Here is a 55,614-nt window from a genome sequence, read left to right as displayed (position 1 = left end):
TGGAGGCGGCCTCCGCGCCGATCAGGCTCGCCCGCGAGATCCGCGCCAAGGGCGCCCGCGCCTCCATGGCACTGCGGCCCGCGACGCCCATCGAGCCGTACGAGGACCTGCTGCCCGAACTGGACATGCTGTTGATCATGACCGTCGAGCCGGGCTTCGGCGGGCAGGCGTTCCTCGACGTCATGCTGCCGAAGATCCGCCGCACCCGGCAGCTGATCGGCAAGCACGGCCTCGACCTGTGGCTCCAGGTCGACGGCGGGGTCTCCGCGACCACCATCGAACGCTGCGCCGAGGCCGGGGCGGACGTCTTCGTCGCCGGGTCGGCCGTCTACGGCGCCGATGACCCGGCCGAGGCGGTGCGCGCCCTGCGCGCCCAGGCGCAGACCGCGACCGCCGCCGCGGCCTGGGGATGCGACCACTGAGCCACGGGTACGTGAACGGCGTCCGTTCAGGGCGAGTCAAGCACGCCGGATCTGCAAGGATGAACGGCGAACCCAGAGTGTGAACAGCAGTGAGGAGATCGCCGTGTCGGGTATGTCGGCGGGCCGGTCAGCAGTACGGATGGGACCCGCTGAGCTGGTGCAGGCGGCGGCCATGGCCCGCCGCTTCTACCTGGAGGGCAAGTCCAAGATCCAGATCGCGGAGGAGTTCGGCGTCAGCCGCTTCAAGGTCGCCCGGGTGCTGGAGACGGCCCTCGAACGCGACCTCGTCCGCATCGAGATCCGGGTCCCGGCCGAGCTGGACGCCGAGCGCTCGGACGCGCTGCGGGCCCGTTACGGGCTGCGGCACGCCGTCGTCGTCGAGTCCCCGGCCGACGCCGAGGAGTCGCCCGACCCCGAGAACCTCGGTGAGGTGGCCGCCGACCTGCTCGGCGAGCTGGTCGCCGAGGGCGATGTGCTGGGCCTCGCGTGGGGCCGGTCCACCATCCACATGGCCGCCGCCCTCGACCGGCTCCCGCCGTGCACGGTCGTGCAGCTGACGGGCGTGTACGACGCCGGGACCGCCGAGCGCGGCTCCGTGGAGGCGGTGCGCCGGGCCGCCCAGGTCTCCGGCGGCGACGCGCACCCCATCTACGCGCCGATGCTGCTGCCGGACGCGGCCACCGCGGAGGCGTTGCGCCACCAGACCGGGATCGCCCGGGCCTTCGAGTACTTCGACAAGGTCACGGTCGCCTGTGTCTCGATCGGCTCCTGGGAGCCCGGCATCTCGACGGTGCACGACATGCTCAGCGACGAGGAGCGCGGCCACTACGCCTCGCTCGGGGTCGCCGCCGAGATGTCCGCGCACCTCTTCGACGCGGAGGGCCGCCGGGTCGGCCGGGACCTCGGCGAACGCTGCATCACCGTCAAGGCCGACCAGCTCCGCCGTATCCCCGAGGTCGTGGCGATCGCGGGCGGGCAGCGCAAGGCCGCCGCGATCGACGCCGTTCTCCGGTCGGGTCTGGTGACCAGCCTGGTGACGGACACGTCCGCCGCCGACGTCCTGCTGACGACCGGCAGCACCCCCCGGCACGCCCTCAACCGGGCCGACCCCGACGGACTCTGACGGTTCGTCAGGGTGTCCGGCTGTCGGGATCGGCCGGACGCGGCGGCGCCGGGGTGCCGCCGTGGTTCGGGCCGTTGCCGGGAGTGGGGCCGGGTCAGGCGCGTCGTTCCAGGTAGATGGTGGTGAAGACGGCGACCTTGGCCCGTAGCACCCACGGGTCGAACGGCTTGGTGATGTAGTCGACGGCGCCCGCCGCGTACCCACGGGCGGAGTGCTCGGCGTCCATCCCCATGGCGGTCAGGAAGATGATGGGGACGTCCCGGGTGCGGGGGCGGCGTTTGATGTGGGCGCAGGTCTCGTAGCCGTCCATCCCCGGCATCTGCACGTCCATGATGATGACCGCGAAGTCGGTGTGGTCGAGGAGCGCCTTGAGGGCCTCCTGCCCGGACGACACGGTGACCAGTTCCTGGTCGAGCGTGGACAGGACGGCGGTCATCGCGAGCAGGTTGTCCGGCTGGTCGTCGACGATCAGGACCCGGGGCATGTCCTGCGGGGCGTCGGGAAGTTTCGCGGCGGAGGCCTCCTGAACGGCGTCCAGCTGGCGTTCCAGCAGATGGCAGCGGTCCTCCGCGGCGGCCCGCTGCTCCCGCGCCTGCCGGAGGTCGGCCCCGAGCCGTCTGACCTCCTGTTCGAGCACGTCGCGCTCGGCGAGGAGACCGGACACGTCGGGGTGGGCCGCCGCGAGGGCGTCCGCCCGTCTGCGCTCCGCGTTGCGCTCCGCCTCCAGCTGGTTCAGCCGCGTCTGGAGGTCGGCGATGCGCTGTTTCCGGTCCAGGAGCGCGTCGCCCAGCACATCGCCCCGGACGCTGGAGCGCCGTGAGATCCGGTCGGCGTCGACCAGTTGCTGTTCCAGGATCTCCGTGGCGTGCCTCGGGGACGAGGAGGCGTCCACCGCCGATCCGTACAGCTCCCGGACGAACTCGATGGCCTCGGTGGTGACCGCCGTTCCCCGGTGTTCGGCGACGTCGGCGAAGAGGTCGCTGATCACCTGCCACGGCGGTAACCGGGTGCCGTTCAGATAGCGCGAGAACGTCCCCGGGTCGCGTCGGCGGCGGGCCGCGTAGCGCCGTACCGACACCTCCAGGCCCTCGAACAGTTCCCGCAGCGCCACGGCGAGGGCCCGTGAGGCGTCGTTGAGGTCGTCTCCCAGCGGCCGTAGCTCAGGCATGACGCTCCTCCTCGGCGGTGATCGGCGCCGACGGCCCGGCCGCGTCGCGCTCGGGGGCGATGAGACGGTTGAAGAACGGGACGGCGAGGCCCGCGACGGCGAGGCCCGCGAGCAGGCTGCGCGGCGGTCCCTCACCGGCCAGCGCCGTCAGCCCACCGGCGGCGGCGCCGGCCAGCAGGGCGAGCAGGAACACCAGCGTCGATCTCAACGACAGCAGCGGACGGTCCACCGCGCACTCCATTCGTCCGACCCGCCTCGGGCAGCGGGGTTTGTCCCTCGACCGACTGACGGCGGAAGCGGGTGTCCAGAATGGAGGAGACGCGGAGTGTTGCATCGCCAGATCCGGGCCATGGCGGCCACGAAGGCTCCGGCGGCAACACCCCGCCCACCCCCCGGCGCGGCATCCGGGCTGCTCAGCCGCCGGATACGGGGGGAGCGTTGCCAGCAGGTCCCCGCGCAACGCTGCCACCTCGCGCAACAACGCGCCGTCCGCCGGTCGCCCCGGCGCCCGGAACACCACGTTCCGCCCTTCCCGCGCCCCGGCCTCGGAGGTGCGGCAGAATTGCCATGGACACATCGATGGTCACCCCAACTCCTTCAGGGCGGTACTGAGATGACGAACCCCCACCCGGTCACGCTCGACCTCGACGGCGTCACCGACAGGGCGGGGCTGATGGACCGCGTCGCCCAGGCCCTCGCGCTGCCCGACTGGTTCGGCCGCAACTGGGACGCCCTCGCCGACTCCCTCAGCGACCCCACCGTCTGGCCCGAGGCCGCCGCCGCCCAGGGGCTGCTGCTGGTCGTGCGGAACTGGCGGCCGTACGCCCAGGCTCGCCCGCAGGAGTGGACGATCGCGCAGGACGTGTTCGCCGAGACGGTGGACCGCACGCCGGAGCTGTCCGTGGTGCTCGCCCTCGGCAAGCGGACCGCCTGACCCTCTTGGAGATTCCGCCGAAAGCCCCGCTGACCTGCCTGGACGATCCTCCTGGAGTCACGCATTCCGGTCGGCATGGGACAATGAGGTACGTGCTCTTCCCCCTGGCCGATCGGGTCGGGGGCCACCTCTGATCGACTGGGATGTGCAGCACGTGCGTTTCCTCAACGACATACAGCCCGCCTACGACCTGACGTACGACGACGTCTTCATGGTCCCCAGCCGCAGCGCCGTCGGCTCCCGGCAGGGCGTGGACCTCAGCTCCCCGGACGGCACCGGCACCACGATCCCGCTGGTCGTCGCCAACATGACCGCCATCGCCGGCCGCCGGATGGCCGAGACGGTCGCCCGGCGCGGCGGGCTCGTGGTCATCCCGCAGGACATCCCGTTCGAGGTCGTCTCCGACGTCGTCTCCTGGGTCAAGAGCCGCCACCTCGTGCTCGACACCCCGATCGTGCTCTCCCCGCACCAGACCGTCGCCGACGCCCTCGCCCTGCTGCCCAAGCGCGCGCACAACGCCGGTGTCGTCGTCGACGCCGAGAGCCGCCCCGTCGGTGTCGTCACCGACCAGGACCTCACCGGCGTCGACCGCTTCACCCAGCTCGACGTGGTCATGTCCAAGGACCTGCTGCTGCTCGACGCGGACATCGACCCGCGCGAGGCCTTCAACCGGCTCGACGGCGCCAACCGCCGCTACGCCCCCGCCGTCGACGCGGACGGCCGCCTCGCCGGCATCCTCACCCGCACCGGCGCCCTGCGCGCCACCCTGTACACGCCCGCCGTCGACGAGCGGGGCGGGCTGCGGATCGCCGCCGCCGTCGGCATCAACGGCGATGTCGCGGGCAAGGCCCAGGAACTGCTCGACGCGGGCGTCGACACCCTCGTCATCGACACCGCCCACGGCCACCAGGAGTCGATGATCAGCGCGGTCAAGCTGGTCCGCGACCTCGACCCGAGGGTCCCGATCGTGGCCGGCAACATCGTCGCCGCCGAGGGCGTCCGCGACCTGATCGAGGCCGGCGCCGACATCATCAAGGTCGGCGTCGGACCCGGCGCCATGTGCACCACCCGCATGATGACCGGCGTCGGCAGGCCGCAGTTCTCGGCGGTCCTGGAGTGCGCCGCCGAGGCCAGGAAGCACGGCAAGCACGTGTGGGCCGACGGCGGTGTCCGCCACCCCCGTGACGTGGCGATGGCGCTGGCCGCCGGCGCCTCGAACGTCATGGTCGGCTCCTGGTTCGCCGGCACCTACGAGTCCCCGGGCGACCTCCAGCAGGACGCCTCCGGGCGGCTCTACAAGGAGTCCTTCGGCATGGCCTCGGCCCGCGCGGTCCGCAACCGCACCTCCGAGGAGTCCGCCTACGACCGGGCCCGCAAGGCCCTGTTCGAGGAGGGCATCTCCACCTCCCGGATGTTCCTCGACCCGGCCCGCCCCGGCGTCGAGGACCTGATCGACTCGATCATCGCGGGCGTCCGCTCCTCCTGCACCTACGCGGGCGCCGCCTCCCTGGAGGAGTTCGCCGCGAAGGCCGTCGTCGGCGTGCAGAGCGCGGCCGGGTACGCGGAGGGCAAGCCCCTGCACGCCAGCTGGGTCTGACCCGGCCGGGCGGCGCGCAACGGAACGGCGCGCCGCCGCCCGGAACGCAGGCGATCGTGCGCGGACCCGCAAGGCTGCCGCATGACCCCCAGGAACGCGTGGCTCGTAGGGTGCTGCGCATGACGTGGCGTGGCGGGAACTCCGCTCGGTGGGTTCCCGCTCACCCGGGTGAGCCGTTCGGTTCCCGACGCCTGAGAACCGTGACGAAGGAGACGCCGCGTGCCGGACCAAGGCGCACCCCTCAAGGACCGCACCCGCACCCGCACCGCAGGCCCCGGCCTCGGCGCCCGGCTGATGCGCCGCAAACCGGTGGAGATCCTGGTCGCGGAGGGCGGCCACGGCGAGGGCGGCACGCTCCGGCGCACGCTCGGGCTGTGGCAGCTGACGATGATCAGCATCGGCGCCACCCTCGGCACCGGCATCTTCGTCGTCCTCGGTGAGGCCGTCCCCAAGGCCGGACCCGCCGTCACCCTCTCCTTCGTCATCGCCGGGCTCACCGCCCTCTTCTCGGCCCTGTCCTACGCCGAACTCGCCGGCACCATCCCGGTCGCCGGGTCCTCCTACTCCTACGCCTACGCGACCCTCGGCGAACTCATCGCCTGGATCTGCGGCTGGTGCCTGATCCTGGAGTACGGCGTCTCCGTCGCGGCCGTCGCCGTCGGCTGGGGCCAGTACCTCAACGAACTCCTCGACGGCACCCTCGGCGTCACCCTCCCCGACGCGCTGTCCGCCCCGCCCGGCGACGGCGGCGTCTTCAACCTGCCCGCGCTGATCGTCGTCCTGCTGGCCATGGCGCTCCTGCTGGGCGGCGCCCGCGAGTCGGCCCGCGCCAACACCGTCATGGTCGGCGTGAAGATCGCCGCGCTGGTGCTGTTCTGCGCCATCGGCGTCCAGGGGTTCAGGTCCGGGAACTACCACGACTTCATGCCGCTCGGCATGGCCGGGGTCAGCGCCGCCGGGGCCACCCTCTTCTTCTCCTACATCGGCTTCGACGCCGCCTCCACGGCCGGCGAGGAGGCCAAGAACGCCCAGCGCGACCTGCCCCGCGCCATCATGCTCTCGCTCGTCATCGTGACTGCCCTGTACGTGCTGGTCGCCGCCGTCGCCGTCGGCGCCCGACCCTGGCGGCGGTTCAACGACTCCGAGGCCGCGCTCGCCCAGATCATGCGGGACGTCACCGGACAGGCCTTCTGGGGCACGCTGCTCGCGTTCTGCGCGGTCATCGCCATCGCCAGCGTCGTCCTGACCGTCCTCTACGGCCAGACCCGCATCCTGTTCGCCATGGCTCGCGACGGCCTCGTGCCCAAGGTCTTCGCCCGGGTCCACCCCATCTCAGGGGCGCCCCGCGCCAACACCGTGATCGTCTCCCTGTTCTGCGGCGTCCTCGCCGCCGCGATCCCGCTCGGCCAGCTCGCGGACGCCACCAGCATCGGCACCCTGTTCGCATTCGCGCTGGTCAACGTCGCCGTCGTCGTCCTGCGTCGGACCCGGCCGTCGATGCCGCGCACGTTCCGGGTGCCGCTCTCGCCGGTGCTGCCCGCCCTCGGCTTCGCGTTCTGCGTGTGGATGATGGGCAGCCTGTCCACGGTGACCTGGGTGGTCTTCGGGGCCTGGATGGCCGTCGGGCTCGTGTTCTACTTCGGGTACGGCCATCGCCGTTCCCGTCTCGCGCCCTCGGAGAACTGAACCACCCCCGTGCTGAACCCACTCGACGAACGCATCGTCCACGCCCTCGCCGCGGACGCCCGCCGCTCCTACGCCGACATCGGTCACCTGGTCGGGCTGTCGGCTCCCGCCGTGAAGCGCCGGGTGGACCGGCTGCGGGCCAGCGGGGCCATCACCGGGTTCACCGTGCGGGTGGACCCCGCCGCGCTCGGGTGGGAGACCGAGGGGTTCGTCGAGATCTACTGCCGGAGGAACACCTCGCCACAGACCATTCAGCGGGGGCTTGAGCGGTACCAGGAAGTGGTCGCCGCGTCGACGGTCACCGGGGACGCGGACGCGGTCGTGCAGGTCTTCGCCGCTGACATGCGGCACTTCGAGCGGGTGCTTGAGCGGATCGCGGGGGAGTCGTTCGTCGAGCGGACGAAGTCGGTGCTGGTGCTGTCGCCGTTGGTGCGGCGATTCTCGTCGGGGTCGCCTGCGTGAATCCTTGAGGGGCGGCTCGGTGGGCGAGTGCGGCGCCGTCGTGGTTGATCGCGCAGTTCCCCGCGCCCCTTAAAAAAAGGGGCGCTGTCGTGTCCTGTCTTGAGAGGGGCCCCGCAATGAATCGTTGGTTGTGGGGTGGGGGCGCAATGAAGTGGTGGGGGTGTGCAATGGGTTGTTGTTGTTCGGGGTGGGGGGTCCGCGTAGCGTTTTGGGTGGTCAGCCTGCACCTATGTCACCCGTGAGGAATCCCCCTATGCGTCTTGGTCTGCTTCAGAGTTCCGGGGTTGTCGGGGCTGTCGAACGGAATCTCGGGGTTCTCGGGGAGGCCGCTGGACGGGTCGGGCGGGGTGGGCTGTTGGTGGTGCCGGAGATGTTCCTCACCGGGTATGCGATCGGGGACGACATCGGGCGCCTCGCCGAGGCCGCCGACGGTGACTCGGCCGGTGCCGTCGCCGAGATCGCCGTTCGGCACGGGGTCGCGATCGCCTACGGGTACCCCGAGCGGGACGGCGACGCCGTCTTCAACTCGGCGCAGTTGATCTCCGGCAGCGGGGAGCGGCTCGCCAACTACCGCAAGACCCATCTCTTCGGGTGTTTCGAGCGCGAGCACTTCACGCCCGGTGAACAGGCCGTCGTACAGGCCCAGTTGGACGGCATCACGGTCGGCCTGATGATCTGCTACGACGTCGAGTTCCCGGAGAACGTCCGCGCCCACGCCCTCGCGGGCACCGACCTGCTGGTGGTGCCCACGGCACAGATGCACCCGTTCCAGTTCGTCGCGGAGTCGATGATCCCGGTGCGGGCCTTCGAGAACCAGCTGTACGTCGCCTACGTCAACCGGGTCGGCACGGAAGGGGAGTTCGAGTTCGTCGGCCTCTCGGTGCTGGCCGGGCCCGACGGCGTCGCCCGCACCCGCGCCGGACGCGCCGAGGAACTCCTCGTCGCCGACGTCGACCCCGCGCTGCTCGCCGCCTCCCGCGCGGCCAACCCGTACCTCGCCGACCGCCGACCCGGCCTCTACGGGTCCCTGGTCTGAACTCCCCTTCTCCCGCACGCCGTTCGCCGCAAGGAGCCGCACCCCCATGACGTCCATGGTGCCCAACGCCGTCGAGCACGCCGACGAACGGCGGCCGCCGATCACCATGTTCGGCCCGGACTTCCCGTACGCCTACGACGACTTCCTCGCGCATCCGGCGGGCCTCGGGCAGGTCCCGGCGACCGAGCACGGCACCGAGGTCGCCGTCATCGGCGGCGGCCTGTCCGGTCTGGTCTCGGCGTACGAGCTGATGAAGATGGGGCTCAGGCCGGTCGTGTACGAGGCCGACCAGCTCGGCGGACGGCTGCGCACCGTCGGCTTCGAGGGACCCGGCACCGAGCAACTCACCGCGGAACTCGGCGCGATGCGCTTCCCGCCCTCCTCCACCGCCCTGCGCCACTACATCGACCTCGTCGGTCTCACCACCCGGCCCTTCCCCAACCCCCTTGCGGAGAGCACCCCTTCGACGGTCGTCGACCTCAAGGGCGAGTCCCACTACGCCGAGACCGTCGACGATCTCCCGCAGGTCTACCGGGACGTCGCCGCCGCCTGGAACCGCTGCCTCGAAGAGGGCGCCGACTTCTCCGACATGAACCGTGCCCTGCGCGAGCGGGACATCCCGCGCATCCGCGCCCTCTGGGCACGGCTCGTGGAGAAGCTCGACAACCAGACGTTCTACGGGTTCCTCTGCGACTCCGAGGCGTTCCGGTCGTTCCGGCACCGGGAGATGTTCGGCCAGGTCGGCTTCGGCACCGGCGGCTGGGACACCGACTTCCCGAACTCCATCCTGGAGATCCTGCGGGTCGTCTACACCGAGGCCGACGACCACCACCACGGCATCGTCGGCGGCTCCCAGCAACTCCCCCTGCGCCTGTGGCACTTGGAGCCGCGCAAGCTGGTGCACTGGGCCCCCGGCACCTCCCTCGCCGGCCTGCACGCGGGCGGCTCACCCCTGCCCGCCGTGACCCGGCTGCACCGCACCGCCGGCAACCGGATCACCGTGACCGACGCCGACGGCGGCATCCGCACCTTCAAGGCGGCGGTCTTCACCGCCCAGTCCTGGCTGCTGCTCTCGAAGATCGACTGCGACGACGCGCTCTTCCCCATCGACCACTGGACGGCGATCGAGCGCACCCACTACATGGAGTCGAGCAAACTGTTCGTGCCGGTGGACCGGCCGTTCTGGCGGGACCGGGCCGTCGACGACAGGGGCGAGCCGACCGGCCGGGACGTCATGTCGATGACCCTCACCGACCGTATGACGCGCGGCACTTACCTCCTCGACGACGGCCCCGACAGGCCCGCCGTCATCTGCCTCTCCTACACCTGGTGCGACGACAGCCTGAAGTGGCTGCCGCTGTCCGCGCAGGAGCGGATGGAGGTGATGCTGAAGTCGCTCGGCGAGATCTATCCGACGGTCGACATCAGGAAGCACATCATCGGCAACCCGGTGACCGTGTCCTGGGAGAACGAACCCTGGTTCATGGGCGCGTTCAAGGCCAACCTGCCCGGCCACTACCGTTACCAGCGGCGCCTGTTCACCCACTTCATGCAGGAGGGGCTGCCCGCGGACCAGCGGGGCGTCTTCCTCGCCGGGGACGACATCTCCTGGACGGCGGGGTGGGCCGAGGGCGCCGTGCAGACCGCCCTGAACGCCGTCTGGGGCGTCCTGCACCACCTCGGCGGCTCGACCGACCCCACCAACCCGGGCCCCGGCGACGTCTACGACCAGATCGCGCCGGTCCAACTCCCCGAGGACTGAGCCACGTTGGCGCTCTTCCCCTCCCGTGCCGGTGGCTCAGTCCCGTAGCGGAGTGAGGAGCAGGCGGCCCGCGAAGCCCACCGCGGCGTCCAGCCGGTCGGTGAACTCCTCGGCCAGGTCCGGGAGTCGGCGCAGGGCCCACAGCGCGCGGGCGGCGGCCCAGGTGGCACCCCGGGCCCGCTCCAGGCTCCACGAGCCCAGCAGATGAGGCAGCGGGTCGGCACGCTCCAGCAGGTCGGGACCCGGCATCAGATCCTCCCGGATACGCTCCTCCAGCGCGACGAGCAGCTCGCCCACCCGGTCGAACTCGTCCTCCAGATCCGCCGGTTCACAGTCCAGCGTCCGGCACGCGTCCACCACGGCCAGCGCCAGATCGTGCCCGATATGGGCGTTGATACCGGCCAGCGCGAACTGGAGCGGCCGCACCTCGGGATGGCCGCGCAGCCGGAACAGCGGGCGCCAACAGGCGGGCGGACGACGGTCGTCGGCGTCCATGTCGACGGCGTCGAGGTAGCGTTCCGCGAACCGCACGTCGAGGGCGATCGCCGCCCGCGGGTCACGGAAACCCCCGGCGCGGATGTCCCGGTCGACGGTCTCGGTGACGGTCAGGTAGACCCGGTTGAAGACCGCGATCCCGTCCCGCTCGGGGAGGGCCGCGTCCAGCGCGCGCATCCGGGAGACGACCGGGTCCACGGAGTCCGGTGAGCGGGGGAGCTGTTGAACGTACGCCATGGGGGCAGCGTTCCAGCCCCCGGTCGCCCGCGACGCCGACGGCTCCGGCGCGTCCCCGGAACGGCGGAACGCGCTCACCACCCGGACAGATGTGCCTACGGCGTGGGGTCGTCGTACGACGAGGTGCCCTCGTCGAGCAGTGGCTGCTGGGTCTTCAAGTGGGCCGGGGCGAACGCCCGCAGCGTGTGGTAGCCCGTGATGACGACGAGCGTGCCGAGCGCGATGCCGCTGAGCGAGAAGGTGTCGGTGAACTTCATCGTGACGTCGCCGACGCCGATGATGATGCCCGCGGCGGCCGGCACCAGGTTGAGCGGATTGCGCAGGTCCACCCCGGCGTTGGTCCAGATCTGCGCGCCGAGCAGGCCGATCATGCCGTACAGGATCACCGTGATGCCGCCGAGCACCCCGCCCGGGATCGCCGCCACGATCGCCCCGAACTTCGGGCACACGCCGAACAGCAGCGCGAAACCGGCGGCGGCCCAGTAGGCGGCCGTCGAGTAGACGCGGGTCGCGGCCATCACGCCGATGTTCTCGGAGTACGTGGTGTTGGGCGGGCCGCCCACCGCCGTGGACAGCATGGAGGCGACGCCGTCCGCGGAGATCGCCGTGCCGAGCTGGTCGTCGAGCGGATCGCCGGTCATCTCGCCGACGGCCTTGACGTGCCCGGCGTTCTCCGCGACCAGGGCGATGACCACCGGCAGCGCGACCAGGACCGCCGACCACTGGAAGGACGGGCCGTGGAAGGAGGGCAGGCCGATCCAGTCGGCCCTGCCGACGCCGGAGAGGTCCAGGCGCCAGTGGTCGGTGAGCTTGCCGCTCGCGTCGACCGAGTGGATACGGCCGAGGACCCGGTCGAGGGCCCAGGAGAGGGCGTACCCGAAGACCAGGCCCAGGAAGATCGCCACCCGGGACCAGAAACCCCGCAGACAGACCACGGCCAGACCGGTGAACAGCATCACCAGCAACGCCGTCCACTGGTCCTGCGGCCAGTAGGTGGTGGCGGTGACCGGGGCCAGGTTGAAGCCGATCAGCATGACCACCGCGCCGGTGACGATCGGCGGCATCGCCGCGTGGATGATCCGCGCCCCGAACCGCCGCACCGCGAGCCCCACCAGGAACAGCGCGGCGCCGACCACGAGGACCGCGCCGGTGACGGTCGCGCTGCTGCCGCCCTGCGCCCGGATCACGGCGGCCACGCCCACGAAGGAGAGCGAACAGCCGAGGTAGCTGGGCACCCGGCCGCGCGTCGCCAGCAGGAAGACGACGGTCGCGACACCCGACATCATGATCGCCAGATTGGGGTCGAGACCCATCAGGACCGGGGCGACGAAGGACGCGCCGAACATGGCCACCACGTGCTGGGCGCCCAGGCCGATCGTGCGGGGCCAGGAGAGCCGTTCGTCGGGGCGGACCACCGCTCCGGGTGCGGGGTTGCGGCCGTCCCCGTGCAGCTTCCAGCGCACGCCGAGGTCCATGGTGAGGTTCGCTTTCTCTGTTCCTGAAGATCGTCCGGACCATTGTCACGCTTGCCCGGTGACTCCCGGCCCACCCGGCCCTCTTCGGCAACGGCGTCCCGCGCACCGACCCCGGCGGCCTGGGATCACGGCTGCGGGTCGGCCACCGCCTCCGCCGCCCGCCCCGCCGACGCCCGCGCGGCCACCTTCCCCGGCTGGAGCACCTTCGCGAACGCCACCAGCCCGCACGCCAGCAACGTCACCAGGACGAACGACACCATCAGGCTGCTCAGTTGGGCCACCCCGCCGATCAGACTCGGCGCCACCAGACCCGACGTGTACGTGATCGTCGCGACGCCCGCGATGGCCTGACTCGGATTCGGGCCGCTGTGCCCGGCCGCCGCGAAGCAGAGCGGGACGACCACGGCGATGCCGAGCCCCATCAGCGCGAACCCGGCCATGGCGACCGCCGGATAGGTGCCGACGACGACCAGCAGCCCGCCCAGCACGGCGAGGAAGCCACCGGCGCGGACCGTGCGGACCGCGCCGAAGCGGTTGACCACCGCGTCGCCCACCATCCGCGCCAGCGCCATGGTCAGCATGAACCCGGTCGTACAGGCCGCCGCGAGCCCCGCCGACGTCTCCAGCCGGTCCCGCAGATACACCGCCGACCAGTCGAGGCTGGCGCCCTCCGCGAACACCGCGCAGAACCCGACCGCGCCGATCAGCAGCGCCGACCTCGGCGGCAGCGCGAACCGCGGCGGCGGCTCCTCGTCCTCGGCCGCCTGGACGTCCAGCACCCCACCGCAGCACACCAGCCCGAGCACGGTGAGCACGGCCGCCGCCAGCGCGAAGTGCAGCCGCGCGTCCGCCCCCAGATGCGCGGCGAGGGTGCCGCCCGCCGAACCGATCAGCGCCCCCGCGCTCCACATGCCGTGCAGCCCGGACATGATCGACTTGTCGAGGAGCCGTTCGATCTCCACGCCCAGCGCGTTCATGGCGACGTCGGCCATGCCCGCGCTCGCCCCGTACGCGAACATCGCCAGACAGAGCGTGTACAGATTCGGCGCGAGCGACGGCAGGACCAGGGCCAGCGTCCACAGGGCGAGCAGCCCGCGCAGCGCCGCCCGGCTGCCGAACCGGTGGCTGATCCGGCCCGCGAGCGGCATCGCGCACGCGGCGCCGAACGCCGTGAAGGCGAGCGAGAATCCCAGCTCACCGGTGGTCAGCCCGGCGTGGTCCTGAATCCACGGCACCCGGGTCGCGAACGAGCCGGTGACCGCTCCGTGCACGGCGAACACGGCCGCCACCGCGTACCGGGCGCGCTTCACCTCGCGCAGCTCGTAGCCCACAACGCTCATTTTCCGGCCCCTCCCCGACACCTCACCCGCACGGACGCCGCGTAAACTATCAGGAACCCTGCCTGATAGATAGGGAGATGCGCCGCGCCCATCTGGAAGGATTCCGGCATGCCCGCCTCCCCCCGTACCGCCCGGGCCATCAACGACCGGCTCGCCCTGCGTCTGCTCCAGCAGGACGGCCCGTTGACGGCAGGCCAGTTGAAGAAGCTCACCGGCCTGTCCCGGCCCACCGTCGCCGACCTCGTCGAACGCCTCACCGCCTCCGGGTTCGTCCAGGTGGTCGGCGAGGCGGGCGAGACGCGCCGCGGCCCCAACGCCAAGCTGTACGGCATCGTCGCCGACCGCGCCCACCTCGCCGCCCTCGACGTCCGCACCGAGGGCGTCACCGTCCTCGTCTCCGACCTGGTGGGCGCGGTGCGCGCGGAGGCGGCCCTGCCGATCGGCGGCGACACCGGGACCGGGCCCGCCGTCGAACAGGCGGTCGCGCATGTCGAGCGGGTGCTGAAGGAGGCCGGCGCCGACCGGCTGCACACCGTCGGCATCGGCGCGCCCGGCCTGATCGACCCGGCCGGCGGCGAACTGCGCGACTCCTCCGGCCTGCCCGAGTGGCACCGGCAACTGGTCGCCGCCCTCCAGGAACGGCTGCCCGAGGCCCGCGTCCACGTCGAGAACGAGACCAACCTCGCCGCCCTGGCCGAACAGCGCGAGGGCGCCGCCCGGGACCGGGACACGTTCGTCCTGCTCTGGCTCGGTCACGGCACGGGCGCGGCCGTCGTCCTGGACGGCACCCTGCGCCGGGGTGCCTCCGGCGGCACCGGCGAGATCGGCTTCCTCCCGGTCCCGGGCACCCCCTCGCTGCCGACGGCGACGGACTGCGACGGCGGCTTCCACTCCCTGGCCGGCTCGGCGGCGATCACTCAACTGGCCTCGGACCACGGGGTGTCGGCGGCGCCGCGCGCCCATGAGCCACCGGCGGCGGGAGCGGTACGGGAAGCGGTACGGGCGGTGGCCGGGGGAGCGGAGTCAGCGGAGGGCGCCGACCTGGCCGGTGCTTCCGGGCGGTTTCTCGACGCCCTCGCCGATCGGCTCGCCGTCGGGGTCGCGTCCGTCGTGGCGGTGCTCGACCCGGGGTGCGTGGTGCTGGGCGGCGAGGTCGGGCAGGCCGGCGGGGCGGAACTCGCGTCCAGGGTCGCCGCCCGGGTACGCCGGATGTCCCCGCTGCCGACGGAGGTGCGACCCGGCGCGCTGGGGGGCGGCGCGGTGCTGCGCGGGGCGCTGCTGACGGCCCGGGACCGGGCACAGGACCAGGTCTTCGCGCCGCCCGAGCGGTAGGGCGCGGGCGGTCACCGGGGCCCGACGGTCAGGGCGGGGGCGTCCGTGCGGTGTCCGGCGTCGCCCTTTGAGTGACGGCCCGGCATCGTCGTTCCCCCCTGACCGGTGACCGGTGGGTCTAGCGCTGCTTCAACTGGCGGCTCGCGTAGGCGAGTTTGTCCGGGTTGGTGACTGCCCTGACCTGGTTGATGAGGCCGTTCCGCAGCTCGAAGACGATCGCCGCGACCAGGGTGTCGCCGTGCCAGGCGACGAGCGCGCTCTCGCCGTTGATCTCGGCCGGGACGAAGTCCACACCGGCGGTGAACTTCTGGCCGCCGCCGAACAGGAAGCGGGCCACCTTCGCGCGGCCCTCGATCGGGCGCAGCGCCGACCTGACCTTGCCGCCGCCGTCGCTCCACCAGACCACGTCGGCCGCGAGCCGCCGTTCCAGCCCTGCCAGATCGCCTTCGCGGGCCGCGGTGAGGAAGGACGTCACCAGCTCCTCCCAGCGCTCCGGCGCCGGTTCGAACCGGGACTCCGGCTCGCCCACCCGCCGCACCGCACGCCGGTACAGTTGGCGGCAGTTGGGCTCGCTCAGCTCCAGCACCTCGGCGATCTCGCGGTGCCCGTACCCGAACGCCTCGCGCAGCACGTACACCGCGCGCTCGGCCGGGGTCAGCCGTTCCAGGAGCACCAGCATCGCCATCGACACCGCGTCCCGCTGTTCGGCCGACTCCAGCGGGCCGAGGGTGCCGTCCGAGGTGACGACGGGTTCCGGCAGCCACTCGCCGACGTAGCTCTCGCGGCGGGCGCGGGCCGAGGTCAGCTGGTTGAGGCAGAGGTGGGTGACGACCTTGGCGAGCCAGGCCGCCGGGTATTCGATCGCGTCGCGGTCGGCGCCGCTGAAGCGCAGATACGCGTCCTGGACGGCGTCCTCGGCCTCGTCCGCCGAGCCCAACAGGCGGTAGGCCAGGCCGAACAGGCGGGGGCGGTGCGAGGCGAACTCGTCGGCGAGCGCGGTCGTCATGGGGCCAGCTTGCCAGAGCGGTTTCCGCGCTGGAACGGGAAGGCCCGGCGGCGGGCAAGGGCCGTCGACACCGCCGCCGGACCGGTCCGGGGGAGGGGCGGGCGGGCCCCCGCGCGACCCTAGAAAGGACTAGACCATTACGTCAAGAGGAAGAACTGGCTCCGGCATCCTGTGAGCCAGCCCACACCGCTCACCCGTATGGACGGTGGACAGGCGTGGCAGACTGATCGGGTACCAGAAGCAGCGCACTCCGGGGTCGGTGAAAGTCCGAACCGGCGGTTACAGTCCGCGACCCGGTCGCTTCCAGCGACCGGTTGACCAGGTGAAATTCCTGGACCGACGGTTAAAGTCCGGATGGGAGGCAGTGCGCGGCGGGCGGGCATTCGTGCGCGCCGCCGTCTCGGCTCGTCCTTCGGGACGGGCGCGTCCGGCGTCGCCCCCGGTGTTCTCGCTCGTACATTCTGTCGTCATCGACAGCCCCGGAGTCCGTGCCCCCATGAGGCAGGGAGGACCCGGGAAGTGTTCACCGGAATCGTCGAAGAACTGGGTGAGGTCACCGCCGTCGAGAACCTCGGCGACGCGTCCCGCTTCAGGCTGCGCGGCCCCGTCGTCACCGGCGGAGCCCGGCACGGCGACTCCATCGCCGTCAACGGCGTCTGTCTCACCGTCGTCGAGCACGAGGGCGACGAGTTCACCGCCGACGTCATGGCCGAGACCCTGGACCGCTCCAGCCTGGGCGCCCTCAGCGCCGGTTCCCGCGTCAACCTGGAGCGCCCCACCGCCGTCGGCGCCCGGCTCGGCGGCCACATCGTGCAGGGACACGTCGACGGCACCGGCGAGGTGCTGGCCCGCACGCCCTCCGCGCACTGGGAGATCGTCAAGGTCTCGCTCCCCGCCGACCTCGCCCGGTACGTCGTCGAGAAGGGCTCCATCACCGTCGACGGCATCAGCCTCACCGTCGTCGAGGCGGGCCCCGACCACTTCACCGTCAGCCTCATCCCCACCACCCTCGCCCTGACCACGCTCGGTCTCAAGCAGCCCGGCGACCCGGTCAACCTTGAGGTGGACGTCGTCGCCAAGTACGTCGAGCGGCTGCTCGCGGCCGGACAGGGGGCCGGACAGTGACCTGGCTGAACTCCGAGGCGTTCCACCTCTTCGGCCAGCGGATCATCTGGTCGGACATGGTCGGCAACATCCTCGGTCTGCTCGCGCTCGCCCTCGGCTGGCGCCGCTCGCTGTGGACCTGGCCGGCCCAACTCCTGTCCGGGCTCGTCCTGTTCATCGCCTTCTACGGCCACCTCGCGGGCAGCGCGGGCAAGCAGGTCGTCGTCATCGTCGTCGCCCTGTACGGCTGGTGGCAGTGGAACCGGCACCGGGGCCAGGGGACCGACGGCCACATCGCGCCCCGGTTCGCCAGCTGGCGGGAGCGGGCCGCGATGGCCGGGGCCGCCGCCCTCGGCACGGTCGGCGTCGCGCTGCTCTTCGAGGCGTTCCCGACCCTGTCCTGGGACCCCTGGCCCGACGCGTACATCTTCGTCGGCACCGTCGTCGCCATGTACGCGCAGGCCCGCGGCATGGTCGAGTTCTGGCTCGCCTGGCTCCTGGTCGACGTGGTCGGCGTGCCCCTCAACTTCGCCAACGGCTACGCCTTCTCCGGCTTCGTCTACGTCATCTACGGCGCACTCGTCCTGTGGGGCCTGCGCGACTGGTGGCTGCGCTCCCGCGACAACGGCCGGCCCACCCTGGAAGGAGCCCCGGCATGACCACCGCCACCGGCCCGCACCACCCGGACGGCATGGAGAGCTGGTCCCTCGACCCGGTCGACAAGGCCCTCGCCGACATCGCGGCCGGCCGCCCGATCGTGGTCGTCGACGACGAGGACCGCGAGAACGAGGGCGACCTCGTCATCGCCGCCGAGAAGGCCACCCCCGAGATCATCGCCTTCATGATGACCGAGTGCCGCGGCCTGATCTGCGCCCCCATGGAGGGCGACGAACTCGACCGGCTCCGGCTGCCGCAGATGGTCGCCGACAACACCGAGTCGATGAAGACCGCGTTCACCGTCTCCGTCGACGCCTCCGCCGCGCACGGCGTCACCACCGGCATCTCCGCCGCCGACCGCGCCGCCACCCTCCAGCTCCTGGCGAGCGGCACCGCCGAGGCCGACGACCTCGTCCGACCCGGCCACATCTTCCCGCTGCGCGCCAGGCCCGGCGGCGTCCTCGCCCGCAACGGCCACACCGAGGCCGCCGTCGACCTCGCCCGCCTCGCCGGGCTGCGACCGGCCGGCGCCATCGTCGAGATCGCCGGCGAGGACGGCCGGATGCTCCGGCTGCCCGAACTGATCCCGTTCGCCCGCAAGCACGGCCTGACGATCATCTCCATCGAGGACCTGATCGCCTACCGGCGCACCGCCGAACCCACCGTGCGCCGCGAGGCCGAGGTCCAACTCCCCACCCGGCACGGCCAGTTCGCGGCCTACGGCTACCGCTCCGTCGTCGACGGCGTCGAACATGTCGCCCTCGTCCACGGCGACATCGGCGACGGCGAGGACGTCCTGGTCCGCCTCCACTCCGAGTGCCTCACCGGAGACGTCTTCGCCTCCCAGCGCTGCGACTGCGGACCCCAGCTCGCCACCTCCCTCGACCGCATCCAGCACGAGGGCCGGGGCGTCGTCGTCTACCTGCGCGGCCACGAGGGACGCGGCATCGGCCTGCTCTCCAAGCTGCGCGCCTACGCCCTCCAGGAACAGGGCCGCGACACCCTCGACGCCAACCTCGAACTCGGCCTGCCCGCCGACGCCCGGGACTACGGCGCCGGCGCCCAGATCCTCACCGACCTCGGCATCCGCAGCCTGCGCCTGATGACCAACAACCCCGACAAGACCGACGCCCTGGTGCGCCACGGCCTCAACGTCACCGGCCGGGAGCCGATGCCGGTGCAGGCCGGCGAGCACAACCTCCGCTATCTGCGAACCAAGCGGGACCGGATGGGCCACGACCTGCCCTGGCTCGACCCGGCCCCCCTGCCCACCTGCGGCAACCAGTGACCCGGCGACCAGACAACTCCGACCGGCGAGTCCGATCAACAACTCCGATTAACAACTCCGATCAACAACTCCGATCAACGAGGAGCGAGAAGAACGTGAGCGGCAAGGGCGCACCCGAACTGTCCGTACGCAACGTCGGTGACCTGCGGGTCGCCGTCATCGCGGCGCAGTGGCACGAACAGGTGATGGACGGACTGGTCGAAGGCGCCCTGCGCGCCCTGCGCGACCTCGGCATCGACGAACCGACCCTGCTGCGGGTCCCCGGCAGCTGGGAACTCCCGGTCGTGGCCAAGGCGTTGGCCGACCGGGGCTACGACGCGATCGTCGCCCTCGGCGTCGTGATCCGCGGCGGCACCCCGCACTTCGAGTACGTGTGCCAGGGCGTGACCCACGGCCTCACCCAGGTCTCGGTCGACACCGGCGTCCCCGTCGGCATGGGTGTGCTGACCTGCGACACCGAGGAGCAGGCCCTCGACCGGGCGGGCCTGGACGGCTCGAACGAGGACAAGGGCCACGAGGCCGTGACGGCGGCGGTGGCGACGGCGGCCATCCTGCGCTCGGTATCCGAACCCTGGCACTGACCCCTCCCGCTCAACGGCTAGGGTGGAACCACCATGTCCAATAAGACGTTCGAGGAGCTGTTCACCGAGCTCCAGCAGAAGGCCGCCACCGGCGACCCCGCCACCTCCCGCACCGCAGAACTGGTCGGCAAGGGCGTCCATGCCATCGGCAAGAAGGTCGTCGAAGAGGCCGCCGAAGTGTGGATGGCCGCGGAGTACGAGGGCAAGGAAGCGGCGGCCGAGGAGATCTCGCAGCTGCTCTACCACGTCCAGGTGATGATGGTCGCCCGCGGAATCTCGCTGGACGACGTCTACGCCCACCTGTAAAACCCGTATCAGACAGTTCACCGCCCCCTTTTTCCCCTTTTTCCTTTTTCCCCTTTTCCACGATTCACGTTCCACGCGAAGGAAGCCGACCTCATGCTGCGCATCGCCGTCCCCAACAAGGGTTCCCTGTCAGGACCTGCGGCGGACATGCTGCATGAGGCCGGCTACCAGCAGCGCCGGGAGTCCAAGGAACTGCGGATCGTCGACCCGGTCAACGAGGTGGAGTTCTTCTACCTCCGCCCCCGCGACATCGCGATCTACGTCTCCTCGGGCCGCCTCGACATCGGCATCACCGGCCGCGACCTGCTGATCGACTCCGGCGCCGACGCCGAGGCCATCCTGCCGCTGGGCTTCGCCCGCTCGACGTTCCGCTTCGCCGCCAAGCCCGGCCAGGCGAGCAGCATCGAGGACCTCAAGGGCAAGACGGTCGCCACCTCCTACGAGGGCATCGTCGCCCGACACCTCGCCGACAACGGCATCGACGCCTCCGTCGTCCACCTCGACGGCGCCGTCGAGACCGCGATCGAACTGGGCGTCGCCGAGGTCATCGCGGACGTCGTCGAGACCGGCACCAGCCTGCGCAACGCCGGTCTTGAGGTCTTCGGCGAGCCGATCATGCAGTCCGAGGCCATCGTCATCCGCCGCACCGGCGCGTCCACCGACGAGGCCGCCGAGCCCAAGGTGCAGCAGTTCCTGCGCCGCCTCCAGGGCGTCCTGGTCGCCCGGACCTACGTGATGATGGACTACGACTGCCGGGTCGAGCAGCTGGAGAACGCCGTCGCCCTCACCCCCGGCCTGGAGTCCCCGACCGTCTCCCCGCTGCACAACGAGGGCTGGGTCGCCGTCCGCGCCATGGTCCCCGCCAAGGAGGCCCAGCGGATCATGGACGACCTGTACGAGATCGGCGCCCGCGCCATCCTCACCACAGCCATCCACGCCTGCCGGCTCTGAGGGGCACGCGAGACATGTCCGACCTGCCGACCCTCCCCGTCACTTTCCGGCCAGGCCGCACCCGAGCCGTGCTGCTCGTCGCCGGGCTCATGATCTTCGCGGTGATCACCGCGGTCGCCCTGCTCCTGGAGCAGCTCGGCCCCGGTGAACGCCTCACCTTCATCCTCACCGGCGCCCTGCTCTTCGGCGTCCTCGCGACGCTGGCCCGGGTGAAGGTCGTCGCCGACGACGCCGGTGTCACCGTCGTGAACATCGCCAGCCGGCGCCGCCTGGACTGGGCCGAGATCGTCCGGGTCAACCTGCGCCCCGGTGACCCCTGGGTCTTCCTCGACCTCAGCGACGGCACCAGCCTGCCGGTGCTCGGCATCCAGCCGGGCATCGCCCGGGCCCGGGCCATCGCGGACGCCCGCGCCCTGCGCGCGCTCGCCGAAGCCCGTTCGGCCGCGGATTCCCAGGAACATCAGGGCTGACTCAGGAACATCAGGGCTGACTCAGGGTCGTCCACCCTGCCGCAAGGGCCCATGTCTTGATTAATCTGGTGTGCGGAGGCGTTCTGTGCGCCTTCGCCGCCGTTGTGTGCGCCGGTTCGCTCCGGCGATCGGCGGATTTCCCTGCTACCCGAGGAGTGACTCCCTCCAGCGATGGACGGATCGTCCTGTAGTACCTGCGCCGCCCTCTCCCGACATATCGAGGCGGCGGCATCATGAGCGTCCCCCTGCTGCTCCTCGGAGCGGCGTTCCTCCTGATCCTCGCCAACGGCTTCTTCGTGGCCGCCGAGTTCGGCCTGGTCACCGTCGAGGCGACGGACGCCGAGAAGGCCGCGGCCGAGGGCGACAAGCGCGCCGTCACGGTCGTCGAGTCGCTCAAGGAGCTGTCCTTCCAGCTCTCCGGCACCCAGCTCGGCATCACCATCACCTCCCTCGTCGTCGGCATGCTCGCCGAACCGGCGCTGGCGGAGCTGCTGCACGGCCCGTTCGCGGCCGTCGGCGTCCCCGACGGCGCGGTCTCCGGCGTCGCGGTCGTCGTCGGCATGCTGCTGGCGTCCGCCGTGCAGATGGTCATCGGTGAACTGGTGCCCAAGAACTGGGCGGTGTCCAAGCCCATGCAGGTCGCCCGGTTCGTGGCCGGCCCGCAGCACACCTTCGCCCGGCTCTTCCGCCCGGTCATCGCCGCCCTGAACACGGTCGCCAACCGCCTGGTGCGCGCCCTGGGCGTGGAGCCCACCGAGGAGCTGGCCTCCGCCCGCACCCCCGGTGAGCTGGTCTCCCTCGCCCGCCACTCGGCCCAGGCCGGCGCCCTCGAACAGGACACCGCCGACCTCTTCGTACGGACCCTGTCGCTGGCCGAGCTGACCGCCCAGCACGTCATGACCCCGCGCGTGAAGGTCAGCGCGCTCCAGTCCACGGCGACCGCCGAGGACGTCGTCAACCTCACCCGCGCCACCGGTCTGTCCCGGTTCCCGGTCTACCGGGAGCGGATCGACGAGATCGTCGGCATGGTCCACCTCAAGGACGCCCTCGCCGTCCCGGCGCCGGACCGGCTGCGCACCGCCGTCGGCCGGATCGCCCGCCCGGCGCTGCTGGTCCCCGAGACCCTCCCGGTCCAGCCCCTGCTGGCCCGGCTGCGCAGCGAGCAGCCCATCGCGGTCGTCGTCGACGAGTACGGCGGCACCGCCGGCGTGGTCACCCTGGAGGACATCGTCGAGGAGATCGTCGGCGAGGTCCGCGACGAGCACGACGACCAGGACGTGCCCGAGCTGGCCGCCGCCGCTCCCGAGGACGGCAGGCCCGCCTGGGACGCCGACGGCAGCTGCCGCGTCGACATCCTCCAGCGGATAGGCCTCGACGTGCCCGAGGGCCCGTACGAGACCGTCGCCGGTCTGGTCGCCGACCTGCTCGGCCGGATTCCGGCCGCGGGGGACCGGGCCGAGCTGCCGGGCTGGCGGCTCACCGTCCGCCGGGTCGGCCACTACCGGGCCGAGCGGGTCCGCCTCGTCCGTACCGCCCCGGTCGCGGAGGTGGCCCGATGAGCGTGCTCCAACTCCTCTTCGCCGTCCTGCTCGTCCTCGCCAACGGCTTCTTCGTGGGCGCCGAGTTCGCGCTCGTGTCGGTGCGCCGCAGCCAGATCGAACCGCTCGGCACCGCCCGGTCCCGCCAGGTCCTCCACGGCCTGCAACGGCTGCCGCAGATGATGGCCGCCGCCCAGTTCGGCATCACCGTCTGCTCGCTCACCCTGGGCGCGGTCGCCGAACCGACGGTCGCCCAGTTGCTGGAACCGGTCTTCGAGTGGATGCACCTGCCCGAGGGTCTGATCCACCCCCTCGGCTATGTCCTGGCCCTCGTCGCGGTCATCTTCTTCCACCTCGTCATCGGCGAGATGGTCCCGAAGAACCTCGCGATGGCCGCCCCGGAGAAGGCCGCGCTGTGGCTCAGCCCCGGCCTGGTCGCCTTCGCCCGCGTCTGCCGTCCGATCACCGTCGCGCTCGGCGCCTGCGCCCAGGGCATCCTGCGGCTCTTCCACGTCGAGCCCAAGGACGAGATCGAGGCCGTCTTCACCAGCGAACAGCTCAACCGCCTGGTGGAGGACTCCGGCCAGGCGGGTCTGCTCGGCCCCGAGGAGCAGGAGCGCCTGGAGGACGCCCTCGAACTGGGCGACCACCCGGTCACGGACGTCCTGCTCACCAGCGACTCCCTCATCACCGTGAGCCCGGCGGTCACCCCGGGCCGGATCGTGGAACTGACCGCCCGTACGGGTTTCTCCCGGTTCCCGATCGCCGCGGACAACGGCGTCTTCATGGGCTACCTGCATGTGAAGGACGTCCTCGACCTGGAGGACTCCGACCGCGCGGTCCCGCCGCACCTGTGGCGTCCCATGACCACCCTCCGCTCCGAACTCCCCCTGGACGACGCGCTGTCCGTCATGCAGCGAGCGGCCACCCACCTGGCCCAGGTGGCGGACGCGACAGGAAAGGTCCTGGGCCTCGTCGCTCTGGAAGACGTCCTGGAACTCCTGGTGGGAGAGGTGACCGACCCGGCCCACCACCCCACCCCACCCTCCCAACGCCCCTCAGAACCCACCCCCCTCCCGAGCCCGGTCCCCAGCTGACACCCCGACCCCTCGAAGGCCCGCGGAGCCGCACCGACCTGCGGCTCCGCGGCACGGGGCGAGAGGGGTAAACGCGACATCGCGTCGGCGCCCCCGCAACGCCGGCAGGCCCTCGCGGGTGCCTCCGTCACATGCCCGCGGGCCCCCGGCCGGAGAGGACTTCCCCGTACGCCTGCATCAGATCAGGCAACCGCAAGGTGGAGAGGTCGTCCCGGGTCAACACCCCGGGATACGTGGACAACCGCAGATCCCGATACGCACAGCTCTTCTCGTACAGCGTGCGCAGGAACCGCCCGTTCCCCAACTCGTCGATCCACCCCTGATCGACCACATGCCCGGCGATGGAGCGCAGCTCGTCGAGGGCTTCCTCATCCCACACGTCCCCGTTCTCCGTCGCCAACACCTCCCCGATGGAGGTGAGTTCGAGCGGCCGGTACGACGGAAAGTCCACCCGCGTGGTGAACCGCGAGGACAACCCGGGGTTCGCGGCGAGCAGCCGATCCATCCCCTCGGGATACCCGGCGAGGATCACGACGAGGTGATCCCGATTGTCCTCGGCCCGCTTCAGCAGCACCTGCAACGCCTCGTCGCCGTACGCGTCCCCTTTCCCGTAACCGGAGTTGGAGAGCGAGTACGCCTCGTCGACGAAGAGGACGCCGCCGATCGCGGAGTCGATGAGTTCGTTGGCCTTGACGGCGGTCTGCCCGAGGTACTCGCCGACCAGATCGGCCCGTTGAGCCTCCACGAGGTGATCGCCGCCGAGCAGCCCGAGGGCGTAGAAGACCCGGCCGAGGATGCGCGCGACGGTGGTCTTCCCGGTGCCGGACGGGCCGGAGAAGACGAAGTGCCGTTTGGGCGGCTGGACCGGAAGCCCCTGCCCGGCCCGCAGCTGCGCCATGTTCAACTGGGCGGACAGCGCCTTGACCTGGCGCTTGACGGGCTCAAGTCCCACCATGCGTTCCAGCTCGGTGAGCGCCTCTTCGAGCAGCTCGGGATCGGTCGGCCCGGCGGGCAGCGGAGCCCCGTTGGTCACCAGCCCCCGGTCCCGCACGGCGGGGTCGACCACCGTCGGCAGCGGACCGAGCGGCGGCAGGTCGGGTTCGGACAGCCGCAGGTCCCGGCCCTCGGGCCCGAAGAGCGGGTCGAAGCCGTCGGGGCTCTCCAGCACGTCCTGCGCGCCGGAGAGGGCGATCGCCGCGAGGTCGGCGGAGTCGTCGTAGCCGTCGCCCTCGGAGATCGCGGTGAGCCGGGCCGAGGTGTCCATGAACGCCGGGTCGACGCGGTGCACGGCCCGGTACAGGGGGAGCGCGGCGGCGGAGCGCCCGGTGCCCTCGTGCGCGCGGGCGAGCCAGTAGCGCAGCTCCTTGCGCTGCGGCTGCTCACTGCGGCACCGCATCAGCGCGGCCGACAGCAGCGGCTCGGCCTGCCCGAACATCTCCAGGCGGACCCGGGCCATGCCGCCGAACAGTCCCGCTTCGATGCCGAGCAGGCTGTCATCGATCAACGGGTCGGTGTTGCGGACGAGTTGGTCCCAGTCCTTGACGAGATAGGCGCGGCAGGCGTGCAGGAACCGGACCTGGTGATCGGTGTCCACCGGCGGCAGCCCGGCCAACGCCCGGTCCAGCTCGGGGACATGACGGCCGTCCAGCCAGTGCGAGGCGTGCGCGAGCAGCAGATCGCGCGGGCTCTCCAGCACCGGCTGCACCCACCAGCCCAGCCAGTACCAGGAGTTGAGGGAGCGTCGGTGCCGGGCGCGCTGTTCGCCGAAGCGGTCCCGGTGCCGGAACATCCGCAGCAGCGCGGTCGTCGTGTCGACGCGCAGCGCGTGCAGCCCCAGCCAGGCGTCCGCCATCCCGGGATCGGTCCGGACCGCCGTCCGGAACTCCTCCTCCGCCTGCGGATAGGCGCCCATCGTGTAGGCGTCCACGCCGCGCAGCCAGGCGAGATCGGCCGGTGCCTCGGGGCCCCGCGTGCCGAAGTCCATCACGTCCCCCACAAACCGTGCCCCCGCCGGTTGGCCCGGAGGCTCGCGCCCGTCGGACCGCTTGATCGAACCGCCGTGCCGCGGAACGGAGTTGCGGTGCGAGAAGCAGTCGGTAGGTCGCACCGAGGGCATCGTACCCGCGCCGGTGTCGCTCGCCGAAGGGTGCCGCACAGGCCGTTCGGCGAGGTGGGAGCGGATGGGGCGCACTTCGGACGGTGACCGAGGGTGAGCAAAACACGCCACTCGGCGGCCGAAAAGCGGCTGAGGACAGAACGAAGCCCCCGATCACGGGGGAACAACCGGGGGCTTCGTGTCTGTGCGGGCGGCCCCGCAGGGCCGCACATTGAGAACGTAAGACCTGTACGGCCCCTGGGTCAAGCCGAGTTGGGGCTCTCGGCCCGGTTCAGGGGTAGCCGCCTTCACAAGTTCAGCACATTGCGGATGGGTCGTCACCCTGAGTGAACTTCTGGTCCGGTCCAACCGTGTTCACGGGTCCCACCCGTATCGCGTACCCCGCCCTGCCCTGCCGTACCAGGATGTCCGCGAACGGGCGGGACGGGTCTTCGGCGAAGTGTCGCCGTTCCGCTTCGACCCACGTGGACCAGAACGCCCGTTGCTCCTGCCCGTCCCGCAGCCGCCCCCGCGTCCAGGACTCCTCGCGCGGCAGCTCCATCCACAACAGGTGGGCCAGATACGGCCGCAGCCCACGCCGACCGGCGCCGACGCCCTCGACGAGGACCACGGGCGCGGGCGGCAGCGCCCTGGGCGGCCCGAAGGCGCGGGTCTGCCAGTCGTAGGGGGCGTAGTGGGCCGTTGCGCCTCGGCCCAGCGGCTCGATCACCTGGGTGAGCAGGCGGCCGGTCCACGCGAACAGCTCGTCGTGGCTGGCGATGTCGTCGAGGTGCAGGACCGGCGCGTCCCCCAGGAGGTGCGCCAACTCCCCGGCGAACGTGGTCTTTCCGGAACCGGCGTGCCCGTCGACGCCGACCAGGCGGACCGGGCCGCAGGACGGCGGGAGGTGGCGCAGGCGGGCGGCGAGGCGGTGGATGAGGGGTCCCTCGGGTGGGCGCAATGTGACGGGAAGATTCTAATGTCCGGCTGAGCCCGGCCCCACGGATGTACGTCTGAGCCCGCCCCACGGATGTCCGGCTGAGCCCGGCCCAACAGTGTCCGGCTGACACCCATCCCCACGGAAGAGTGGCCGCCGAACGGCCCGGCGTACGCCCCGTGACCTGCCCCGTCGCAGGTCATGTCACTGGTCGAGACCCATATTGGTGGGCGCGGCATACCCGGAAGTGCTGGTGGCGCGCTCCGGCCCCGGCCATAGTTGGCGCACCACCGTGCGGCGGCGCGAGCCGTGCGCACGGCCCCGCCCCGACTCGGACACTTGGGGGTCTTCCCGCCCATGACCAGAGCCGAACAGCCCTCCCGCAGAACCGTCCTGTCCGCCGCGGTCGTCGTCGCGGCGGTGGCAGGCGGCGCGGCACCGGCCCTCGCCTCGGACCGCACAGGACAGAACGCCGACCCGGCCGCGGCCGACGTCGGCCCGACCGCCGCCCGCCAGGTCGACCACCGGTCCTGGACCACGTTCCAGGACTGGCGGGACGGCACCGCCCACGGCGTCCGTGCCGTCGACGGCGCCCGCCCCGGCATCGTCATCGCCACCCCGGCAGGACGCACCGACTACCGCGACCCGCACACCGGCACCACCGCCACCTGGGAGTACGCGACCTGGACCGGCCCCCTCCACCGGCTCGCCGTACCGGCCACCGAGGTGATCGCGTCCTGGAACGCGCACACCCCGGCCTCCACCTGGCTCCAGGTCGAACTGAAGGGCACCTACTCCGACGGCACGGACGCCCCCTGGTACGTCATGGGCCGCTGGGCCGCCGGCGACCAGGACATCCGCCGCACCTCGGTCGACGGCCAGACCGACGGCCGCAGCAGCATCTCCACCGACACCTTCGCGATCAACGACGCCGCGACCGGCCTGCGGCTGTCCGCCTACCGGCTGCGGCTGACCCTCTACCGCAAGCCCGGCACCCGGCGCACCCCGACCGTCTGGCGGGTCGGCGCGATGGGCTCGGACGTCCCTGACCGCTTCACCGTCCCCGCCTCCACCCCCGGCCTCGACCGCGAACTGACCGTCCCGCGCTACTCGCAGGAGATCCACACGGGCCAGTACCCGCAGTACGACAACGGCGGTGAGGCCTGGTGCAGCCCCACCTCCTCGCAGATGATCATCGAGTACTGGGGCGGCCGGCTCACCCCCGCGCAACTGTCCTGGGTGGACCCCTCGTACGCCGACCCACAGATCTGCCATGCCGCCCGTTACACCTTCGACTACCAGTACGAGGGGTGCGGCAACTGGCCGTTCAACGCGGCCTACGCGGCCACCTTCAAGGACCTCCAGGGCGTGGTCACCCGGCTCGGCTCGCTCACCGACCTGGAGACCCTGATCGCGGCCGGTATCCCGGCCATAACGTCCCAGTCCTTCCTGAAGACGGAGCTGACCGGCGCGGGCTACGGCACCGCCGGGCACCTGATGACGGTGATCGGCTTCACGGCGGCCGGTGACGTGATCGCCAACGACCCGTTCTCGGCCAGCGACGAGGCGGTGCGGCGGGTCTACAACCGGCGCGAGTTTGAAAATATCTGGCTCAGGACCAAGCGCCACAACGCCGCCGGCACCGTCGTCTCCGGCACCGGAGGGGTCTGCTACCTCTACTTCCCGGCCCACCTCACGGCCGAGCAGCGCCGGGCGCTCGCGGCGGTGGGGGTGCGCTGACCGCCGTTGCCGACAAAGGCCCCCGGGGTGTGCCGGACCGGGGGCCTCCGCATGTCCTGTGAGCAAGGTCTCGGCCATAGCGGGCCCGATCGATGGCATGGTGGACGGATCGGTGGGGGGATTCCACCCGGTACATCCCTATCTTGGCGAGAGGTCATGAGCGCACATTCAGCCACCACCGCCCGCACCCGCACCGGCGGCCCCCAGGAGGACGGGCCGACGATCTTCGAGCACGCCATGGGCTGGGTGCTCGTCGTGGTCGTCGCGATGCTCGTGACCCAACTCGGGCTCCTGTAACGGCCGCCCGCGCCGTGCCCTCGTGGCCACGGTGACCTGGCGCACAGTCGACCTGGCATACTGCGGATGGCCCGCCGCCGCCCGCCCGAGACCAGGTCCGAGTTGAAGATCAGTCAAGAGAGCGACGCCGCCCGCCCCCGGGCGCGCGGAACCGAACGCTCCACGGCCCGCCGTGCCGAACTCATCACCATCGGGCGGAAGTTGTTCGCCGACACCTCCTACGACGCGCTCTCGATGGACGACATCGCGCGTCAGGCGCAGGTCGCCAAGGGGCTGATCTACTACTACTTCCAGTCCAAGCGCGGCTACTACCTGGCGATCGTCCACGACTCCGTCGCCGACCTCGTCACCTTCGCCGCCAGCGGAGCCGAACTCCCGGCCGTGGACCGCGTGCACCGCACCATCGACGGCTACCTCCGCTACGCCGAGCACAACCAGGCCGCCTACCGCACCATCGTCAGCGGCGGCGTCGGCTTCGACGCCGAGGTGCACGCCATCCGGGACGGCGTGCGCGAGGCGATCGTCACGACCATCGCCGAGGGCACCTACGGCCGCAGCGACATCACGCCGATGGTCCGCACGGGCCTGTTCGCCTGGGTGTGCGGCGTGGAGGGCGCCACCATCGACTGGATCGACCGCCCCCGGATGACCCGCGACGCCATGCGCGAACTGCTGGTCAAGACGCTCGGCGGCACCATGCGCGTCATCGAGGAGATCGACCCCGCCTTCCCGGCCCCGAGCCCCGCCCGCCGCGACTTCTGACGGACCGTTCCCTTTCGACGGAACCGTTCGCTCCGCGCGCCCCTCTTCCTGGCCAGGGTGCCGTCAGCACATTCGGGAACTTCTTCCAGTGAGCGGCCGTTAACCGGTGACCCAGGGTCTCAGGTCGGGCATACTCACAGCGCACAGTCGCTGGTCAGCAGCTTCTGCGACCCGGAATCCCGTGCTGGCCGGTGCACCCGTGAGTCCCGGCGGCGGCGCTCCCTCGTGACGCGCCCGTCCGCCGATGTGTCCCAACAGGGAGGATCTGTCGCATGCCCGACCGCGCCCCGCAGCCGGTGGACCGTCAACTGCCCACCGACGAAGCCCGGGAGCTGCTCTCGCTCGTGCGTGACATCGCACAGCGCGAGATCGCCCCGAAGGCGGCCGAGGAGGAGGACGCGAGCCGCTTCCCCCGCGAAGTCTTCACCCTGCTCTCGGACTCCGGCCTGCTCGGCCTCCCCTACGACACCGAGTACGGCGGCGGTGAACAGCCCTACGAGGTCTACCTCCAGGTCCTCGAAGAGCTGGCCACCGCCCGCCTCACCGTCGGCCTCGGGGTCAGCGTCCACACCCTCGCCGCCTACGGGCTCGCCCGCTTCGGCACCAAGGAGCAGCAGGCCGCGCACCTGCCCGCGATGCTCGGCGGCGGCCTGCTCGGCGCCTACTGCCTCTCCGAGCCCGCCGCCGGCTCCGACGCGGCCTCGCTGCGCACCAAGGCCGTGCGGGACGGCGACAGTTGGGTCATCGACGGCACCAAGTCCTGGATCACGCACGGCGGCATCGCCGACTTCTACACGGTCATGGCCCGCACCGGAGCCGACGGCCCACGCGGCATCACCGCCTTCCTGGTGCCGGGCGACGCGGAGGGCCTCAGCGCCGCCGCACCCGAGAAGAAGATGGGCATGAAGGGCTCCCCGACCGCCCAGATCCACTTCGACGGCGTACGCGTCGGCGACGACCGGCGGCTCGGCGAGGAGGGCCAGGGCTTCACGATCGCCCTCTCCTCCCTCGACGCCGGGCGGCTCGGCATAGCGGCCTGTGCCATCGGGCTCGCCCAGGCGGCCCTGGACGAGGCGGTCGCCTACGCCGCCGGACGGCAGCAGTTCGGGCGTCCCATCGGCGACTTCCAGGGCCTGCGCTTCCTGATCGCCGACATGGCGACGCAGATCGAGGCGGGCCGCGCCCTCTATCTCGCGGCGGCCCGACTGCGCGACGCGGGCCGCCCGTTCTCCAAACAGGCGGCCATGGCGAAACTGCACTGCACGGACGCCGCGATGAAGGTCACCACCGACGCCGTCCAGATCCTCGGCGGCTACGGCTACACCGCCGACTTCCCGGTCGAGCGGTATATGCGCGAGGCGAAGGTCCTTCAGATCGTCGAGGGCACCAACCAGATCCAGCGCCTGGTCATCGGACGCCACCTGCTGGGCCCCGAGTCCCGCTGAACCGACGGCAGTTCACCCGTGGCGCCGCGACCCGGCCCCCTCCGGGCCGGGGTGCCACGGCCTCGACGCGCGCGCCAACTCCCGCCAGGCAGAAGGCGCCTGGGCATGCTCGGCCACCGACCGCACCGTCACGGCGGACGGCGTCACGGGCAGGCCGGACGGGAACACGGGTGAGCGTGCCGGGTGCCGGGAAGACGGGAACATGCCGACCGGACCGGCCTCCGGCGCCCTGAACCGGGCGCGCCCTCACCGCCGTTGACGGTGCTGGTGGGAGACGCGTGCCGGGTGCGCGGCCAACTGGCCCCGGGCGCGGGGCGGTTGCTCGTCGGGCTCCGCAACGCCGAGGGTGGCCGGCGGCGTTGACGGGAGCGGTCAGGCGGCCTCGCGGCGCATCACCGGTACGCGCATCGGGCGCGAGCTGGGACCGCCGACGTGCGAGAAGGGCTGCGTGCGCCAGTCGAGCCCCTGGGGGAGCGTCAACAGCAGGGCGGTGTCCTGCTCCTGGGGCTTCGCCGAGGCGTCCGCGCCGCGGGCGTCGGACGCCCGGCGCCCCGTCCCCGCGCAGACCGTGAGCCCGAACGGGTTCCACGGCGAGGCGCACAGCGCGTGCTCCGGCAGCACCTTCTCGTCCGCCAGCAGCGCGATCGACTGCGCGCAGTCCGGGCAGATCACCCGGTACATCTCCAACGTGTCGTACGTGTCCAGCTCGTCATCGTCGTACGGCTCGGCGTCGTTCGGATCGATGCCTTCCGGCTCGATGTCGACGACCGGCTTGAGCCGCTTGGACGTGCTGCGACCAGGGCGCTTGAGGCTCTGCATGGGATTCTCCCCCTCGGGCTGGGCCGGAAGGCGCTGCGGCCCCGACCACAGCAAGCACTTCCCGTCCCGTCTCCGGGGTAATCGCGAGGGCATCACGGAGACGCCCCGGGGCCTGTGGTGTTCGTCACATGAAGGTCCCGGGTGCCCGGCCCGGCCGTTTTGTCCCCCAGGAGTCCCACCGGTCCCTCCCCGCCACATCACGAACCGGGTATGACCCGCACCGCTCGGGTATCCCGGCGATCTGCCGCACGGTAGGTTCTTGCGCCATGGAGGAGCTGGACCGACAGATCGTGCAGCTGCTCGTCAAGGACGGGCGGATGAGCTACACCGACCTGGGCAAGGCCACGGGCCTGTCCACGTCGGCCGTGCACCAGCGGGTGCGGCGGCTGGAGCAGCGTGGCGTCATCCGCGGCTACGCGGCCGTCGTCGACCCCGAGGCGGTGGGGCTGCCGATGACCGCGTTCATCTCGGTGAAGCCGTTCGACCCCAGCGCCCCCGACGACATCGCGGACCGGCTGGCCGACGTCCCCGAGATCGAGGCCTGCCACAGCGTCGCGGGCGACGAGAACTACATCCTCAAGGTGCGCGTGGCCACCCCGCACGAACTGGAGGAACTCCTCGCCCGGGTCCGCACCCAGGCCGGCGTCTCCACCCGCACCACCGTCGTCCTGTCGACCCCGTACGAGGCCCGGCCGCCCCGGATCTGACGCACCGGTGTGCCGGGCGGTGCCGCCGAGGCGCGAGACTGTTCCCCATGAACGAGCGCACCGCCCCGCCCCGCACCGTCCTGCTCCGCCGAGGCGAGGTCCACAGCCCCGCCGACCCGTTCGCGACCGCCATGGTCGTCGAACACGGCCAGGTCGCCTGGGTCGGCTCCGAGGGCGCCGCCGACGCCTTCGCGGACGGTGTCGACGACGTCGTCGACCTGGACGGCGCCCTGGTCACCCCGGCCTTCACCGACGCCCATGTGCACGCCACCGCCACCGGCCTCGCCCTCACCGGCCTCGACCTGTCCACCGCGCCCTCGCTCGCCGCGGCCCTCGACCTGGTCCGGGACTTCGCACGGGCCCGCCCGCACGACCGGGTCCTGCTCGGCCACGGCTGGGACGCCGCCCGCTGGCCCGACGGCCGCCCCCCGACCCGCGCCGAACTCGACGACGCCGCCGGCGGCCGCCCGCTCTACCTCAGCCGCATCGACGTCCACTCGGCCGTCGTCAGCACCGCCCTGCTGGACCTCACGCCCGGGATCGGCGCCGTCGACGGGCCGCTCACCCGCGACGCCCACCACACCGTGCGCGCCGCCGCCCTCGCCGCCGTCACCCCGGCCCAGCGCACCGAGGCCCAGCGCGCCGCCCTCGACCGCGCGGCCTCCCTCGGCATCGGTTCGCTCCACGAGTGCGGCGGGCCCGGCATCTCCGACGAGGACGACTTCACCGGCCTGCTGCGGCTCGCCGCCACCGGAGGCGGACCCCGGGTCGTCGGCTACTGGGCCGAACAGGACATCGACAAGGCACGCGAACTGGGCGCTGCGGGCGCCGCGGGCGACCTCTTCGTGGACGGCGCCCTCGGCTCCCACACCGCCTGCCTCCACCAGCCCTACGCCGACGCCGACCACACCGGCACCGCCTACCTGGACGCCGACGCCGTCGCCGCCCACGTCGTCGCCTGCACCGAGGCCGGCATCCAGGCGGGCTTCCACGCCATCGGCGACGCCGCCGTCACCGCCGTCGTCGACGGGGTGCGGGCCGCCGCCGAGAAGGCCGGCCTCGCGCGCGTGCGGGCCGCCCGGCACCGCGTCGAACACGCCGAGCTGCTCACCCCCGAGTCGATCGCCGCCTTCGCCGAACTCGGCCTGACCGCCTCCGTGCAGCCCGCCTTCGACGCCCTGTGGGGCGGCACGGACGGCATGTACGCGGACCGCCTCGGCGCCGACCGGGCCCGCGCCCTCAACCCCTTCGCCGCCCTGCTGCGGGCCGGTGTCCCGCTCGCCCTCGGCTCCGACAGCCCGGTCACCCCCCTCGACCCGTGGGGCACCGTCCGCGCCGCCGCCTTCCACCACACGCCCGAGCACCGGATCTCGGTGCGTGCCGCGTTCACCGCCCACACCCGGGGCGGCTGGCGCGCCGTCGGCCGCGACGACGCGGGCGTCCTGGTCCCGGGCGCGCCCGCCGACTACGCCGTCTGGCGGACCGACGAACTGGTGGTCCAGGCGCCCGACGACCGGGTGGCCCGCTGGTCCACCGACCCGCGCTCCGGCACCCCCGGCCTGCCCGACCTCACCCCGGGCCGCGACCTGCCCGTCTGCCTGCGCACCGTGGTGGGCGGCCGGACCGTGTTCGTACGGCCGAGCGAGTGATCTCCCGGGGTGGCGCGCCGCCGGTCAGTGGCCGCCGCCCCGCCGCGCGACCTGCGCATCCTCCGCCCCGACCTGGCCCTCGGCGACGTTTGCGCAGGTTGCGCGGCTGTTGACAGGCCAAGGCGAAAGGCCGGTAGGTTCTGCCGGGTCCACCACCGGACGCCCGACCGTGAAACGTCCGCGCACTCGTCGCGGCGCCGCTGGGTCAGGGACGGTGTGCCGCACCGGGGCACCGCCACTGGGAGCCAGGCCCAGCGCCAGCGCCGAGACGAGGGAACGTTTTACCGGTCGGGGAGGTGTGACCCGGGTGGGGCCCGGGCGTTCAGTAGACAACGGCTTTCGGTCGACCCGCAGCCAGCGGGCCCCAGGTCGGCCCGAAGGGCGCCGGGCCCCCATCCGCAGCACCCCAAAAACCCCCAAACGGTGTTCCTTACCCCGCTCTTGCGGAATCGACACCACCATACGAACGTCCTGTCACGTCATCGCAGGCGGCGGCCACTATGGTGGACCTCTGCGTACGGACACGAAGGGGCAGCAGTGAACGACGGCGACGGGACCCTCGCGGCACAGGACCGGGGGAGAAAGTTCGGCCCGCTCGGCACGGCCTTGGTGATCATCCCGACCTACAACGAGGCCGAGAACATCAAGTCGATCGTCGGCCGTGTCCGCGAGGCCGTCCCCGCGGCCCACGTCCTGGTGGCTGACGACAACAGCCCCGACGGCACCGGCAAGCTCGCCGACGAGCTGGCCGCCACGGACGACCACGTCCAGGTGCTGCACCGCAAGGGCAAGGAAGGGCTCGGCGCCGCCTACCTCGCGGGCTTCCGCTGGGGCCTGGAGCACGGCTACGGCGTCCTGATCGAGATGGACGCCGACGGCTCCCACCAGCCCGAGGAGCTGCCCCGCCTGCTGACCGCCCTCAAGGGCGCCGACCTGGTCCTCGGCTCGCGCTGGGTGCCCGGCGGCCGGGTGGTCAACTGGCCCAGGAGCCGTGAGGTCATCTCCCGGGGCGGCAGTCTCTACTCCCGCCTCGCCCTGGATCTCCCGCTGCGCGACATCACCGGCGGCTACCGGGCCTTCCGCCGGGAGACCCTGGAGGGCCTCGGCCTCGACGAGGTCTCCTCGCAGGGCTACTGCTTCCAGGTCGACCTGGCCCGCCGCGCGGTGCGGGCCGGTTACCACGTCGTCGAGGTCCCCATCACCTTCGTCGAGCGCGAGCTGGGCGACTCCAAGATGAGCCGGGACATCCTCGTCGAGGCGCTGTGGCGGGTCACGGCGTGGGGCGTGGGGGAGCGGGTCGGCAAGGTCACCGGACGGGTGACGCGGCCGAAGAACCCGCAGGCCCGCCCGGAGGCGTAGGCGGCCGGGGGGCCCACTCTCACAGCCACGGTTGATCGTCCTCTTATGCCGCACTGAGCTTTACCCAGGCACACTGGACGCATGACGACTGGTACACCGACCCCCGCCTATCCTGCTCCCGCCCGGCGCTCCCGGCTGCGAACGTTCCTGCCGCTGGGCGTCGCGGCCTGGCTGGTGCTGGAGATCTGGCTGCTGACCGTGGTCGCGGGCGCCTCCAGCGGGTTCGTGGTGTTCCTGCTGCTGCTCGCCGGGTTCGTGGTCGGCGCGGGGGTCATCAAGAAGGCGGGCCGCCGGGCCTTCAAGAACCTGAACGAAGCCCTCCAGAACGGCGCCGCCCCCTCCAGCGGCGGCGGCAGCGGGCTGATGATGCTCGGCGGGCTGCTCCTGATGATCCCCGGCCTGCTCTCGGACGTGGCGGGGCTGCTCCTGCTGATCCCGTCGGTGCAGCAGGCCCTTGGCCGGTTCGCCGAGCGCACCGTGGAGAAGAAGCTGCGCGCCGCCGCCCCGGGCACCGTGGGCGACGCCTTCCAGCAGGCCCGGATGCACCGCCCCGACGGCAAGGTCGTGCAGGGCGAGGTCGTCAGGGACGAGCCGGGCGGCGACACCCCCGAGGGCCCGCGCCCGCCGCTGAACCGCTGACGGCGCCTGTCACGTCGTTCGAACGGCGTGACAGGGATCGAAGAGACGACTGCGGGCGCCTACGTGGAATCACGTAGGCGCCCGCAGTCTTGTTGTGCGTGCGTGTCGTGCGTCGGGCCCTGGTGCAGGGACTACGCAGACTTGCGGCTGTCACGCGGATGAACAGCGATGTTCATCGCGCCGGAGCGGAGAACCGCCAGACGCTCCTCAAGGACCTCTTCGAGTTCCTCGCGGGTGCGCCGCTCCATCAGCATGTCCCAATGTGTACGCGCGGGCTTGGCCTTCTTTTCCTCTGGGCCGTCGCCGTCAACGAGGAGTGCCTGGGCCCCGCAGACCTTGCACTCCCACTCCGGCGGAATCTCCGCCTCGACCGAGAAGGGCATCTCAAAGCGATGTCCCTTCTCGCATGCGTACTCCACGGCCTGGCGCGGGGCCAGGTCGATGCCGCGGTCCGTCTCGTAGCTGGTCACCACGAGGCGCGTGCCGCGAAGAGCTCGCTCACTCATGAATCGTGCCTCCCGGGCTTGTCGCCCACAGGACAGGTGTCGCTGTCGTCGTCATCCGTTCAACGTCCGGTCGGCGGTAAAGATTCCCGTTCCGGGTCATGCGTCGCCGTCGTAACCGCCCTTGTTGTACCCGCCCGCGCCCGGTTTGTCACATCTACTGGTAGATGTGACCCACCGTTTCGGCATCTTTGACGCGCAGTAACGGTCCGCCTGGCAGGCCAAACGCGTACACTACCGCCCTTTGGCCTCGAACGCTAAATCCTCTCGGGAACGGGATTCCCCGCGTCGCCGATCGCCCGTCGCACCGGCACCCGTGCGAGCAGCACGAACCCGATCGCGAAGAACGCCACCAGGGAGATGATCGCGTCGCGATAGCTCCCCGTGAGCTGGTAGGTGATCCCGAACAGAAGAGGACCAAGCCAGCTCATGCCCCGGTCGCTCATCTCGTACGCCGAGAAGTACTCGGCCTCTTTTCCGGGCGGGACCAGATGAGAGAACAGAGAGCGCGAGAGCGACTGGCTGCCGCCCAGGACCAGGCCGATGCCGGACGCCAGGACGAAGAACCACAGCGGCGCGTTGGCCGGCAGGAAGTACCCGGCGGCCAGCGTCACCGTCCAGGCGACCAGCGAGCCGAGGATCGTCCGCTTCGCCCCGTAGAGGCGGGCCAGCCGACCCATCGCCAGGGCGCCGGCCACCGCCAGCACCTGCACCAGCAGGACGGCCACGATGAGCGTCGACTGACTCAGACCCAGCTCCTGCGAGCCGTAGAGGGAGGCCTGGGAGATCACCGTCTGGATGCCGTCGTTGTAGACGAGGTACGCCAGCAGGAAGGAGAGCGTCAGCGGGTGGCGGCGCATGTCGCGGACGGTCGCCGCGAGCTGCCGCAGGCCCGGGGCCGTCGGCCCCTCGCGGGTGGCGGCGCGATCGCGCAGGCGGCTCAGCGGGATCAGCGTGAAGGCGCCCCACCACAGGCCCGCCGTGGCCAGGCAGACGCGCACCGCGGTGGTCTCGGAGACGCCGAAGCGGTCGTGGGCCAGGTAGAGCACCAGATTCCCGACCAGCACCAGGGAGCCCGCCGCGTAGCCGAAGGCCCAGCCCCGGGAGGAGACGGCGTCGCGCTCCTCGGGCGGGGCGATCTGCGGGAGGTAGGAGTTGTAGAGCATCATGCCGACCGACTGCGCCCCGTTGGCGATGATCAGCAGGGCGCCGCCCAGCAGATAGCGGTCGCCGTCCAGGAAGAACATGCAGGTGGTCGCCGTCGCGCCGGTGTAGGCGGCGGCCGCGAGGAGCGGCTTCTTGCGGCCGGTGCGGTCGGCGGCCGCGCCCACCAGGGGCATCACCACCACGGCGACGATCACCGACAGGGACACCGAGTAGGCGAAGAACGACCCCGCGCGCACCGGTATCCCGAACGGATGGACGAACCCGTCCGCGTCCGCCGCCGACTCGGCGACCGAGGTCAGATAGGGGCCGAGGAAGACGGTCAGCACGCTCGTCGAGTAGACGGAGCAGGCCCAGTCGTAGAAGTACCAGCCGCGCTGCTCGCGCCGCCGGTCCGAGGCCTCGGCCGCCGGTTGTCCCGGCTCGACCCCCACCCGTGTCTCAGGCTTCCCGCCCACCCGCGCCCCCGCTTTCCCGCCGCAGCTGCCGTGCGCGCCCGGACGGCCCGCCCGGGCCCTCAGACCCAGACGCCCCGCTCCTCCATGACCGCGCGCAACGTGTCGATGTGATCGGTCATGATGCCATCGACGCCCAGGTCCAGGAGCCGGTGCATGCGCTCGGGTTCGTTGACCGTCCACACGTGGACCTGGAGCCCGCGCGCGTGGGCGGCGCGCACGAAGCGCCGGTCGACCACCGGGACGCCGGACTGCGTCTCGGGCACCTGTGCGGCGATCGCCGAGGGGCGGGGCACGGTCGGCAGCCCCCAGGAGCGCAGCCGCAGGCCGAGCACGCCCCGGGTGCCGTAGGAGGTGGCCAGGCGGGGTCCCGCCAGGCGCTGGGCGCGCACGACCCGGGCCTCGGAGAAGGAGCCCACGCAGATCCGGTCCCAGGCGTCGGCGCGCGCGACCAGTTCCAGGAACGGGGCGAGGGCGGCCTCCGCCTTGAGGTCGACGTTCCAGCGCACCTCGGGGAAGGTCTCCAGCAACTCCTCGAACAGGGGCAGCGGTTCGCGGCCCGCCACGCGCGCGTGGCGCACGTCCTGCCAGGGCAGGTCCGCGATCCGGCCCGAGCCGTCGGTGACCCGGTCCAGGGTCGCGTCGTGGAAGGCGACCAGCCTGCCGTCGGCCGTGGTGTGCACGTCCGTCTCGATGTACCGGTAACCGGCCGCCACCGCCCGCCGGAACTGCGGCACGGTGTTCTCCAGGCCGTCCGCGTCCCCGCCCCGGTGGGCGAAGGGGATCGGGCCGGGATGGTCGAGGTAGGGATGGGGTGTCCGGGTGCTCACCGGGGCAGTATCGCGCCCCGCGGTGACCCGGCGGCAACGATCGTGCCGCGCTCGGGTGCCGGGGTGGCGTCGAACATCCGCAGGAAGAACTGGGCGAGCGGGCCGATCGCCAGCGCGTACAGGACGGTGCCGATGCCGACGGTGCCGCCGAGGGCGAACCCGCCGGCCACGACGGTCAGTTCGATCGCCGTGCGCAGCAGCCGCAGGGAGCGGCCGGTGGCGCGGTGCAGGCCGGTCATCAGGCCGTCGCGGGGGCCCGCGCCGAAGCGGGCGCTGATGTAGAGGCCGGTGGCGAGGCCGTTGAGGACGACGCCGGCCAGCATCAGCGGGATGCGGACGGCCAGGGCGCGGGTGTCGGGGACGAGGGCGAGGGTGCCGTCCATGGCGAGGCCGACCACGAAGACGTTGGAGACCGTGCCCAGGCCCGGGCGCTGGCGCAGTGGAATCCACAGGAGCAGTACGGCGGCGCCGACGACGATGGAGACGACGCCGATGGTCAGGCCGGTGCGTGCGGCGAGGCCCTGGTGGAGCACGTTCCAGGGCTCCAGGCCGAGCCCGGCCTCGACGAGCAGCCCGGAGCTGGCGCCGTACAGCGCGAGGCCCGTGTAGAGCTGGATCGACCGTCGCCCGAGACGGTTCCGCTTGGACAAGGTGTGCCCCCTGATGCTGGTGGTGGTGGACTGGCTTGTGTCACCCTGTGGCTTGGGGAGAAACGTCATCCATGGCCAATTCGAGGAAGGTGGACTGATTTCCATGACGCAGTGGACTTCGGCGATGGGTGCCGCGCAGCTCGGCCGGCTGCTCAGCTCGCAGCAGGACCGACCGGCCGGGCCCGGCACCCGACGGCCGCCCGCCTACCGGGCGCTGGCCGACGGCATCCGGCTGCTGGTCCTCGAAGGGCGGGTGCCCGTCGCCGCCCGGCTGCCCGCCGAACGCGAACTCGCCCTCGCCCTCTCGGTCAGCCGCACCACGGTCGCCGCCGCCTACGAGGCGCTGCGCACCGAAGGGTTCCTGGAGTCCCGGCGCGGCGCGGGCAGTTGGACGACGGTGCCGGCCGGGAACCCGTTGCCCGCGCGGGGCCTCGAACCGCTGCCGCCCGAGGCGCTCGGCTCGATGATCGACCTGGGCCACGCGGCGCTGCCCGCCCCCGAACCCTGGCTGACCCGCGCCGTCCAGGGGGCCCTGGCGGAGCTGCCCCCCTACGCCCGCACGCACGGCGACTACCCGGCCGGGCTGCCCGCGCTGCGCGCGATGATCGCCGAGCGGTACACCGCGCGCGGCATCGCCACCATGCCCGAGCAGATCATGGTGACCACCGGCGCGATGGGCGCGATCGACGCGATCTGCCATCTCTTCGCCGGACGCGGCGAGCGCATCGCCGTCGAGTCGCCGTCCTACGCCAACATCCTCCAGCTGATGCGGGAGGGCGGGGCCCGGCTGGTGCCCGTCGCGATGGCCGAGGGGCTGGCCGGCTGGGACCTGGACCGCTGGCGTCAGGTCTTCCGGGACGCGGCGCCCCGACTGGCCTATGTCGTCGCCGACTTCCACAATCCGACCGGCGCCCTCGCCGACGAGGACCAGCGGCGCGGTCTGGTGGAGGCGGCCCGCTCGGCTGGCACGGTCCTGGTGGCCGACGAGACGATGAGCGAACTGTGGCTCGACGACGACGTCGAGATGCCGCGCCCGGTGTGCGCCTTCGACCCGGCCGGGTCCACCGTGATCACCGTCGGCTCGGCCAGCAAGGCGTTCTGGGCCGGGATGCGGATCGGCTGGGTGCGTGCGGCACCGGACGTCGTGCGCAGCCTGGTCGCCGCGCGCGCGTACGCCGACCTGGGCACGCCGGTGCTCGAACAGCTGGCCGTGAACTGGCTGTTCGGCACCGGGGGCTGGGAGCAGGCGGTCGCGGTCCGGCGCGCGCAGGCCCGGGAGAACCGGGACGCCCTGATCCCGGCCGTGCGACGGGCGTTGCCCGACTGGGAGTTCGAGGTGCCCCGGGGCGGGCTCACGCTGTGGGTGCGCACCGGGGGGCTGTCCGGCTCGCGGCTCGCGGAGGTGGGGGAGCGGGTCGGGGTGCGGGTGCCGTCGGGGCCGAGGTTCGGGGTGGACGGCGCCTTCGAGGGGTATGTGCGGCTGCCGTTCACGGTGAGCGGCGCGGTCGCGGAGGAGGCCGCCGTACGGCTGGCGGCCGCTGCCCGGCTGGTGGCGACGGGCGCGTCGGGGACGGGCGAGGCGCCGCGGACGATCGTGGCCTGAACGTCCGCGGCGCCGGGGTCGGCCTAGCTCTCGACCGCCATTTCCATGGGGAGCTGCCCCGTGCTCTCGGTGGCGGCCGGGTTCGAGCGGGGTGGCAGTAGGGCCAGTACCGCCTGCCGGTCCGGGTCGCTGGTCGTGTCGTCGTAGGGGTCCGGGGTCGCCGGGACCTGGAGGCGCAGTACCGGTCCCGAGCCGAGGCGGGCGTAACCGCGGCCCGGCGGGACATGCGCGGCCGGTGTGGTGTGCGGCGGGGCCCCGAGCACCGCCGTCACCTGGTCGGCTGAGGCCGGGCCGAGCACGACCCGGGCGTGGGTGTGCTGGCGTACCGGGTCGCTGAGAGTGTCCGCGCTGTCGAACTGGTCGGCCACCACCACCGTCACGCCTGCTGCGCGGCCGTGCCGCAGCGGGACCTGGAGGAGGGACTGCGGGTCCGGGCGGCCCTCGGTGGCCGCCAGGTGGCTGAAGGCGCTCGGCCGGTCCAGCAGAATCCACAGCGGGCGCCTGGCGTCGTCCGGCGGTGGATGGCCGGCCTGCCGGGCGCGGTTGAGCGCGACGAGCCGGCGTTCCGTCTCGTGCGTCGCCCACTCCAGGCTGGCCAGCGCCCCGGTGAGACCGCACTCCACGGCGAGGACGCCGTCCCGTCCGGTCAGGCAGGCGAACTCGCCGGTGGCGCCGCCTTCGAGGATCACCACGTCGCCGTGGCGCAGGGCCTGGAGGGCGAGGGAGCGCAGCAGGGTCGAGGTGCCGCTGCCGGGACGGCCCATGACCAGCAGATGCGGCTCGGTCGAGCGGACGCCGGTGCGCCAGAGCACCGGCGAGACGTCACGTCGTTCCTCGCCGTGGGTGAGCGGGAGCGTGCGCGGGACCTCGGTGGGGTCGGTGAAGCCGAGGACCGTCTCGCCGGGTGCCGTGACGAAACGCTGGGCGGCGATGTCGGTGGGCAGCGGGGCGAGGACGGTGACGGAGAGCTGGTTGCCCTCCTCGTCCCAGGCGAAGTGGTACTCGCGGCCACGCCCCGACTTGGCGTGCAGGAGCTGCTCGACACGGGCGCGCTCGGCGGGCTCGCCGTCCGGGAAGTACGCCGGGTAGCGGAGGGTGAGGTGGGCGAAACGGCCCGAGCCGTCGAACTCGTGGGCGGGGAAGGCCTTTTCCCACGCGCCGCCGTGGGCGTAGAGCGGGGCGGGGTCGTCGGGGTCCGAGAAGTAGGGGATCAGGGCCTCGTAGAGCGCGCCGAGGCGCTTGGTCTGTGCCTCGTCGGGGCCCTCGGGGGGCGGCGCCACGCGGTCCCGGCCGTGCCAGGCCGCCGCCGCCATCAGGGTCATGACGGCGAGCAGCGGCCCGTACGGCGCGAGCGCCACGACCAGGACCACGGAGGCCGCCAGGAACAGCAGCGGCCCGCGCCGGTCCTTGGGGGTCTCGGCCCATCTGCGCCGCCCGACGGCGGACAGCCGGCGCAGACCGCGCGTGATCGTGATCAACGGGTGGAGGACGTCGGTGGCGCTGTCGGCCGCCGTCCGGGCCAGCTCCCGGCTCCGGGCGATCTGCGCGCTGCCTGTGCTCAGGATGCGGGGAAGGGGGCGCCGGGCCACGGCGGTCTCCTGACGGTGCGTGCGGACGGGACGGGCCGGATCAGAACTTGATGCCGCCGAGCAGGCTCGCCAGGCTCTCGCCGCCCGCCTTGATGCTCGGGGCGATCGCCGTGCTCGCCAGGTAGAAGCCGAACAGGGCCGACACCATGGCATGCGATGCCTTCAGCCCGTCCTTGCGGAAGAAGAGGAAGACGATGATGCCGAGAAGGACGACGCCTGAGATGGAGAGGATCATGTGGGTTCTCCTGGTTCGCGGGGGACAGTCACCATGAGTACTTCCAGGCTCACAGAATGTATCTATAGGATAAAAGGTGCAATCGAGTGAATTTCGCTGAATTTCCCTCGGTTGGTGGAGCTGTCCGAGCGGGTTGAGCAGGGAGTTTGCGTCCGACCGGGTCTTTGGCGATCTTTACCTCCGGCACTTCGGGTCATGTGCCGCGGAGCCAGTACCCTGGCGATTCACCTGAACGGTTGTATGAGAGGCGGTCCGGCCGATGACTGAAGCCCCCGACCCCGAGGTCGTGGAGCTGGCGACCAAGATCTTCGATCTGGCCCGGCAGGGACAGACCGAGGCGCTCGTGGCGTACGTCGACGCGGGCGTTCCGGCCAACCTCACCAACGACCGCGGCGACAGCCTCGTGATGCTCGCCGCCTACCACGGGCACGCCGACGCGGTCCGCGCGCTGCTCGCCAAGGGCGGCGCCGCCGACCACATCAACGACCGGGGCCAGACCCCGATCGCGGGCGCCGTCTTCAAGGGCGAGACGGAGGTCATCAAGGCCCTCCTGGAGGGCGGCGCCGACCCCGCCGCGGGCACTCCCTCGGCCGTCGACACGGCCCGGATGTTCGGCAAGACGGACCTGCTCGAATTGTTCGGCGCACACTGACACGCACGTTCTGACCAGCAAAAACACAACAAACGGGGGAGGCGGTAACAGGCCGCCGGTATTTCGGTCGCGGCAGGTCGAACTGCCGAGTCATCATGACGTCGTGATTCATGGACGTGATGGCTGGGCAGGTGATGCCGCACCGCGCGGACCGTGACTCGGTCCGTATGGGCCACCGACGAGAGGCAGAGGAAGATGGTCTACAGCAAGCAAGAGACGGCGGGCGCCCCGACGTGTTGGCACGCGGCCAGGTAGTGCGTGTTCCCCGGTTGCGTCGACGCTTGATGTGAGGCTGTTTCCCATGTTCGATCCGGTCATAGCGCCCAGCGGAACCCTGCTCGGCCTCCTCCAGAGGGGCCGTGGCGACGGCACGCTGCACGCGCTCACCGCACCGCGAGCCGAAGCGCTCACGGCACTGAACCACTGCGTGCTCCGCGATCCCCGCCACGACTGGCAGGTGGAGAACCGCTCCCTCTACTACGCCCGTCTCTACCTCGACCTCCATGGCGAGCTGGACGAGATCGAGGCCCACCTCTTCGACGTCGAGGACATCTTCGACAGCGAGGAGTCCCGCACCGGGCTCTCCCTCGCCGTCCTCGGCCACCTCGCCTCCTACGGCAGGCGCGACGCGCTCGCCCTGCTGCGCCGCTACGCCGCCACCGGCTCCAACTGGGCCTGGGCCCTGGACGAACTGGCGCTGCGCGACGACGACGCCGGGCTGCGCGCCCTGGCCGCGCCCACGCTGGCCCGGTTCGCCACCGACGCCGAGGGGGAGGCCGCGCTCGCCGTCGCCGTACGGGACGCCTTCGAACCCCGGCCCTGGCGACTGTGGGCGGACGACCCGCGCCCCTCGATCGCCGCCCGGGTGCGTGCCGCGCGGGAGACCGGCTGCTTCGACCGCTGGCAGCGCCAGATGCGCCCCACCGGACCCCGGCCCGGCTGGAGCGTCCAGGCCGTGTTCGAGTGGGCCCAGCAGGGCATGGACCGGGGCGCCGCCCTGCACGTCCCCGCCGCCCGCTGCCTCGTCGCCGTCGCCGGGCCCGAGGACCGGCCCGAGATCCTGAACGCCGCCCAGGACGGCACCGACGGCGCCCGCTGCACCGCGCTGCGCTATCTCGCCGACGGCAACGACTCCGCCGCCCTCGACCTGATCGAAGCGGCCGTGCGCACCGGGACCCCGGTGGTCGTGGACGCCGCCGTCGACGCCTTCGAACGGATGCGCAGTGTCGCCGCCGTCGACCGGGCCCGCGGCTGGGCCCACCGGCCCGACCCGCTCGGCGCCGCCGCCGGACGGATGCTCGCCTGCCGGGGCGGCGTCGAGGACCGGGACCTGGTCCTGGGCGCCCTGCGCGAGGCCGTGCGGGGCGAGGGACCCGACGCGCCGACCCTGTTCACCCTCGTCGACGGCACCGGCCGGCTCGGCATCGTCTGCGCCGCCCCCGTCCTGCGCCACATCTACCGGGAGACCGCCTCCTCGCACCTGCGGGGCCGCGCCGCCCGCGCGCTGGCCGCCACCGACCCGTTCTTCGCGGCCGGGTTCGCCGTCGAGTGCCTCTGGGACTGCGAGGAGACCACCCGCGAGATCGCCGCCCGGCACGCCGAGACCGGCGACACCCGGGTCGTCGAACAGCTGCGCAGGCTGGCCGCCGACCCGGCCGAGGAGGACGAGGTGCAGACCGCCGTCCGCAGCCGCATCGGCCCCGACGGGCTCACCGCCTGACCCCGCGCACAGCCGGCCCCGGGCACCGGCCCGCCCGCCGGATGAACACCCGGCGACGCGCGGGCCAGGAGGGCATGGACACCTCCTGACCCGCCCGGGGGTGCGGGGGAACGCTCACGGGACGTTCCCCGGCCGGAAAGATCCACGTTGACGCGGCCACGTCCAGCGCGGCGAGAACACCCTTATGCGTGTCGTCATCGTGACCGAATCCTTTCCCCCCGACGTGAACGGCGTGGCCCACTGCGCGCTCCAGACCGCCCGGCACCTCGTGGCGCGCGGTCACGACCCCGTCGTCGTCGCCCCGGCCCCCGCGCCGGGACAGCGGCCCGACGCGTCCGCTCCGTGCCGCGTCGTGCACGTCCCCTCCCTCCCGCTCCCCGGCTACCCGCAGGTGCGGGTAGCCCTGCCCAGCCGTCGCCTCGCCGCGACGCTCATCGAGCACCGCCCGGACGTCGTCCACCTGGCCAGCCCCTTCGTCCTCGGCGTCCGCGGCATGGCCGCCGCCGCCCGCCTCGGCATCCCCGCCGTCGCCGTCTACCAGACCGACCTCGCCGGGTACGCCCGCACCTACATGGGCGCCGGAGAGGCCGCCGCCTGGCGCCGCATCCGTGCCGTCCACTCCGCCGCCGACCTCACCCTCGCCCCGTCCAGCGCCGCCCTGCACGACCTGGAGACCCACGGCGTACCCCGGGTGCGGCTGTGGCAGCGCGGCGTGGACACCGCCCGCTTCCGCCCCGAACTGCGCGACGAGGCGCTGCGCCGGGAACTCGCCCCCCACGGCGAACTGCTCGTCGGCTACGTCGGCCGGCTCGCCCCCGAGAAGCAGGTCGAACTGCTGGCCGGCGTCTGCGATCTGCCCGGCGTCCGCGTCGTCATCACCGGCGACGGACCCAGCCTGCCCAGCCTGCGCCAGACGTTGCCCGGCGCGGTCTTCCTCGGCCGCCGCACCGGCGACGAACTCGCCCGGATCTTCGCCTCCCTGGACGTCTTCGCCCACACCGGGCCCTTCGAGACGTTCTGCCAGACGGTGCAGGAGGCCATGGCGAGCGGCGTGCCCGTCGTCGCCCCGGCCGCCGGCGGCCCCCTCGACCTGGTCGCCCACGGGCGCACCGGACTGCTGGTCACGCCGCACGACGCCGACGCCGTGCGGGACGCGGTGGCCGACCTGGCCGCCGACGCCGAACGCCGGGCCACGTTCGGCGCCACCGCGCGGATCACCGTCGAGGGCCGCACCTGGGCCGCCATCGGCGACCAGCTGATCGGCCACTACGAGAACGTGCGCGCCGCGCGCCGGACGGCGGTGGCCGCATGACCGGGCTGCGGATCGTCCGCCTCGCCAACTTCGTCGCCCCCTCCTCCGGCGGTCTGCGCACCGCCCTGCGCGAACTCGGCAAGGGCTTCAAGCAGGCCGGGCACGACCCCGTCCTGATCATCCCCGGCGCCCGCGCCGACGACCGCGACACCGAACAGGGCCGCGTCATCACCCTGCCGGGCCCCCTGCTCCCCGGCACCGGCGGCTACCGCGTCCTGACCGACCGGCGCCGGGTCGCCCAGACCCTGGAGGAGCTGGCCCCCGACCGCCTGGAGGTCTCCGACCGAACGACTCTGAGGTGGACCGGCAAGTGGGCGCGGCGCGCCCGGGTGCCCGCTGTGATGGTCTCCCACGAGACCGCCGACGGCGTCCTGCGCACCTGGGGCCTGTCCGAGGCCGCCGCCCGCCGCGCCGCCGACGCCCTCAACGTCCGCACGGCGCACACCTACGCGCGCGTGGTGTGCACCACCGAGTTCGCCGAACGGGAGTTCGTGCGCATCGGTGCCCGCAACGTCGTCCGGGCTCCGCTCGGCGTCGACCTGGTGGCCCGGCACCCCTCGCTGCGCGACCCGGGGCTGCGCGACCGGTACGCGCGGCCGGACCAGACGCTCCTGGTGACCTGCACCCGGCTCTCCGTGGAGAAACGACCCGGCACCGCCCTCGACGCCCTGGAGGCGCTGCTGCGACGCGGCCGACGGGCCGTGCTCGTCGTCGCCGGGGACGGGCCGCTGCGCCCCAGGCTCGAACAACGCGCGCGGGAACGCGGGTTGCCCGTCACCTTCCTGGGCCATGTCTCCGACCGCGCCGAACTGGGCGCGCTCCAGGCCTCCGCCGACGTGTGCCTGGCGCCGGGACCCGCCGAGACCTTCGGGCTCGCCGCGCTGGAGGCCATGGCCTGCGCGACCCCGGTCGTGGTCAGCACGTCGTCCGCGCTCCCCGAGATCATCGGCTCCGCCGGTGCGGTCGCCGCCGACCACGGCGAGGCCTTCGCCGACGCCGTCGAGCTGCTCCTCGCCCTCCCCGAGCAGGACCGCCGGGACGCGGCACGCGCGCGTGCGGAGTGCTTCGGCTGGGACGCGGCCGTCGAGGGGTTCCTCGCGGCGCACGAGGCGGGCGGGGTGGGGCGGGGGCCCGTGCCGGTACTGGGAGCGGTGCCGGGGACGCCCCCGGGTGACGCGGCATGAGACCCGTGCGGTTCGTGGCGCTGGGCGACTCGCTGACCGAGGGGGTCGGAGACCCGGTGGGGGAGGGGTGGCGCGGCTGGGCCGCCCTGCTGGCGGAGGGACTCGGGAGGAACGGCCGTCCCGCGTCCGGGAGTTGCGAGTGCGAGGGAGGCGCCGGTGCGGGTGGGGGAGTTGAGGGCGCGGGTGCGGAAGTGGCCTGCGGGGTTGGGGAGTTCGGGGGCAGCGGCTGGGGGGTGTGCGGGTGCGGTGCTGTCGGGGCTGCGGGTGCTGTGAGTGGTTCGGCGGGTCGTGGAGTTGACGCTGAACGGGCGGACTGCGGGGGCGGTGAAGGGGGTGCGTGGGGTCCGGCGGCTGGTGAGATCGGTGGGGGTGGTGCGGCCGGTCGCGGGTTCGTGGCAGGTGCCGACCGTGCCCCGGGGGCTTGCGGGGGCGGTGAGGTTCGGTCGGGGTGCGGGGGTGGGGTTGGGGAGCGGGTTCCGGGGGTGGGTGGTTCTACGGCACGTGAGGTGGTGCGTGGAGTCGGAGCGGGTGGGGAGGGTGACCGGGGGGTCTGCGGGTTCGGTGGGGTCGTTGCGGGTGGCTCGGTCGGCGGTGGGTCTGCGGCAGGTGTAGGCCGGGTTCGTGGGGGCTGCGGGGCTGTGGCGGCGGGTGGTCCGGCGGCTCGTGGGTCCTGCGGTGGGGCGGCCGCCTGCGCTTCGGGAGGCCGAGGCGGCGTCGAGTTCGTCAATCTCGCCGTCAGCGGGGCGCAGACGCGGGAGGTGCTGGAGCAGCAGACGCCGGCCGGCCTCGCGCTGCGGCCCGACCTCGTCTCCGTCGTCATCGGCGTCAACGACACCCTGCGCTGCACCTTCGACATCCACGCCGTGGCCGCCCGACTCGACGAGGTGTACGGCGCGTTCACCCGGCAGGGCGCGGTACTGCTCACGGCGTGTCTGCCGGACCCCGGCGCGATGCTGGGGCTGCCGGGCACCCTGGCGCGCCCGCTGGCCCGACGGCAACGGGCGGTCAACGCCGTCGTCCACGCGCTCTCCGCGCGGTACGGCGCCGTTCACCTGCACGCGGCGGAGGGCGCCTGGCTGAGCCACCGCGCGATGTGGAGCGCGGACCGGCTGCACCCCGCCGAACGCGGGCACCGGCAACTCGCCCTCCGTTTCCACGCGCTGCTGGCGGAGACCGGCCTCGCGGGCGGGCCGACGCCTTCGGCGGAACCCGAGTTCCCGGCGCCGACCAGGTCGGCGAGCCTGTGGTGGCTGGCCACCGCTGGTACCGCCTGGGTGGCCCGGCGCTGCACCGACCTGTTGCCCCAACTCCTCAGCCTCGCCGCCGACGAGCTGCGCCACCACGCGCGCGGCACCAGCGCCCGCCTCGATGTGCGGGCCTCGGCAGCCGTCTCGGCAGCGTTGGCCGCGTTGACGCCGGGGGAGCGGCGGGAGGTGGCTTGAGGGGGGCGGGGAGGGGCGTGCGGGGGTGACGTGGGGCTGGGGGCGTTGGGTGGACGGGGAGTGGGGGCAGGGGGCGGCAGAGCGGGTCGCGTGGGCGAGGCCATGGGCCGTCGTTGCGTGGCGGGTGACGTTCGAGCGGCGTTCGGGTTCCTGTTTCTGGGAGGGGCCCCGGTGTATGCCTCGGTGCGGGTGTGGGGGCCACTGCCGCCGCTGATGCTGGTGCGAGGGCCGCTGCCGATGCCGTTGCGCGGGCTGCTGCGGGTGCGGTCCTCCGCTGAGGCTGGCGTCCTTTGGCGGGAGATCCCCCGCCCGCAGCACCCCGCCCCGCACACCCCGCCCCCTCGGCAGGCCTCCTCGGGAGCCCTCAGCTGCCACTCCTGACGAATCTGATCGGGGTGCCCGGTGTCGCCTGGGCCGCTGCTGGGAGGTCTTCGGGGTGGGCCACCGCGATCACCGGGTAGCCGCCGGTCGTCGGGTGGTCGGCGAGGAACACCACCGGTCTGCCGTCCGGGGGGACCTGGATCGCGCCCAGGACCATGCCCTCGCTGGGGAGTTCGCCTGTCATGGCCCGTTCCAGCGCGGGGCCCTCCGTGCGCAGGCCGATGCGGTTGCTCGACGCGGACACGCGGTACGCGCGCGTGGCGAACGTGTGCAGGGCGGCCGGGGTGAACCAGTCGTCGCGCGGGCCCGGCGTCACCCGCAGGATCAGCTCGGTCGGCGGGGCCGGCTGGGGAGCGACGTCCACGCGTGCGTGCGGAGTGCCGGGGCGGCCCAGGGGCAGGATCGTGCCGTTGGCCAGGGGCGGCGGGCCGAGCCCGGAGAGCAGGTCGGTGGAGCGGCTGCCCAGCACCGGTTCGACGGCGACCCCGCCGGAGACGGCCACATAGCTGCGGACACCCCGGACGGCGGCGCCGACCTCCAGGAGCGCGTCGGCGGGGACCCGCACCGGGGCGCCCCACGCGGCCGGTCTGCCGTCCACGGTGACCGGGCAGGGGGCGCCTCCCACGGCCACGGTGACCGTCGAACGGGGGCGCAGGGCACAGCCGTTGACCGTGGTCTCCAGAACCGCCGATCCGGGTGAATTGCCCACCAGCCTGTTGACGAGCGCGGCCGCAGGACCGTCGAGCGCGCCCGAGCGCGGCACGCCGAGGTGGGCGTGGCCCGGGCGGCCCCGGTCCTGCACCGTGGTCAGCGCCCCCGCGCGGACGACGACCAGCGCACGGTCCGTCATGAGGACCCCACCTCGACGAAACGCACGCGCGTACCCGGCGACAACAACGCGGCCGGTACGCGCGTGTGGTCCCACAGCACGGCGTCCGTGCGCCCGATCAACTGCCAGCCGCCCGGCGAGGAACGCGGGTACACGCCCGTGTACGGCCCCGCGAGCCCCACCGCACCGGCCGGCACGGCGGTACGCGGCGTGGCCCGGCGCGGCACGTCGTAGCGCGGCGGCAGACCGGTGAGGTAGCCGAAACCGGGCGCGAACCCGCAGAACGCGACGGTGAACTCGGTGTCCGCGTGGACCCGGGCCACCTCGCCCTCCGTGACGCCCCACAGCGCGGCGACGTCGGCGAGGTCGGGGCCGTCGTAGCGGACCGGGATCTCGACCGCCTCCCGCGCGCGGGGCGGCGCGGGCGGCACCTCGGCGGCGGTCAGCTCGGACGCCAGCCGGGCGGGGTCGGCCAGACCGTCGAGGAGGACCGTGCGGGCCGCCGGGACGATCTCCCGGACCGACAGGGCGCCCTCCGCGCGGCGACGCAGCAGATCGGCGTGCAGGGCGCGCGCCTCCTCGCCCGACGCCACCTCGACGAGCAGGGCGTCGACACCCACCCGCAGCGCCCTCATACGAACGCCTCCACCCGCACGCCCGCCTCCCGCAGCCGGTCCCGGACCAGCCGGGCCAGCTCGACCGCGCCCGGCGTGTCGCCGTGCAGGCACAGCGAACGCGCGCGTACCTCCACGCGCGCCCCGGACAGCGAGGTGACCATGCCGGAGCGGGCCAGGCCCAGCGAACGTTCCACCACCACCGCCGGATCGGTCACGACGGCGCCGTCCTGGCCGCGCGGCACCAATGTGCCCTCGTCGGTGTACGCGCGGTCCGCGAACGCCTCCGGCACGGCCGGCAGCCCCGCCCGCCGCGCCAGGTCGAGCAGGCGGGAGCCGGGCAGGCCCAGGACGGGCAGGGCGGCATCGGCGAGCCGGACGCCGTCGACGACCGCCGCGGCCTGCTCCGCGTCATGGACGACGCGGTTGTAGAGCGCGCCGTGCGGTTTCACGTACGCCACGCGCGTGCCCGCCGCGCGCGCGAAGACCTCCAGGGCACCGATCTGGTAGGCGATCTCGGCGCTGAGTTCCGCGGCCGGTACGTCCATCGCGCGCCGCCCGAACCCGGCCAGGTCCCGGTAGGAGACCTGGGCGCCGATCCGCACCCCCCGTTCGGCCGCGAGGGCGCACACGCGGCGCATGGTGGCCGCGTCCCCGGCGTGGAATCCGCAGGCCACGTTGGCGCTGGTGACGACGGACAGGAGCCCTTCGTCGTCGGTCAGCCGCCAGCGGCCGAAGCCCTCGCCGAGGTCGGCGTTCAGGTCGATGGAGGTCATACTCCCCATGTTTCCACTCAGGCCACGCGGTACTGCTCGTCGCGGGCGTCGGTCAGGAACATCTGCCCCGGCGCGTGGGTGATCGCGAACGGCGGCCGGGACGCCATCACCGCGGCCTGCGGCGTCACCCCGCACGCCCAGAACACCGGGATGTCGTCCGCGTCGGCGGTCACCGGGTCGCCGAAGTCCGGGCGCCCGAGGTCGGCGATGCCGAGCCCTGCGGGGTCGCCGCAGTGCACGGGGCCGCCGTGGACCGCCGGGAGCAGGCTGGTCTCCCGGATCGCCGCCGCCAACTTGCCGGGCGGCACCGGGCGCATGGACACCACCAGGGGGCCGTGCAGCCGCCCGGCGGGCCTGCACGGCCGGTCGGTCACGTACATCGGGACGTTGCGGCCCTGCTCGACATGGCGCATCGGCACGCCCGCGTCGGTCAGCGCCCACTCGAAGGTGAAACTGCACCCGATCAGGAACGACACCAGGTCCGCGCGCCAGTGCGCGCGCACGTCGGTCGGCTCCGCCACCAGCTCGCCGTCCCGCCACACCCGGTAGCGCGGCAGGTCGGTGCGGAGGTCGGCGCCGTCCGCGAGGACCGTCCGGACGTCACCCGCGTCCGTGACGTCGAGCACCGGGCAGGGCTTCGGGTTGCGCTGGCAGAACAGCAGCATGTCGTACGCCCAGTCGGCGGGCACCGCGATCAGGTTGACCTGGGTGTGGCCCGCGGCGACCCCCGCGGTCGGCCCCGTGAGCCCTTCCCGGAAGCGGGTCCGGGCGGTTCTCGGGCTCCACGCGTGCGCGTGCTTCTCGACGACGGTCACCGGGAGGTCCTCGACACCGTTCACGCGAGGTCCTTTCCGCGGGTCTCCGGCAGCCCCAGCAGCGCCAGGGCCGCGATGCCGTACCCGAGCGCCCCGAACACGAGCGCCCCGCCCACGCCCCAACTGTCGGCCAGGAAGCCGACGGTGGTCGGGAAGACGGCGCCCACGGCGCGGCCGGTGTTGTAGGTGAAGCCCTGTCCGGTGCCGCGCACCGCGGTCGGATACAGCTCGCTCAGATACGCGCCGAAGCCGCTGAAGATCGCCGACATGCAGAACCCGAGCGGGAACCCCAGCACCAGGAGGAGGGTGTCCGAGCCGGCCGGTATGTGGGCGTAGGCCAGGATGCACAGGGCCGACAGCAGGGCGAACAGCCAGATGGTGCGCCGCCGGCCCAGCCGGTCGGTGAGATGGCCGCCGGTGAGGTAGCCGGTGAACGCGCCCGAGATCAGGAACGTCAGATAGCCGCCGGTCCCGACGACCGAGAGACCGCGCTCGCCCTTCAGGTACGTCGGCACCCAGGTGGCGAGCGTGTAGTAGCCGCCCTGGACGCCGGTCGACAGCAGCGACGCGAAGACGGTCACGCGCAGCAGGCCCGGCCTGAAGATCGCCGTGAACCGCCCTTTCTCGGCGCTGCGTTCACGGACGGCGGCGGCCTCGGGGGCGTCGCGCACGTGCCGTCGCATCCAGATCACCAGCAGCGCGGGCAGCGCGCCGGTCCAGAACATCACCCGCCAGGCCAGGTCGGCGCCGAGGAACGAGAAGACCAGCGTGTACACGAGCGCGGCCAGCGCCCAGCCGATCGCCCAGGAACTCTGGACGGCGCCCAGGGTGCGGCCCCGGTGTTTCGCGCTCGCGTACTCGGCGACCAGGATCGCGCCGACGGCCCACTCGCCGCCGAAACCGAGCCCCTGAAGGGCGCGGAAGACCAACAGCGTCTCGTAGGTGGGGGCGAAACCGCAGGCCACGGTGGAGACCGCGTAGGTGATCACCGTGATCATGAGGGCCCTGACCCGGCCGATCCGGTCCGCGAGCACCCCCGCGAGGGCGCCGCCGACCGCCGACACCACCAGGGTGACGGTGGTGAACAGACCGGTCTGGCCGCTGTCCAGGCCGAAGTACGCGGAGAGCGCGACCATGCTCAACGGCAGGGTGAAGTAGTCGTACGAATCCAGGGCATAGCCGCCGAACGCCCCCGCGAAGGCGCGTCGGCCGCGCGGCCCGAGGGCGCGCAGCCAGCCCAATGCCCCGTCGTCGGGGGCGGATTCGGTCGTCGCGGTCGGGGTTCCGGGGGACAGCGGGGTTGGCGTGCTCATGTGCACCTCGCAGAGGAAGGAACGAACGGTGCTGGTGGGGACGGTGAGCCGGGTCCTGCCGGGGTCGGTGGCGGCGTGGAGGCGTGGAGGCGTGGGGGTGAGGGGGCGAGGGGGCGAGGGGGCGAGGAGGGGCAACGCCGCCGGACCGGCCGATGCACAGCAAGGTAGAGGATCGTTGAACGATCCTTCAATACCCCTGTTGTTTCGTTCTGATGTCTGCGATTGAATTCCGGGCATGGCAGAGCAGCTGACCGACCTGGCCGACGACCGCGCCCTGCTGGGGCGCACCAGCACCGCCGAACGGGTTTCGGACATCCTCCGGAGCCGGATCGCCGACGGCTTCTTCCCGCCCGGCACCCGCCTCTCGGAGGACAGCATCGGAGGCGCCCTCGGGGTCTCCCGCAACACGCTGCGCGAGGCGTTCCGGCTGCTCACGCACGAGCGGCTGCTCGTCCACGAGCTGAACCGGGGCGTGTTCGTGCGGGTCCTGACGGTGCGGGACGTCGAAGACATCTACCGGCTGCGCAGCCTCGTCGAGTGCGCCGTGGTGCGCGGGCTCGGCGAGCCGCCCTACGCCCTGGACGCGCTCCTGGAGGCCGTCGAGGAGGGGCAGCGGGCCGCCCACGAAGGTGACTGGAAAACGGTGGGTACCGCCAACATCCACTTCCACCGGGAACTCGTGGCCCTGGCCGGAAGCGCCCGCACGGACGAGCTGATGCGCAGCGTCTTCGCCGAACTCCGCCTCGCCTTCCACGTCGTCGACGACCCCGAGCGCCTCCACGCGCCCTACCTCCGGCGCAACCAGGAACTCCACCGAACGCTCCTGGAGGGGCGGCGCGACGAGGCCGAGACGATGCTCCGGGTCTACCTGGCCGACTCCCTCGACGGGGTCGTCGAGGTCTACCGGCGCCGGGTCGTCCCCGAGGCCTAGATGAGTGAGTCCGATGTTTTCAGTGGTCGTAGGCGATGAGTGAGCGTTTGACTGTGGCTCCGGTGTGCCAGTTGTGCCAGATCGCGGTGGCGAGGGCGAG

53 protein-coding genes and 1 riboswitch (1 of these 54 only partly in view) are annotated in these 55,614 nt (G+C 72.5%); of the genes, 33 read left to right on the top strand and 20 right to left on the bottom strand.

Going from position 1 to position 55,614, the window contains the following annotated elements; all coding sequences use genetic code 11:
• Together rpe and ACIQOU_RS22885 are read left to right on the top strand one after the other, a co-directional pair.
• Nucleotides 1-422, top strand: the 3' portion of a protein-coding gene (gene rpe, locus ACIQOU_RS22890) for a ribulose-phosphate 3-epimerase (protein WP_401538658.1). 265 nt of this gene lie to the left of the window's left edge; 422 of the gene's 687 nt are visible here — the last part of the coding sequence; the start codon falls outside the window, past its left edge; it ends in the stop codon at nt 420-422.
• A gap of 79 nt (nt 423-501) precedes the next feature.
• Complete coding sequence (locus ACIQOU_RS22885; protein WP_401538657.1) at nt 502-1,545, top strand: sugar-binding transcriptional regulator; 1,044 nt, start codon at nt 502-504, stop codon at nt 1,543-1,545.
• A 94-nt stretch (nt 1,546-1,639) separates the two neighbouring features.
• On the opposite strand, the gene ACIQOU_RS22880 is transcribed toward ACIQOU_RS22885, so the two are convergent.
• Together ACIQOU_RS22880 and ACIQOU_RS22875 are read right to left on the bottom strand one after the other, a co-directional pair.
• On the bottom strand, nt 1,640-2,713 hold the full coding sequence (locus ACIQOU_RS22880) for a response regulator (RefSeq protein ID WP_401538656.1): 1,074 nt from the start codon (nt 2,711-2,713) through the stop codon (nt 1,640-1,642).
• Complete coding sequence (locus tag ACIQOU_RS22875) at nt 2,706-2,942, bottom strand: hypothetical protein (protein WP_401538655.1); 237 nt, start codon at nt 2,940-2,942, stop codon at nt 2,706-2,708. Before ACIQOU_RS22875 ends, ACIQOU_RS22880 begins: the two co-directional genes overlap by 8 nt.
• 384 nt (nt 2,943-3,326) lie before the next feature.
• On the opposite strand from ACIQOU_RS22875, the gene ACIQOU_RS22870 reads away from it, so the two are divergent.
• The 6 genes from ACIQOU_RS22870 (at nt 3,327) to ACIQOU_RS22845 (ending at nt 10,190) form a co-directional block, all read left to right on the top strand.
• Nucleotides 3,327-3,647, top strand: a complete 321-nt coding sequence (locus ACIQOU_RS22870) for a barstar family protein (protein WP_401538654.1) — start codon at nt 3,327-3,329, stop codon at nt 3,645-3,647.
• Nucleotides 3,648-3,801: 154 nt separating this feature from the next.
• On the top strand, nt 3,802-5,244 hold the full coding sequence (locus ACIQOU_RS22865) for a GuaB1 family IMP dehydrogenase-related protein (protein ID WP_401539005.1): 1,443 nt from the start codon (nt 3,802-3,804) through the stop codon (nt 5,242-5,244).
• 219 nt (nt 5,245-5,463) lie between these two features.
• Complete coding sequence (locus ACIQOU_RS22860; RefSeq protein ID WP_401538653.1) at nt 5,464-6,930, top strand: amino acid permease; 1,467 nt, start codon at nt 5,464-5,466, stop codon at nt 6,928-6,930.
• 9 nt (nt 6,931-6,939) lie between these two features.
• Nucleotides 6,940-7,392 (top strand): Lrp/AsnC family transcriptional regulator, encoded by a 453-nt coding sequence (locus ACIQOU_RS22855; RefSeq protein ID WP_401538652.1) that lies wholly within the window; start codon nt 6,940-6,942, stop codon nt 7,390-7,392.
• 253 nt (nt 7,393-7,645) lie between these two features.
• On the top strand, nt 7,646-8,428 hold the full coding sequence (locus tag ACIQOU_RS22850; RefSeq protein ID WP_401538651.1) for a carbon-nitrogen hydrolase family protein: 783 nt from the start codon (nt 7,646-7,648) through the stop codon (nt 8,426-8,428).
• A gap of 46 nt (nt 8,429-8,474) precedes the next feature.
• Nucleotides 8,475-10,190 carry a flavin monoamine oxidase family protein gene (locus ACIQOU_RS22845; protein WP_401538650.1) on the top strand — a complete coding sequence of 572 codons (1,716 nt, stop codon included), beginning with the start codon at nt 8,475-8,477 and terminating at the stop codon, nt 10,188-10,190.
• A 36-nt stretch (nt 10,191-10,226) separates the two neighbouring features.
• Here ACIQOU_RS22845 and ACIQOU_RS22840 read toward each other — a convergent pair whose 3' ends face one another.
• The 3 genes from ACIQOU_RS22840 to ACIQOU_RS22830 all read right to left on the bottom strand — a co-directional run bounded on the left by ACIQOU_RS22840 (nt 10,227) and on the right by ACIQOU_RS22830 (nt 13,737).
• Nucleotides 10,227-10,922: a DUF5995 family protein gene (locus ACIQOU_RS22840; RefSeq protein ID WP_401538649.1), complete on the bottom strand. Its 696-nt coding sequence runs from the start codon at nt 10,920-10,922 to the stop codon at nt 10,227-10,229.
• A gap of 95 nt (nt 10,923-11,017) precedes the next feature.
• Nucleotides 11,018-12,397: a uracil-xanthine permease family protein gene (locus ACIQOU_RS22835; protein WP_401538648.1), complete on the bottom strand. Its 1,380-nt coding sequence runs from the start codon at nt 12,395-12,397 to the stop codon at nt 11,018-11,020.
• A 125-nt stretch (nt 12,398-12,522) separates the two neighbouring features.
• Nucleotides 12,523-13,737 carry an MFS transporter gene (locus tag ACIQOU_RS22830; protein WP_401538647.1) on the bottom strand — a complete coding sequence of 405 codons (1,215 nt, stop codon included), beginning with the start codon at nt 13,735-13,737 and terminating at the stop codon, nt 12,523-12,525.
• 108 nt (nt 13,738-13,845) lie between these two features.
• Here ACIQOU_RS22830 and ACIQOU_RS22825 point away from each other — a divergent pair, with 108 nt between their 5' ends.
• The gene (locus tag ACIQOU_RS22825; protein WP_401538646.1) at nt 13,846-15,069 is read left to right on the top strand and encodes an ROK family transcriptional regulator; all 1,224 of its coding nucleotides are present in this window, start codon (nt 13,846-13,848) and stop codon (nt 15,067-15,069) included.
• A 118-nt stretch (nt 15,070-15,187) separates the two neighbouring features.
• On the opposite strand, the gene ACIQOU_RS22820 is transcribed toward ACIQOU_RS22825, so the two are convergent.
• A complete protein-coding gene (locus ACIQOU_RS22820) occupies nt 15,188-16,075 on the bottom strand; it encodes an RNA polymerase sigma-70 factor (RefSeq protein ID WP_401538645.1) in 888 nt (295 codons plus the stop codon).
• Between the two features lie 241 nt (nt 16,076-16,316).
• A riboswitch (FMN riboswitch) is annotated at nt 16,317-16,447 on the top strand.
• Nucleotides 16,448-16,594: 147 nt separating this feature from the next.
• Here ACIQOU_RS22820 and ACIQOU_RS22815 point away from each other — a divergent pair.
• The 9 genes from ACIQOU_RS22815 to ACIQOU_RS22775 all read left to right on the top strand — a co-directional run bounded on the left by ACIQOU_RS22815 (nt 16,595) and on the right by ACIQOU_RS22775 (nt 24,067).
• Complete coding sequence (locus ACIQOU_RS22815) at nt 16,595-17,200, top strand: riboflavin synthase (RefSeq protein WP_401538644.1); 606 nt, start codon at nt 16,595-16,597, stop codon at nt 17,198-17,200.
• Nucleotides 17,197-17,838 carry a nicotinamide riboside transporter PnuC gene (gene pnuC, locus ACIQOU_RS22810; RefSeq protein ID WP_401538643.1) on the top strand — a complete coding sequence of 214 codons (642 nt, stop codon included), beginning with the start codon at nt 17,197-17,199 and terminating at the stop codon, nt 17,836-17,838. Before ACIQOU_RS22815 ends, pnuC begins: the two co-directional genes overlap by 4 nt.
• Nucleotides 17,835-19,124 carry a bifunctional 3,4-dihydroxy-2-butanone-4-phosphate synthase/GTP cyclohydrolase II gene (locus tag ACIQOU_RS22805; protein WP_401538642.1) on the top strand — a complete coding sequence of 430 codons (1,290 nt, stop codon included), beginning with the start codon at nt 17,835-17,837 and terminating at the stop codon, nt 19,122-19,124. The genes pnuC and ACIQOU_RS22805 overlap by 4 nt, the downstream gene beginning before the upstream one ends.
• Nucleotides 19,125-19,219: 95 nt before the next feature.
• Complete coding sequence (ribH, locus tag ACIQOU_RS22800) at nt 19,220-19,705, top strand: 6,7-dimethyl-8-ribityllumazine synthase (protein WP_401538641.1); 486 nt, start codon at nt 19,220-19,222, stop codon at nt 19,703-19,705.
• Between the two features lie 33 nt (nt 19,706-19,738).
• A complete protein-coding gene (locus ACIQOU_RS22795; protein WP_018534786.1) occupies nt 19,739-20,011 on the top strand; it encodes a phosphoribosyl-ATP diphosphatase in 273 nt (90 codons plus the stop codon).
• Between the two features lie 93 nt (nt 20,012-20,104).
• Nucleotides 20,105-20,962, top strand: a complete 858-nt coding sequence (gene hisG, locus ACIQOU_RS22790; RefSeq protein WP_401538640.1) for an ATP phosphoribosyltransferase — start codon at nt 20,105-20,107, stop codon at nt 20,960-20,962.
• Between the two features lie 14 nt (nt 20,963-20,976).
• Nucleotides 20,977-21,432, top strand: a complete 456-nt coding sequence (locus ACIQOU_RS22785; RefSeq protein ID WP_401538639.1) for a PH domain-containing protein — start codon at nt 20,977-20,979, stop codon at nt 21,430-21,432.
• Between the two features lie 233 nt (nt 21,433-21,665).
• On the top strand, nt 21,666-22,991 hold the full coding sequence (locus ACIQOU_RS22780; RefSeq protein WP_401538638.1) for a hemolysin family protein: 1,326 nt from the start codon (nt 21,666-21,668) through the stop codon (nt 22,989-22,991).
• Complete coding sequence (locus ACIQOU_RS22775) at nt 22,988-24,067, top strand: hemolysin family protein (protein WP_401538637.1); 1,080 nt, start codon at nt 22,988-22,990, stop codon at nt 24,065-24,067. Before ACIQOU_RS22780 ends, ACIQOU_RS22775 begins: the two co-directional genes overlap by 4 nt.
• A gap of 127 nt (nt 24,068-24,194) precedes the next feature.
• Here ACIQOU_RS22775 and ACIQOU_RS22770 read toward each other — a convergent pair whose 3' ends face one another.
• Nucleotides 24,195-26,051, bottom strand: coding sequence for an AAA family ATPase (locus ACIQOU_RS22770; RefSeq protein ID WP_401539003.1), 1,857 nt, complete (start codon nt 26,049-26,051; stop codon nt 24,195-24,197).
• Nucleotides 26,052-26,478: 427 nt separating this feature from the next.
• A complete protein-coding gene (locus ACIQOU_RS22765) occupies nt 26,479-27,123 on the bottom strand; it encodes a uridine kinase (RefSeq protein ID WP_401538636.1) in 645 nt (214 codons plus the stop codon).
• Nucleotides 27,124-27,456: 333 nt separating this feature from the next.
• Here ACIQOU_RS22765 and ACIQOU_RS22760 point away from each other — a divergent pair, with 333 nt between their 5' ends.
• From ACIQOU_RS22760 to ACIQOU_RS22745, 4 genes are all read left to right on the top strand, one after another.
• Nucleotides 27,457-28,839 (top strand): peptidase C39 family protein, encoded by a 1,383-nt coding sequence (locus ACIQOU_RS22760; protein ID WP_401538635.1) that lies wholly within the window; start codon nt 27,457-27,459, stop codon nt 28,837-28,839.
• Nucleotides 28,840-28,995: 156 nt separating this feature from the next.
• Nucleotides 28,996-29,136, top strand: coding sequence for an SCO1431 family membrane protein (locus ACIQOU_RS22755; protein WP_401538634.1), 141 nt, complete (start codon nt 28,996-28,998; stop codon nt 29,134-29,136).
• A gap of 66 nt (nt 29,137-29,202) precedes the next feature.
• Nucleotides 29,203-29,898 carry a TetR/AcrR family transcriptional regulator gene (locus ACIQOU_RS22750; protein ID WP_401538633.1) on the top strand — a complete coding sequence of 232 codons (696 nt, stop codon included), beginning with the start codon at nt 29,203-29,205 and terminating at the stop codon, nt 29,896-29,898.
• Nucleotides 29,899-30,170: 272 nt separating this feature from the next.
• Nucleotides 30,171-31,343: an acyl-CoA dehydrogenase family protein gene (locus tag ACIQOU_RS22745; RefSeq protein ID WP_401538632.1), complete on the top strand. Its 1,173-nt coding sequence runs from the start codon at nt 30,171-30,173 to the stop codon at nt 31,341-31,343.
• Between the two features lie 372 nt (nt 31,344-31,715).
• Here ACIQOU_RS22745 and ACIQOU_RS22740 read toward each other — a convergent pair whose 3' ends face one another.
• Nucleotides 31,716-32,162 (bottom strand): hypothetical protein, encoded by a 447-nt coding sequence (locus tag ACIQOU_RS22740; protein ID WP_401538631.1) that lies wholly within the window; start codon nt 32,160-32,162, stop codon nt 31,716-31,718.
• Nucleotides 32,163-32,428: 266 nt separating this feature from the next.
• Here ACIQOU_RS22740 and ACIQOU_RS22735 point away from each other — a divergent pair, with 266 nt between their 5' ends.
• From ACIQOU_RS22735 to fxsA, 4 genes are all read left to right on the top strand, one after another.
• Nucleotides 32,429-32,869, top strand: coding sequence for an Lrp/AsnC family transcriptional regulator (locus tag ACIQOU_RS22735; RefSeq protein WP_401538630.1), 441 nt, complete (start codon nt 32,429-32,431; stop codon nt 32,867-32,869).
• Between the two features lie 47 nt (nt 32,870-32,916).
• Nucleotides 32,917-34,518 carry an amidohydrolase gene (locus ACIQOU_RS22730; protein ID WP_401538629.1) on the top strand — a complete coding sequence of 534 codons (1,602 nt, stop codon included), beginning with the start codon at nt 32,917-32,919 and terminating at the stop codon, nt 34,516-34,518.
• 537 nt (nt 34,519-35,055) lie between these two features.
• Nucleotides 35,056-35,877: a polyprenol monophosphomannose synthase gene (locus ACIQOU_RS22725; RefSeq protein ID WP_401538628.1), complete on the top strand. Its 822-nt coding sequence runs from the start codon at nt 35,056-35,058 to the stop codon at nt 35,875-35,877.
• Nucleotides 35,878-35,958: 81 nt separating this feature from the next.
• A complete protein-coding gene (gene fxsA / locus ACIQOU_RS22720) occupies nt 35,959-36,516 on the top strand; it encodes an FxsA family membrane protein (protein ID WP_401538627.1) in 558 nt (185 codons plus the stop codon).
• A gap of 131 nt (nt 36,517-36,647) precedes the next feature.
• Here the strand turns inward: fxsA and ACIQOU_RS22715 are convergent, their stop codons facing one another.
• From ACIQOU_RS22715 to ACIQOU_RS22700, 4 genes are all read right to left on the bottom strand, one after another.
• The gene (locus ACIQOU_RS22715) at nt 36,648-37,022 is read right to left on the bottom strand and encodes an RNA polymerase-binding protein RbpA (protein WP_003977404.1); all 375 of its coding nucleotides are present in this window, start codon (nt 37,020-37,022) and stop codon (nt 36,648-36,650) included.
• 254 nt (nt 37,023-37,276) lie between these two features.
• Nucleotides 37,277-38,617 (bottom strand): MFS transporter, encoded by a 1,341-nt coding sequence (locus ACIQOU_RS22710; RefSeq protein WP_401538626.1) that lies wholly within the window; start codon nt 38,615-38,617, stop codon nt 37,277-37,279.
• Nucleotides 38,618-38,700: 83 nt separating this feature from the next.
• Complete coding sequence (locus tag ACIQOU_RS22705; RefSeq protein WP_401538625.1) at nt 38,701-39,468, bottom strand: glycerophosphodiester phosphodiesterase; 768 nt, start codon at nt 39,466-39,468, stop codon at nt 38,701-38,703.
• Complete coding sequence (locus tag ACIQOU_RS22700) at nt 39,465-40,118, bottom strand: YitT family protein (protein ID WP_401538624.1); 654 nt, start codon at nt 40,116-40,118, stop codon at nt 39,465-39,467. Before ACIQOU_RS22700 ends, ACIQOU_RS22705 begins: the two co-directional genes overlap by 4 nt.
• Nucleotides 40,119-40,221: 103 nt before the next feature.
• On the opposite strand from ACIQOU_RS22700, the gene ACIQOU_RS22695 reads away from it, so the two are divergent.
• Nucleotides 40,222-41,721, top strand: a complete 1,500-nt coding sequence (locus ACIQOU_RS22695; RefSeq protein ID WP_401538623.1) for a PLP-dependent aminotransferase family protein — start codon at nt 40,222-40,224, stop codon at nt 41,719-41,721.
• Nucleotides 41,722-41,744: 23 nt separating this feature from the next.
• On the opposite strand, the gene ACIQOU_RS22690 is transcribed toward ACIQOU_RS22695, so the two are convergent.
• Nucleotides 41,745-43,310 carry a hypothetical protein gene (locus ACIQOU_RS22690; RefSeq protein WP_401538622.1) on the bottom strand — a complete coding sequence of 522 codons (1,566 nt, stop codon included), beginning with the start codon at nt 43,308-43,310 and terminating at the stop codon, nt 41,745-41,747.
• 40 nt (nt 43,311-43,350) lie between these two features.
• Nucleotides 43,351-43,545 (bottom strand): hypothetical protein, encoded by a 195-nt coding sequence (locus tag ACIQOU_RS22685; RefSeq protein ID WP_037742059.1) that lies wholly within the window; start codon nt 43,543-43,545, stop codon nt 43,351-43,353.
• A 259-nt stretch (nt 43,546-43,804) separates the two neighbouring features.
• On the opposite strand from ACIQOU_RS22685, the gene ACIQOU_RS22680 reads away from it, so the two are divergent.
• The 5 genes from ACIQOU_RS22680 to ACIQOU_RS22660 all read left to right on the top strand — a co-directional run bounded on the left by ACIQOU_RS22680 (nt 43,805) and on the right by ACIQOU_RS22660 (nt 49,855).
• Nucleotides 43,805-44,197 carry an ankyrin repeat domain-containing protein gene (locus ACIQOU_RS22680; protein WP_401538621.1) on the top strand — a complete coding sequence of 131 codons (393 nt, stop codon included), beginning with the start codon at nt 43,805-43,807 and terminating at the stop codon, nt 44,195-44,197.
• A gap of 301 nt (nt 44,198-44,498) precedes the next feature.
• A complete protein-coding gene (locus tag ACIQOU_RS22675; RefSeq protein ID WP_401538620.1) occupies nt 44,499-45,917 on the top strand; it encodes a HEAT repeat domain-containing protein in 1,419 nt (472 codons plus the stop codon).
• 184 nt (nt 45,918-46,101) lie between these two features.
• A complete protein-coding gene (locus tag ACIQOU_RS22670; RefSeq protein WP_401538619.1) occupies nt 46,102-47,229 on the top strand; it encodes a glycosyltransferase family 4 protein in 1,128 nt (375 codons plus the stop codon).
• The gene (locus tag ACIQOU_RS22665; protein ID WP_401538618.1) at nt 47,226-48,413 is read left to right on the top strand and encodes a glycosyltransferase; all 1,188 of its coding nucleotides are present in this window, start codon (nt 47,226-47,228) and stop codon (nt 48,411-48,413) included. The genes ACIQOU_RS22670 and ACIQOU_RS22665 overlap by 4 nt, the downstream gene beginning before the upstream one ends.
• Before the next feature lie 638 nt (nt 48,414-49,051).
• Nucleotides 49,052-49,855: an SGNH/GDSL hydrolase family protein gene (locus ACIQOU_RS22660; RefSeq protein WP_401538617.1), complete on the top strand. Its 804-nt coding sequence runs from the start codon at nt 49,052-49,054 to the stop codon at nt 49,853-49,855.
• A gap of 364 nt (nt 49,856-50,219) precedes the next feature.
• Here ACIQOU_RS22660 and ACIQOU_RS22655 read toward each other — a convergent pair whose 3' ends face one another.
• Genes ACIQOU_RS22655 through ACIQOU_RS22635 form a run of 5 tightly spaced genes read right to left on the bottom strand, consistent with a single transcriptional unit; the run spans nt 50,220 to nt 54,583 of the window.
• Nucleotides 50,220-51,086 (bottom strand): biotin-dependent carboxyltransferase family protein, encoded by an 867-nt coding sequence (locus ACIQOU_RS22655; RefSeq protein ID WP_401538616.1) that lies wholly within the window; start codon nt 51,084-51,086, stop codon nt 50,220-50,222.
• Nucleotides 51,083-51,700: a 5-oxoprolinase subunit PxpB gene (gene pxpB, locus ACIQOU_RS22650; protein WP_401538615.1), complete on the bottom strand. Its 618-nt coding sequence runs from the start codon at nt 51,698-51,700 to the stop codon at nt 51,083-51,085. The genes ACIQOU_RS22655 and pxpB overlap by 4 nt, the downstream gene beginning before the upstream one ends.
• Nucleotides 51,697-52,455 (bottom strand): LamB/YcsF family protein, encoded by a 759-nt coding sequence (locus tag ACIQOU_RS22645; RefSeq protein ID WP_401538614.1) that lies wholly within the window; start codon nt 52,453-52,455, stop codon nt 51,697-51,699. Before ACIQOU_RS22645 ends, pxpB begins: the two co-directional genes overlap by 4 nt.
• Nucleotides 52,456-52,472: 17 nt before the next feature.
• A complete protein-coding gene (locus ACIQOU_RS22640; protein ID WP_401538613.1) occupies nt 52,473-53,294 on the bottom strand; it encodes a putative hydro-lyase in 822 nt (273 codons plus the stop codon).
• Nucleotides 53,291-54,583 carry an MFS transporter gene (locus ACIQOU_RS22635; RefSeq protein ID WP_401538612.1) on the bottom strand — a complete coding sequence of 431 codons (1,293 nt, stop codon included), beginning with the start codon at nt 54,581-54,583 and terminating at the stop codon, nt 53,291-53,293. Before ACIQOU_RS22635 ends, ACIQOU_RS22640 begins: the two co-directional genes overlap by 4 nt.
• 235 nt (nt 54,584-54,818) lie before the next feature.
• Between ACIQOU_RS22635 and ACIQOU_RS22630 the strand changes: the two genes are divergently transcribed.
• On the top strand, nt 54,819-55,514 hold the full coding sequence (locus ACIQOU_RS22630) for a GntR family transcriptional regulator (RefSeq protein ID WP_401538611.1): 696 nt from the start codon (nt 54,819-54,821) through the stop codon (nt 55,512-55,514).
• The last annotated feature ends 100 nt before the right edge of the window (nt 55,515-55,614 follow it).

Source organism: Streptomyces sp. NPDC091279, from assembly GCF_044757465.1.
Lineage (GTDB): Bacteria > Actinomycetota > Actinomycetes > Streptomycetales > Streptomycetaceae > Streptomyces.
This window is presented reverse-complemented; position numbering and strand designations above follow the sequence as displayed.

What these genes read in the sequence shown, in the direction of transcription:
- ACIQOU_RS22680 (WP_401538621.1), top strand. Translation starts at nt 43,805, where the DNA reads ATGACTGAAGCCCCCGACCCCGAGGTCGTGGAGCTGGCGACCAAGATC.
- ACIQOU_RS22695 (WP_401538623.1), top strand. Translation starts at nt 40,222, where the DNA reads ATGACGCAGTGGACTTCGGCGATGGGTGCCGCGCAGCTCGGCCGGCTG.
- ACIQOU_RS22750 (WP_401538633.1), top strand. Translation starts at nt 29,203, where the DNA reads ATGGCCCGCCGCCGCCCGCCCGAGACCAGGTCCGAGTTGAAGATCAGT.
- ACIQOU_RS22745 (WP_401538632.1), top strand. Translation starts at nt 30,171, where the DNA reads ATGCCCGACCGCGCCCCGCAGCCGGTGGACCGTCAACTGCCCACCGAC.
- ACIQOU_RS22735 (WP_401538630.1), top strand. Translation starts at nt 32,429, where the DNA reads ATGGAGGAGCTGGACCGACAGATCGTGCAGCTGCTCGTCAAGGACGGG.
- ACIQOU_RS22665 (WP_401538618.1), top strand. Translation starts at nt 47,226, where the DNA reads ATGACCGGGCTGCGGATCGTCCGCCTCGCCAACTTCGTCGCCCCCTCC.
- ACIQOU_RS22870 (WP_401538654.1), top strand. Translation starts at nt 3,327, where the DNA reads ATGACGAACCCCCACCCGGTCACGCTCGACCTCGACGGCGTCACCGAC.
- ACIQOU_RS22770 (WP_401539003.1), bottom strand. Translation starts at nt 26,051, where the DNA reads ATGGACTTCGGCACGCGGGGCCCCGAGGCACCGGCCGATCTCGCCTGG.
- ACIQOU_RS22830 (WP_401538647.1), bottom strand. Translation starts at nt 13,737, where the DNA reads ATGAGCGTTGTGGGCTACGAGCTGCGCGAGGTGAAGCGCGCCCGGTAC.
- ACIQOU_RS22730 (WP_401538629.1), top strand. Translation starts at nt 32,917, where the DNA reads ATGAACGAGCGCACCGCCCCGCCCCGCACCGTCCTGCTCCGCCGAGGC.
- ACIQOU_RS22675 (WP_401538620.1), top strand. Translation starts at nt 44,499, where the DNA reads ATGTTCGATCCGGTCATAGCGCCCAGCGGAACCCTGCTCGGCCTCCTC.
- hisG (WP_401538640.1), top strand. Translation starts at nt 20,105, where the DNA reads ATGCTGCGCATCGCCGTCCCCAACAAGGGTTCCCTGTCAGGACCTGCG.
- ACIQOU_RS22715 (WP_003977404.1), bottom strand. Translation starts at nt 37,022, where the DNA reads ATGAGTGAGCGAGCTCTTCGCGGCACGCGCCTCGTGGTGACCAGCTAC.
- ACIQOU_RS22670 (WP_401538619.1), top strand. Translation starts at nt 46,102, where the DNA reads ATGCGTGTCGTCATCGTGACCGAATCCTTTCCCCCCGACGTGAACGGC.
- ACIQOU_RS22795 (WP_018534786.1), top strand. Translation starts at nt 19,739, where the DNA reads ATGTCCAATAAGACGTTCGAGGAGCTGTTCACCGAGCTCCAGCAGAAG.
- ACIQOU_RS22775 (WP_401538637.1), top strand. Translation starts at nt 22,988, where the DNA reads ATGAGCGTGCTCCAACTCCTCTTCGCCGTCCTGCTCGTCCTCGCCAAC.
- ACIQOU_RS22850 (WP_401538651.1), top strand. Translation starts at nt 7,646, where the DNA reads ATGCGTCTTGGTCTGCTTCAGAGTTCCGGGGTTGTCGGGGCTGTCGAA.
- pxpB (WP_401538615.1), bottom strand. Translation starts at nt 51,700, where the DNA reads ATGAGGGCGCTGCGGGTGGGTGTCGACGCCCTGCTCGTCGAGGTGGCG.
- ACIQOU_RS22655 (WP_401538616.1), bottom strand. Translation starts at nt 51,086, where the DNA reads ATGACGGACCGTGCGCTGGTCGTCGTCCGCGCGGGGGCGCTGACCACG.
- ACIQOU_RS22740 (WP_401538631.1), bottom strand. Translation starts at nt 32,162, where the DNA reads ATGCAGAGCCTCAAGCGCCCTGGTCGCAGCACGTCCAAGCGGCTCAAG.
- ACIQOU_RS22835 (WP_401538648.1), bottom strand. Translation starts at nt 12,397, where the DNA reads ATGGACCTCGGCGTGCGCTGGAAGCTGCACGGGGACGGCCGCAACCCC.
- ACIQOU_RS22685 (WP_037742059.1), bottom strand. Translation starts at nt 43,545, where the DNA reads ATGATCCTCTCCATCTCAGGCGTCGTCCTTCTCGGCATCATCGTCTTC.
- fxsA (WP_401538627.1), top strand. Translation starts at nt 35,959, where the DNA reads ATGACGACTGGTACACCGACCCCCGCCTATCCTGCTCCCGCCCGGCGC.
- ACIQOU_RS22785 (WP_401538639.1), top strand. Translation starts at nt 20,977, where the DNA reads ATGTCCGACCTGCCGACCCTCCCCGTCACTTTCCGGCCAGGCCGCACC.
- ACIQOU_RS22840 (WP_401538649.1), bottom strand. Translation starts at nt 10,922, where the DNA reads ATGGCGTACGTTCAACAGCTCCCCCGCTCACCGGACTCCGTGGACCCG.
- ACIQOU_RS22760 (WP_401538635.1), top strand. Translation starts at nt 27,457, where the DNA reads ATGACCAGAGCCGAACAGCCCTCCCGCAGAACCGTCCTGTCCGCCGCG.
- ACIQOU_RS22805 (WP_401538642.1), top strand. Translation starts at nt 17,835, where the DNA reads ATGACCACCGCCACCGGCCCGCACCACCCGGACGGCATGGAGAGCTGG.
- ACIQOU_RS22880 (WP_401538656.1), bottom strand. Translation starts at nt 2,713, where the DNA reads ATGCCTGAGCTACGGCCGCTGGGAGACGACCTCAACGACGCCTCACGG.
- ACIQOU_RS22755 (WP_401538634.1), top strand. Translation starts at nt 28,996, where the DNA reads ATGAGCGCACATTCAGCCACCACCGCCCGCACCCGCACCGGCGGCCCC.
- ACIQOU_RS22845 (WP_401538650.1), top strand. Translation starts at nt 8,475, where the DNA reads ATGACGTCCATGGTGCCCAACGCCGTCGAGCACGCCGACGAACGGCGG.
- ACIQOU_RS22645 (WP_401538614.1), bottom strand. Translation starts at nt 52,455, where the DNA reads ATGACCTCCATCGACCTGAACGCCGACCTCGGCGAGGGCTTCGGCCGC.
- ACIQOU_RS22820 (WP_401538645.1), bottom strand. Translation starts at nt 16,075, where the DNA reads ATGACGACCGCGCTCGCCGACGAGTTCGCCTCGCACCGCCCCCGCCTG.
- ACIQOU_RS22630 (WP_401538611.1), top strand. Translation starts at nt 54,819, where the DNA reads ATGGCAGAGCAGCTGACCGACCTGGCCGACGACCGCGCCCTGCTGGGG.
- ACIQOU_RS22780 (WP_401538638.1), top strand. Translation starts at nt 21,666, where the DNA reads ATGAGCGTCCCCCTGCTGCTCCTCGGAGCGGCGTTCCTCCTGATCCTC.
- ACIQOU_RS22635 (WP_401538612.1), bottom strand. Translation starts at nt 54,583, where the DNA reads ATGAGCACGCCAACCCCGCTGTCCCCCGGAACCCCGACCGCGACGACC.
- ACIQOU_RS22825 (WP_401538646.1), top strand. Translation starts at nt 13,846, where the DNA reads ATGCCCGCCTCCCCCCGTACCGCCCGGGCCATCAACGACCGGCTCGCC.